Origin of the sequence: Micromonospora phaseoli (assembly GCF_900109115.1) — a bacterium.
Lineage (GTDB): Bacteria > Actinomycetota > Actinomycetes > Mycobacteriales > Micromonosporaceae > Micromonospora > Micromonospora phaseoli.
This window is the reverse complement of sequence record NZ_FNYV01000007.1, coordinates 1-56,090: the sequence shown is the minus strand read 5'-3', so window position 1 is coordinate 56,090 and position 56,090 is coordinate 1. Positions and strand designations below refer to the sequence as shown.

The following is a 56,090-nucleotide window of genomic DNA, read 5'->3' as shown; positions in this document are numbered from 1 at the left end:
CCGCGTGCAGGATCTCGTCCGAGTACGCGTTACCCACCCCGGCGAGCACCCCCTGGTCGGTGAGCACCCCCTTGATCTGCCCACGGCGACTACGGAGCGCGCCGGCGAAGGTGGCGAGGTCGGCGGAGAGGGCGTCGGAGCCGAGCTTGGCCACCCCGGGCACGGACTGCGGATCGGTCACCAGGTAGGCGGCGAGCTTCTTCTGCGTACCGGCCTCGGTCAGGTCGAAGCCGGAGCCGTCGTCGAGGCGGACCCGCAGCGCGATCGGACCCTTGCCCGGGCGCAACGGGACGGTCGACGCGAACGCCTCCCGGTAGTGCAACCAGCCGGCCCGGGCCAGGTGGGCCACCAGGTGCAGGCCGCCGTCGAAGACGACGTCGAGGAACTTGCCGTGCCGGCGAGCGTCGGTCACCGTGGCACCGGCGACGGCGGTCGGTGCCGGATCGTACGTCTTGAGGGCGCTGATCGCGGCGACCTCCAGGCGGTCGACACGCCGGCCCACCGCGCGCTGCCGCAGGTAACCCGCGAGCGCCTCCACCTCCGGTAGTTCGGGCACGCTGCCAACGGTAGCGTGTGCGAGCGTGAGAATCGTGGTGGCGCACAACCGGTACCGGGAAGCTCAGCCCTCCGGTGAGAACACCATCGTCGACGCGGAGATCGCCCAGCTCGCCGCCGCCGGGCTGGAGGTGCTGCCGTTCCTGCGCAGCTCCGACGAGATCTCGACGATGCCGAAGACGGCGAAGGCGCTGCTGCCGATCTCCCCGATCTACGCGCCGCGGGCCCAGCAGGAGTTGGCTCGGCTGCTCACCGAACACCGTCCGGACGTGCTCCACCTGCACAATCCGTACCCGCTGCTGTCGCCCTGGGTGGTGCGGACCGCGCACCGGCACGGGGTGCCGGTGGTGCAGACGGTGCACAACTACCGCCAGGTCTGCTCCTCTGGCCTGTACTTCCGCGACGGTGTGATCTGCCAGGACTGTCGGGGCCGGGCGCTGGGCGTGCCGGCGGTGGTGCACCGCTGCTACCGGGGGTCGCGGGCGCAGAGCGCGTTGATGGCCACCACGCTGGCCGTGCACCGGGGCACCTGGCGCTCGGTGGACCGGTTCATCGCGTTGACCACAGCGGTCGCCGACCATCTGCGCGACTACGGCATCCCCGACGAGCGGATCGTGGTCAAGCCGAACGGCATCCCCGACCCCGGCAGCCCCGCGCCGCTGGGCCAGGGTTTCCTCTTCCTCGGCCGGCTCTCCCCCGAGAAGGGGCTCGGCCTGCTGCTGGAGGCGTGGCGGCGACACCCGGACGGCGCGCTGGGCCCGCTGCGGGTGGCCGGTGACGGCGAACTGCGCCCACTGGTCGAGGCGGCGGCGGCCGAACGCACCGACGTCACTTTCCTCGGCCCGCTGGACCGGGCCGGAGTCCGCGACGCGCTCACCGCGAGCGCCGTGGTGCTGGCGACCTCCACCTGGCACGACGTGCTGCCGACCGTGATCATCGAGGCGCTGGCCAGCGGTCGTCCGGTGCTCGGTACCGCGCTCGGCGGCATTCCCTATCTGGTCGGCGCGGACACCCCCCGGGAACCCGCCGGCACCGGCCCGGCCGTGGTCGCGTCGGCGCCCGCCCCGGCCGGGGCGGAGCCGGTCGCCGGAGTCAGCGTCCTGCCCGGCTCCGGTGGCCCGGCCGAGGCGGGTGGTTCCGTCGGCCCGGCTCTCGGGGGCAGTGCCCTGCCAGCTGGGATCCAGGCTGGTGAGGCCGGTTGGGTGGTGCCGCCAGATCCGGCGGCGCTCGCCGCCGCGCTGCCGGTGGCCCTGGTCGGAGCCGGCGCGCTCGCCGCCGCCGCCCGGGCCCGCTATGAGCGGGTCTTTCACCCCGACGTGGTCACCAAGCAACTCCTCGCCGTGTACGCGGGCGTCGCCCGCTCTTGATCGACTCCGTTCCGCCGTAGTGGGGGTGTCCCACTCGCAGGGATCCCGCCATTCCGCCGGAACGGAGTCGATCACCCCGCTGAGGCTGACATGTCGAACCCGGACCTCACCGGCGCGGTGTGGCGTAAGTCCACCCGCAGCGACTCCAACGGCGGCGCGTCGAGGCATGAAGTGCCCCGGCTCCCGATTCCCGGAGCCGGGGCACTTCCTTCGCTGAGCGATCGCGGCTCGGCAGCCGAGAGAGGTTCCTACCGCCCGCCGCGTTAATAGGGGGCCCTTCCTATACACCAGGCGTTAATAAGGTGCCCTTCCTTACAGGCTGGCGCGGGCGGAGAAGGCGATGCTGGCGAGCAGGAAGCCGCCGTTGACGATCGTGAAGGCCACCACGACCCAGAGGACCAGAGCCGGGGCCAGCGCCAGCACCAGGGCGGCCACGAAGATCACCGCGCCGTAGTCGCGGATCAGCTTCACCAGGCGTACGGGCAGCGAGGTGGAGGTGACCATGCTGGCCGCGTTCGGGCCGGACTGCATCACCGAGGTGACCAGGTTGACCATCCAGGTGCCGGCGAAGGCGGCCACCAGCCAGCTGGGCGTCGACGGTTGCTGCGCCACGGCGGTGGCGGACAGCGCGGCCACCAGGGCGATCTGGGCGGCCACGTCACAGAGCACGTCGACCCGGGCACCGGCCGAGCTGCCCTGCCCGGTCACCCGGGCCAGCTGACCGTCGGCGCAGTCCAGGGCGTACGCGATCTGCCAGCCGAACAGGGCGATCAGCCCGACGACCGGTGCCGGCACGTCCCCGGCGGCGACCGGGCCGGCGAGCGCGACCACGGCGACCGAGGTGGTCAGCCCGAGCAGCAGGTTGGTGATGGTCAGCGCGGTCGGGCGCAGCCCGAGACGCTGGGCGACCAGCGCGAAGACCGCGCCGATCCACTGACTCACGGACTCGCTGAACAGGCCACCGCCCCGGTTCACCCGGTGGAAGTCGGCGACCGTGGGGTGGGACGGTTCAGTCAAGGTGCTCACGGAGGGCGTCAACGTAGTCTCCCAGCCGGGTACGAAGGTCATCGGCGGACAGCGCGAGGTGTTCCAGGATGGTGTAGCGGTCCGGCCGGGTGTGCGGCGCGAAGAGCACCGCCTCGACGAACTGTTCGTCGGTGAGCCCCAGGTCGCCCGGTCGGGTCGACAGGCCGTGCCGGTGCAGGCAGCGGGCGAGCTGGCCGAAGCGCTCCAGGTCGCCACGGAGGAAGGTGCAGAACAACGCCCCCAGGCCGACCTGCTCGCCGTGCGAGGCGGCGCCCGGATGGAGATGGTCGATGGCGTGCGAGATCTCGTGGTCGCCGCCGCTCGCCGGTCGGCTGGAGCCGCAGATCGACATCGAGATGCCGCCCAGGATGAGCGCCTCGGCCAGCGTGGTCAGGAAGGCGTCGTCAGTGAGCTTGCCGGGGTGGTTGACCAGCGCCTCCGCCCCGGTACGGGCCAGCGTCACGGCGAGACCGTCGATCGGCTCGCCGCGTACCTGGTGGGCCAACTCCCAGTCGGCGCAGGCGCTCAGGTTGCTCACCGCGTCGCCGATGCCGGCCTGGGTCTGCCGGTCCGGCCCGTTCTCCACGAAGTCGAGGTCGACCAGGACGGCGATCGGGATGTGTACCCCGTACGAGCCCTTGCCGCCCTCGTGGGTCAGGGACGCCACCGGAGAGGCGATGCCGTCATTGGCGAGGCTGGTCGCCACGGTGACCATCGGGATGCCGTAGCGGGTGGCGGCGTACTTGGCGGTGTCGATGGTCTTCCCGCCGCCGATCCCGACCACCGCGTCGTAGTTGCGGCGGCGCAACTGGTCACCCAGCTTGTTGGCGGAGTCGACGCTGCCACCGGCGACGGTGAAGACGTCGGCCGACCGCAGCGACGGCCGGCACAACTCGACGATCTTCTCGCCCTGCCCCGGGCCGACCACCAGGGCGACGTCGCCACCGCTGGAGATCCGCCGGTCGGCCAGCAGTTCGCCGAGGTCGGCCACCGCGCCCCGGCGGACCTCGATCGACAGTGGCGTCGTGACGGTACGGGCTAGTAGTGGCACGCGATCTCCCGCGCCCGGGCGAGGTCGGCGTGGTTGTCGACCTCCACCCAGGCCACATTCCCGATGGGCGCCGCCCGGACCTCGCCGCCCCGATCGGCGAACTCCTGGTAACCGTCCTCGTAGTACAGGTTCGGGTCGCGCCGCCAGGTCGCCTCCAGGGCGTCGGCGAGGGGCTCGGCCACCTGCGGCTCGATCAGGGTCGCGCCGATGTACTCGCCGTACGCCTCGCCCGGGTCCATCAGTTTGGTGATCCGGGTGAGCTGGCCGGCGGCGTCGAAGGTGGTCTTCATCTCCTCCTCGGCCAGCGGCTTGAGGGTGTCGATCGCCAGCAGCAGACCCGGGCCCCGCTCGGCCAGCAGGGTCTTCTCGATGCTCACCGGGTGCACGGTGTCGCCGTTGACCAGCAGCACGCCCCGGGCGAACCAGTCACGGGCCAGCCAGAGCGAGTACGCGTTGTTCCACTCCTCGGCCTTGTCGTTGTGCACCAGAGTGATGGTCACGCCGTACCGCCGCTCCAGGTCGGCCTGGCGTTCGCGGACGGCGTCCGCGGCGTAGCCGACCACCACCACGACCTCGGTGAGCCCTACCTCGGCCAGGTTGTGCAGCGCGATGTCGAGGATGGTGATCTCGCCGTCCACCGGCACCAGCGCCTTGGGCAGGGTGTCGGTGTACGGCCGCAACCGGCGGCCAGCTCCAGCTGCCAGCACCATCCCGACCATGCCGGCATCAGTTTCTGTTCTCGCGGCGTTCACCGGAGGAGGATAGCGCCGCCGGGCAGGTGACCGTCGCGGGTCTGCCGGTCAGCCGGGCAGGGCCGCCAGGTCGGCGAGCATCGTCAGCCGCTCCTCGGCGGTCAGCGCGACGTACGGGCCGGCCGCCCGACGGTCGGTCTCCAACTCGATGGCCTGCCGCTGCGCCCCGTCGGGCAGCGCGACGATGCTCCCCGCGGTGTGGCCGGCGGCGCCCCACGCGGCGGCGTGCGCGTCGGCGCGGTGGTACCGCAGCGTGCCGAGCCGGTTGAGCAGCAGGACGCCGGGCGGGGTGCCGTCCGGCTCGTACGGGGGTGCCAGCGCGGGGAACGCCCCACCGCCGTCCGGGCCGGTGCCGCCGTCGAGGGTCAGCGCGGCGACCAGCAGGCAGCCGGCCTTCTCGGCCAGCCGCAGCACCCGGTCCTCGTGCCCACCCCACAGCTCCTCGGTCACCTCGGCGTGCACCTGGTACAGCTCGGCGAGGAACGCCGAGCCGCGCTCGGTGGCAGCCAGCCCTCCGTCCGGCCGGCGGTGGAGCATCCCGTACGCGACATGCCGGTTCAGGGCGCGCTGGCAGGCGGTCGGGTCCCGGTAGCGGGTCACCGCGGCGAAACCGGCGGCGTCGACCGTGCCGCCCGTCGCGGCCAGCCGGGTACGCAGCTCCACCAGGAAACCGGTGGCCGGCGGGCCGCCGTACCGCTGGCACAGCTCGGCTCCGCCGCCGTGCCGACCGGCCTGCATCGCCGCGCCGAACACCCGGTCCACGGCGGGGGCGACCAGCGCCGCGTACCGGTGTGGGGCGAGCCCGACGGCGTCGCTCACGAACCGGTGGCCCGCAGGATGCTGAAGGCACGCTCCGCGATCTGCCGGATCAGACCGTCGTTGACGTCGCGGTGCTCGTCGAGCAGGTCGACGTCGTCGGGCCCGAGCCAGCGGTACTCGGTGTGTTTGCCGGCCTCCAGGACGGGGGCCGCCAGATCGCCGTCGACCCGGACCAGCCAGTCGCTCTCGGCCCTGGCCAGGCCGTCGTCGCCGACGTAGTGGTACTCGCCGACCTGGGCAAGGACTTCGGACACCCGCCAGCCGGTCTCCTCGGTCACCTCTCGGCGCAGCGCCTCCTCGACGGTCTCGCCCGGTTCGAGGTGGCCGCCGACGATGTCCCAGCAGTTGGGGAAGAGACGCCGAAGCGGCGAGCGGCGTTGAAAGAAAAGGCGTCCGTCGGGGGCGACGATCAGCGCTCCCGCGCAGCGCAGCGGCTCGGTGGACACGGGAAGAACAGTAGCGGCCGGTCTGTGCCCGCGCCGATGTCCGGTCTTGTCCTGGAAACGTTCGGGGCCCACCATGACGAATGACCGAGTGCAGCCGTCCCAAAGGGGTGATGTGTCATGCAGGTTCGGGAAGCGATGTCCAGTGAGATCCTCGTCGTCGGTCCGGAGCACACGCTCCGCCAGGCGGCTCGGATGATGTCGGAGCGTGGCATCGGTTCGGCCGTGGTGATCGACCCGGATTCCGAGGGGATCGGCATCATGACCGAACGCGACGTGCTCAACGCGATCGGAGCCGGTCTGGACTGCGATGTCGAGCGGACCGGTGCCCACCTGACCTGGGACGTGGTCTACGCGGGGCCGGAGTGGACGATCGAGGAGGCGGCTGCGGCGATGGCCCGGGGCGGCTTCCGGCACCTGGTCGTCCTCGACGGCCGCGAGGTCGCCGGGGTGATCTCCGTACGCGACATCATGCGGGTCTGGGCGGCCGACCGGATGGTCGGCACCGGCTGACCTGCCGCGCGGTCGGCGCGAGCGGGGCGACCATCGGACGTGTCGGTTCACCCGACCCGGTGGCTCAGGATGCGGACATCGCCGTGCCGTCCGCGTGCGCCCCGCCGCCGCCCGTACGCTGAACAGCCATGACCGCCGAGCAGCTGATCTCCTTTGCCCGTGGCGCACCCTCGCTGGACATCGTCGATGTCGAGGGGCTCAAGGCCGCCGCCGTCCGCGCGTTCGACGCCGACCCCGCCGGGGTGACCGCCTACGGCACCTCTGTCGGCTACGTACCGCTGCGGAAGTGGATCGCCGAGAAGCACGGGGTCGAAACGGATCAGGTGTTGGTCACCAACGGCTCGCTGCAGGCCGATGCCTTCCTCTTCGATCACCTCGTCCGGCCCGGCGACGCGGTGGTGGTGGAGCGTCCCACCTACGACCGCACCCTGCTCAACCTGAAGAAGATGGGCGCCGACCTGCACGGTGTCACCATCCAACCGGACGGCCTGGACACCGCCGAGCTGCGCAAACTGCTGGAGTCCGGGGTGCGCCCCCGGCTGGCGCACGTCATCCCGAACTACCAGAACCCGGCCGGCGTGACGCTGTCGGCGGACAAGCGTCGTGAGCTGCTCGACCTCGCCGCGGAGTTCGGCTTCACGCTCTTCGAGGACGACCCCTACGCCGACATCCGGTTCCGGGGCGAGGCGCTGCCGTCGATGCTGTCGATGGACACCGGCGGCGTGGTCGTGCACGCCTCCAGCTTCACCAAGACCGTCTGCCCCGGGGTGCGGGTGGGCTACCTGGTCGGCCCGGCGGACCTGATCGGTGACATCGCGAAGAAGGCCACCAGTCTCTACATCTCCCCGGGCATGGTCTCGCAGGCCATCGTGCACCAGTTCTGCGTGTCGGGGGACATCGAGCGTTCGATCGAGACGGTCCGGGCGGCCCTCGGCGAGCGCGCGACGGTGCTGGCCGGTTCGCTGCGTCGGCACATTCCCGAGGCCCGGTTCGTGGAGCCGGACGGCGGCTACTTCCTCTGGGTGGAGCTGCCCGAGGACGTCGACGTCGAGAAGCTGGCCCCGGCGGCTGCCGAGCGCGGCGTCGCGGTGGTCAAGGGCAGTGACTTCGTCATGGACGGTGGGCGGCACGCCCTCCGGCTGGCCTTCTCGGCGGTGACCGCGGACCGGATCGACGAGGGTGTCCGGCGGCTGGCCGAGGCGATGGAAGCGGTACGTGGCTGAATTTCTGTCGGGTTTCTGACAGAACAGCGGTGCTGGCCGCTCCAGGGCTCCCGCTCCAGCGGCTCGCAGCCCACAATGCTGCGAGCGTCACTCACCAGTACCGGAGATCGAGCCGGCCGCGGTCGCCGTACCGACCCGGCCCGGCCGCCCGCACGCTGGCGTGACGCGGCCAGCACAACCCCCGCCCCCAACGGCGCCGGGCGGGCCGGATCGCCCCCTCACCCCCCGATGCGGTCCGGTCCGCCCGGCGCCACCCCCCCGCCGCCGAGCGCCATGATCAGTGCGGCGGCGTAGCCTGCAAGCCGCAGCCGGCGCGGGAGGGGGCGTGATGACGGAGCGGGTACAGCGGGCGCGGACCACCTCGCAGGGCGGCGGCCAGGCGGGATCCCCCGACGGGGGTCGGACGCTACGGCCCCGGAACTGGTCACCCGTGCGGGCCATGACCCGTCGGCTCAACCCGGACGGCTCCCAGCTCGCCCAGACCTCGGCCGAACAGCGACGCAACGCGGTGGTCGACTGCGCGCTCTACATCGACGGCCGGCGGCAGCCCGGTGACTGGGACTATGCGGGGGCGCTGGCGGCGGCCCGTGGCGCCGAGACCGGCTTCGTGTGGCTCGGGCTGCACGAGCCGGAGCTCGCCGAGATGACCGAGATCGCCACGACCTACGGGCTGCACGAGCTGGCCGTGGAGGACGCGGTGAAGGCCCAGCAACGGCCGAAGCTGGAGCGCTTCGGGGACGTCAGCTTCCTGGTGCTACGCACCGCCCGCTACTGCGAGCACACCGAGCTGACCGAGAACTCCGACGTGGTGGAGACCGGGCAGGTGATGCTCTTCATCGGCCCGCACTTCTTGATCAGCGTCCGGCACGGGGACGCCTGCCGCCTGGCGCCCGTGCGGGAGGAGTTGGAGGCCCGGCAGGAACTCCTCCTGCACGGCCCCTGGGCGGTCGCGTACGCGATCACCGACCGGGTCGTCGATCTCTACCTGGAGGTCGCCGACCAACTCGAGGACGACATGGACCTGCTGGAGACGGAGGTATTCGACCGCCAGGCCAGCGGCCGGATCCAGCGGATCTACCAGATGAAGCGGGAACTGGTGGAGTTCAAGCGGGCGGTGATGCCGTTGCAGCGTCCGCTGCTGGCGCTGACCTCGCAGATGAACCGGGACGTGCCCAAGGAGGTACGCCGCTACTTCCGCGACGTGCAGGACCACCTCAGCCGTACGGTGGAACTGGTCAACTCGTACGACGATCTGCTGAACTCGATCCTCCAGGCGCGGTTGGCCCAGGTGACGGTCGACCAGAACAACGACATGCGCAAGATCGCCGCCTGGGCCGCCATCGCCGCCGTCTGGACCGCGATCGCCGGTATCTACGGCATGAACTTCGAGTTCATGCCGGAGCTGAGGGTGACCTACGGCTACCCCGTGGTGCTGGCCCTGATGCTCGGCATCTCGCTGGCCCTCTACCGCTGGTTCCGCCGCAACGACTGGCTCTGACCACCACGCCCACCCCGCCCGAGAAGGGGGCGGGGTAGGGCGGGGGTTCGGGTGGAGGTCAGGCGCGGGTGTTGGACTTGTTGGTGGCCTTGCTCAGGTTGTCGGCGGGACGGCCGCTGGTGGTGCGGGCACCCTCGGCGACAGAGGGAACCTTCTCCGTTGGGGTGATCTTGGGTGCCACGGTCGACGTGGTGGTGGAGCTGTCACCGCTGGCCACCGCCGAACTGCCCGCTCCGGTCGAGGCCTTGCCGGCGCCGGCGGGCCCAGCCGTGCGTACCTCGACGGTCTCGACCTCGTCGTGCATCGGTTCGAGCGTCGCCCTCGTGTCGTACTCGGCCCACTCCTGCTGCTCACGGTGACGCCGCAGGGCCATCGCACCGGCCAGCCCGGCCACCGCGCCGGCGGCGAGCAGCCCGGCCATCATGGTTCCGCTGCGGCGGGACTTCTTCTTGGCCTTCATCTTCTTCGCCTTCCTGGTGACCGCGGCCTGCTTGGCGGCGGCGGCCTTCCTTCCCACAACGGCCTTGCCGGCCGCCTCGGCTTGCGCGTTACGCACGGCCAGAGCCAGGGGCGCGAGCGCCGCCGCCGTTGTCGCCAGACCGCTCGACGCACGGTCCCGGACGATGACAGCGGTCGGTGCCACCGCACCGCGGGCCGTCTGCACCCGTGGGCCGACCGTGTTGCCGGCCCCCCTCGCCACGTGCGTGGCGGCCTGCTTCAGGTGACCGATGCCGCGGTTCAGCTCGGCCCGGGCCAGCTGCCCCTGGGTCTTGCGCCGCCGGATTCCAAACACGGTCCCACCTCCTGGGAGTTGCTCTCTCTCATCCTCCACCTTCGGATGCCTCCGCATGTCCAGATCGGGCACATGGGAGGATCCGCATGGAACTGACCAACGAGTAAGGAGTACCCGTGGCCGAGGCTGTCTACGCCACCGTGCACACCAACGCCGGCCCGATCCGGCTGGAGCTCTTCGCCAACCACGCGCCGAAGACCGTCCGCAACTTCGTCGAGCTGGCGGAGGGCACGCGGGAGTACACCGATCCGCGGACCGGGCAACCCGGCAACGGCCCGTACTACGACGGCACCATCTCGCACCGGGTGATCAGCGGATTCATGATCCAGATGGGTGACCCCACCGGCACCGGCCGCGGCGGGCCGGGCTACACCTTCGCCGACGAGTTCCACCCCGAGCTGCGCTTCGACCGGCCCTACCTGCTGGCGATGGCGAACGCCGGGCCCGGCACCAACGGCTCGCAGTTCTTCATCACCGTCTCGCCGACGCCGCACCTGAACAACCGGCACACCATCTTCGGTCAGGTGGCCGACGAGCAGTCCGCGAAGGTCATCGAGGCGATCGCCAACACCCCGACCGGCCCGAGCGACCGTCCGTTGCAGGACGTCGTGATCGAGCGCATCGAGATCGAGCGCTCGGCCTGATCCACGCCGGGGTCCCATCCGCCGCCCGGGCCTGGGCGCGGCGGGTCGGGACAGGCGGCGTGGATACGTCGGGGTACGGCCACCTCCGCCTGATCGATCGGTCGAGGTACCTTTGCTCGCATGATTGAGCGCTCGGGCACCCGGGGTCAGCGGTGAGCGAGTCCCCGCCGACCACTCCGGCCTGCTACCGCCACCCCGGCCGGGAGACGTACGTCCGATGCACCCGGTGCGACCGGTCGATCTGCCCGGACTGCATGAACGAAGCGTCGGTCGGGTTCCAGTGCCCGGAGTGTGTGGCCCAGGGACGCCGTAGCGTGCGGCCGGCGCGTACCGCCTTCGGTGGCGGTGCCGCCGGCCGACACGGCTACGTGACGAAGACCCTGATCGGCATCAATCTGCTGGTGATGCTGATCTCCATCGCGTCCGACCGGGGTGGTGACGCGGCGGCCGGTGGGGCGGGCTTCGGCGGGCTGATGGGCGGCGGCACCCCGCTGACCGAGTGGGGTGCGGTGCTGGGTCGGGCGATGTTCCTCGACGGCACCATCGGCGGGGTCGCCGAGGGCCAGTGGTACCGCCTGATCACCGCGATGTTCCTGCACTACGGCGTGATCCACCTGTTGCTCAACATGTGGGCGCTCTGGGTGCTCGGCCAGTCGCTGGAGGCGGTGCTCGGGCCGCTGCGCTTCGCCGCGCTCTACTTCATCGCCGGCTTCGGCGGCAACGTCGCCGTGTACCTGTTCAGTGCGCCGAACCAGATGTCGGCCGGCGCGTCCACGGCCATCTTCGGTCTCTTCGCGGCGATCTTCGTGATCATGCGGCGGTTGGGCCGGGACACCTCGGCCATCGTGCCCATCCTGGTGATCAATCTGATCTTCACCTTCACCGTGCCGCAGATCTCGATCGCCGGTCACCTGGGCGGTCTGGTCTTCGGTGCGCTGATGGCCCTGGTGCTGGCCTACGCCCCCCGGTCCCGTCGCACGCTGGTGCAGTTCGGCGGGGGCGCGGTGATCGTGGTGGCGCTGCTCGGGCTGGCCCTGATCCGTACCGCCTCGCTGCTCGGCTGAGGACCGGCCGGGCGAGAGGCGTCGTCGTCCGCCACGCCGGCCGGGTCACGGCCGGTGTCAGTCGGTAATGGGTCGGGCGGCGGCCAGCGCGTCGGCGACCTCGACGGGGTCGGCGCCGAGGTCCTGCCGGCTGAACAGGTGCAGTGACTCGCCGGCGTCGACCTCCAGTACCGGCCCACCCAGCCCTCGCCCTGCTCGGCGGTCCACCCGGATGGTCTCGATCGCCGACCAGGGCAACCGTCGCCGTCCGGTCCACCCCGACGGCACGGTGATCCCGTCCGCGTCCACTTCGAGCCGGACCGGGGTGAGCAGATCCCGTGCGCCCCAGACGGCGAGGGCGACGGCGGTCAGTCCGCCGAGCACCGGCCGGAGCACGTCACCGTCGGCCAGCAGCAGCCCCAGGGCGAGCACGCCGGGCGCTCCGATCAACTTGAGGATCGGCAGGCTCGGGCGCACCCGCCACTGTCTCGGCACCGTCTCGAAGGGCACCCGAAAAGCATGCCAGCGCGGCGGGCCGACGGCACGCCGACGGTGTCAGCGCGGCGGCGTAGGATCGGGACAGCCAAGTTACCGGGGAGTAGACATGAGTGACGCGGTTATCGTCGGTGCGGTGCGTACCCCGGTCGGGCGGCGCAAGGGCAGCCTGGCCACGGTGCACCCGGTAGACCTGTCGGCGCACGTGCTGCGCGCCCTCGCCGAGCGCACCGGGGTCGATCCGACCCAGGTGGACGACGTGGTGTGGGGCTGCGTCTCCCAGGTGGGTGAGCAGTCGTGGAACGTCGCCCGCAACGCCGTGCTGGCCGCCGGCTGGCCCGAGTCGGTACCCGGCACGACGCTGGACCGGCAGTGCGGTTCCAGCCAGCAGGCCCTGCACTTCGCCGCCGCCACGGTGATGTCCGGGCAGGCCGATCTGGTGGTCGCCGGTGGGGTCGAGTCGATGACCCGGGTGCCGATGGGCTCCAGCGTGGCCGGCGGGATGCCGTTCAGCGAGCAGATCCTGGCCCGCTACCGGGGCGTCGAAGGGGTGGCCGAAGACTCACCGCTGCCGTTCAACCAGGGCGTCGGCGCGGAGCTGATCGCCCAGCGGTGGCGACTGTCCCGCTCACAGCTCGACGAGTTCGCGCTGGCCAGCCATGAGAAGGCCGCCGCGGCACAGGACGCCGGGGCGTTCGAGGCCGAGTTGGCCCCGGTGTCGCTGGCCGACGGCGGCAAGTTCGCCGCGGACGAGGGCGTGCGCCGCGACACCTCACTGGAGAAGCTCGGCGAACTGCCCACGCCGTTCCGCCCGGACGGCGTGGTCACCGCCGGTTCCGCCTCGCAGATCTCCGACGGCGCCGCCGCGCTCGCCGTCACCACGAGCGAGTGGGCAAGCCGGCACGGACTGCGTCCGCTGGCCCGCGTACACACCGCGGTGGTCGCCGCCGACGACCCGGTCACCATGCTCACCGCGCCGATCCCGGCCACCGCGAAGGCGCTGCGCCGCGCGGGGCTGGGCATCGAGGAGATCGGGGTGTACGAGGTGAACGAGGCATTCGCCTCGGTGCCGTTGGCCTGGTTGGCGGAGACCGAGGCGGACCCGGAGCGGCTCAACCCACGGGGCGGTGCCATCGCCCTCGGGCACCCGCTAGGCGGCTCCGGTGCCCGGATCATGACCACGATGCTCGCCCACATGCGCGACAACGGCATCCGGTACGGCCTGCAGACCATGTGCGAGGGTGGCGGAATGGCCAACGCCACCATCGTCGAGCTGCTCTGACCGGGCGGAGTCGACCCGCTGTCCGGCGGCCGGCCGGGGTGCGAAACCTGGTCGCGTAGATGCGGTGCCCGGGTTAGCTTGCCCCGGTGACCGCCACCGCCGTGCCGCACACCGACTGGACCGACCCGCAGTGGCGGGCCGACGCCCTCGACTGGGTCACCCAGGCGCTCGCCGGCACCGGTCGCCGGGTCACCGGCCCGGCCGAGCCCCGGGTCCGGCCCTGGTCGCTGGTCTGGCGGGTGCCCACCGACGCCGGTGACGTGTGGTTCAAGGCGACCTCGCCGGGCACGGCGTACGAGGCGGCGCTGCTCGCCGCGCTGGCTCGGCTCGGGCCCGGACGGGTGCTCGATCCGATCGCGGTGGACGTCGGGCGGGGCTGGTCGTTGCTGCCGCACGGCGGCCCGACGCTGCGCGAGGTGGCCGGCGGCGACCTCGCCCGCTGGGAAGGCGTGCTGTCCGAGTACGCCGAACTTCAGCGGATCACGGCCGCGCACATCGACGAGCTGCTCGCCCTCGGTGTGCCCGACCACCGTCCCGAGGTGTTACCGACGCTCTTCGCGGAGCTGCTCGACGACCGGGAGGCGCTGCTCCTGGGGTCACCGGACGGGCTGACCGCCGAAACCCACGATCGGCTGCGTGCCCTGCTGCCCGGGTACGCGGGCCGCTGTCGGTGGCTGGCCGAGAGCGCCATCCTCCCCACGATCCAGCACGACGACCTGCACGACGGCAACGTCTTCGTGGCCGCGGACGGCCACCGCTTCTTCGACTGGGGGGACGCCTCGGTGGCCCATCCGTTCGGCAGCCTCCTGGTCGCGCTGCGGTCGATCGCCCACACCACCGGGCGGGACCAGGCCGACCCGGCGCTGCGCCGACTGCGGGACGCCTACCTGGAGCCGTGGACCGACCGCCACGACCGGGGCGCGCTGCACGAGTTGGCCGAGGTGGCCGCCGGGGTGACGATGGTCAGCCGCGCGCTGTCCTGGCGTCGCGCCCTGGCGACCACCGACCCGGGCCGCGCCGAGTACGCCGCCGCCGTGCCGGGCTGGCTGGCCGAACTGCTCCTCGCGGAGCCCGGCTGACCTTGCTAGACGCCCGGCTGACCTGCCCCGGACGCCCGGCTGACCCGGTCGGACGCCCCGCTGACCTGCCCGGACGTGCGGCCGGCCGACCCAGCCCGGCCGGCCGGCCGTAACGTGGAATTTGCAAAAAGCATGTCGACGGGCCACGTCACCCAACGAGCATCATCGTTGGGCAGGGCATGGACGTCTTCTCCCGAACGTTCCTTCCGGCCGCGGCCGAAGCCGGTCTGGCGGTGCAGACAGCCAGCCGGCACATGCCGGTGTTCCGTCGCTGTGTGGGTTCCGGCGACGCCACCATTCTGGTCACCCGGTGCAGCCGGCCCGACCGCCCGCTGATCGGGGATCATCTGCTCCTGCTCACCCACCGGCGGCTCGTCATCACCCGGCAGACCCGGGTGCTGCAGCGGCTCCGGCTGCATCTCAACACCGAGTTGCGCGAGCTGAGCCACGTCACCTGGAGCCCCGATCCTCGACTGCGCTGCGTCGAGCTGGCCGCCACCGCCATCGACGGCATCCGTGAACGGTTCCTGATCCGGGCCCAGCATCCGAAGCAGGTGTGGCAGCTCGACGCCCTGCTCAACCAGGCCTTCCGGGCCCGGGTACGCAGCGTCGCGCCCAGGATCGTGGCCAAGGTCGCCGAAGCTCCCGCCGCTGTCCGGCCCACCACCTTCCGGCCCGTCGTGGCCGGCTGACCGGGTGTTCTTACCGGATCCGAACATGGCCTGACACCGCCCGGCCCCGCCGATCGGCAATCATGGGCCGGTGACCGTCGAGCACCCGCGGCGTGGGCTGGTCCTCGTGGTGGAGGACGAGCCGAGCATCGCCGACCTGGTTCGGCTCTACCTGAGCCGGGACGGCTTCGGCGTACACGTCGAACACGACGGGACCGCCGGTCTCGCCGCCGCCCGCCGGCTGCGCCCGGTGGCCTGCGTGCTCGACATCGCGCTGCCTGGCCTGGCCGGCACCGAGATCTGCCGGCGACTGCGGGAGACCGGCGACTGGATGCCGGTCATCTTCCTCACCGCCCGCGACGACGAGGTGGACCGGATAGTCGGCCTGGAGTTGGGCGCGGACGACTACGTGACGAAGCCGTTCAGCCCGCGCGAACTCGTCGCCCGGGTGCGGGCCGTGCTGCGGCGCACCACCGGCCCGCCCGATTCCGCACAACCGGTCGTCCTCGGCCGGGTCACCCTCGACACGGGCCGCCGCTCGGTCACCGTGGACGGCTGCCCGGTGCAGCTGACCTCGACCGAGTTCGACCTGCTGGCCCACCTGATGACCCGACCGGGGCGGGTCTTCACCCGGGAGGAGCTGCTGGCCGGAGTCTGGGGGTACGCGGCACACGCCGGTACCCGGACCGTCGACGTGCACGTGGCGCAGGTCCGGGCGAAGCTCGGCCCGGTGAGCGTGATCCGTACCCACCGTGGCGTCGGGTACGCCGCCGATGGTTGACCGTCCGGGGCGTACCCTGACCGCCCGCGCGGTGCTGGTGACCTGCGCGGTGGCGTTGGTGTCGGTACTGGTCACCGCGTTGGTCGCGGTGCCGGTGGCGGTTCGTGCCGCCGAGCGGCGCGACCAGCGGGCGCTGGCCACCCAGGCGCAGCTCGCCGCGGAGCTGCTGCGGGCGCGCCCCGGCCGGGTCCGGGAGCTGGCCGGTGAGCGGCTGGTCCGGCAACTCGACACCCAGGGCGTCACCATCTACCTGATCTCGGGCGGTGCCGTCGACCGCCCCGGCCTGCCCGCCCAGCTGGTGAACCGGGTGGCGGCCGGTCGCGACGTCTCCGGCCGGCGACCGGTCGCCGGGCAACGGGCGCTCGTCGAGGGGCGGGCGCTGCCCGGCGGTGACGGCGTGGTGCTGACCCGGCGGGCGGGTGCCGGGATCTGGCGTCAGGTGCTGCGCGGCCTCTGGCTGCCGCTGCTGGCGGGACTGGCCGCCGGGGCGGTCGCCGGCTGGTTGCTCGCCCGTCGGCTGGCCCGGCCGATCCGACGGGCGGCGACCGCCGCTGCCCGACTGAGCGCCGGTGATCGCTCCGTGCGGGTGCCGGTGGAGTCGCCGGCGGAGGTGGCCGACCTGGCGTACGCCCTGAACGGGCTGGCCGCCGCGCTCTCCACCAGCGAGGGGCGACAGCGGGAGTTCCTGCTCTCCGTCTCGCACGAGCTGCGTACCCCGCTGACCGCCATCCGGGGCTACGCGGAGGCGTTGGCGGACGGGGTGGTCGAGCCGTCGGCGGCGGCCGACACGGGCCGGACCATGCTGGCCGAGGCGCGGCGTCTGGACCGGTTGGTCGCCGACCTGCTCGCGCTGGCCCGCCTGGAGGCGGTCGACTTCCCGCTCGAACCGGTGCCGGTCGACCTGGTCGGGCTGGCCACCGACGCGGGCCGCACCTGGGCCGACCGGTGTGTCTCGGTCGGCGTGCTGTTCCGGCTGGAGGTACCGCAGCTGCCGGTGCTGGTCCACACCGATCCGGGGCGGATCCGGCAGGTGCTCGACGGGCTGCTGGAGAACGTGCTGCGGGTCGTACCGCCGGGGGCGCCGGTGATCCTCGCGGTCCGGCCGGCCGGTGCCGACCCGGCGGCCGGTGGCGCGATCGAGGTTCGCGACGGCGGGCCCGGACTGACCGACGAAGACCTGGCGGTCGCCTTCGAGCGCGGCGCGCTGCGCCAGCGCTACCAGGGGCTGCGCAAGGTCGGCAGCGGGCTCGGGTTGGCGCTCGCCGCCGGCCTGGTCCGCCGGCTGGGCGGGGAGATCAGCGCCGGCCACGCACCGGAGGGCGGGGCCGCGTTCACCGTCCGGCTGCCGGGAATCCTTACCTGACTCGAACAGCGGCCTGACGGTCGCCTCATCCGACCGGGTCACGCTGGTGCCCTCACGGACGAGAGGACGAGACATGGCACGCAGGGGATCCGTCACCGCTACGACCGCGCTGCTCGTGGCGGTGGCGTTGGCCGCCGGCGGTTGCGGGGTGGCCCAGCCCGGTCGGGACGTGGCGCAGGAGACCGCCGTCGAGGTGGTCGCGGCAATGGGCGCGGAAGGCCAGGCACTCGCCGCGCTCGGATTCGACCCCGCAGAGCTGGACCCGGAGGCCGCCGCGCCTACGCCGTCGGAGTCGGCCGAGGGCAGGACCCGGCAGGAGCGCGTCGAGGAGTTGCGTAAGCGCCGCGCGGCCCGGGTGCTGCTGCGCAAGAACACGCTGCACGGCGAGGCGGTGGTGCAGACCCGTGACGGCGGTACGAAGACGATCGCCGTGCAGCGTGGCGAGGTGACCGCCCTCGACGGCGACACGATGACCGTGAAGTCGACCGACGGCTTCACCCAGACCTGGACCCTCGCCGACGACCTGCGCGTGATCGAGCGGCGCAAGTCGATCGCGGCGACGGACGTCAAGGTCGGCACCAAGCTCGGCGTCGCCGGTGCCAAGGACGGCGACCAGGCATCCGCCCGCCTGATCGTCATCCCCCTGGACGGCAACTAGCACCGGGGTGGTCTGGAGCGGCCGTCCCGTTCTGGCGACGGCCGCTCCTCGTACTAGTACACCCGGGACCCGATGAAGTCGTCCCGCCCGTACCCGACGGGCTGGGCGAACGACCGGGACTCGAACGACCACTGCTGCCGCGAACTGCTGGAGCAGTTGGCCAGCCGCAGCCGGGGCGTGCCCAGCAGGGGGTTGTCGAAGGCCAGGCAGAGGCCCGTGTCACCGGCGGCGCGCAGCTGGTTGCCGGAGAGCAGGAACTGCTGGTTGGTGCCGCCGTGGCAGTCGTAGATGTTGACCGCCGCACCGGAGCGCAGCGTGCCCCCGGAGACGTCCAGGCACCGGTCGTGGGAGAGCTCGGAGTGCAGCGACTGCCGGGTCGGGTCGTACCAGAAGCCCTGGTTGCGCCCGCCGTGGCAGCGGTACGGCTGCTGGACGGTGCCGTTGCGGGAGTCATACCCCTTGCCGTCCACACAGGTGCCGGTGGCGGCGTTGCGCAGCTGCTTGAACTCCAGCACTCCGTTGTAGAGCACACCGTTGCCGGTGCTGGCCGGGTCGACGCAGGTGCCCCGCTGCTGCCCGGAGGCGTAGAACTGGGTGATGCACTGGGCGAACATGCCGTGCCCCCGGTAGTTCGGGTGGAACGACTGGCGGGCCCGCGTTCTCGTCCCAGACGCCCAACTCGATGTAGAGGCCGCGGACCGAGGTGCTGTCGGTGCAGACCTCGTGGCCGTGGAACAGCCGGCTGGCGTCGAGGTACCGGGTGCCGGTGTTCGCCGCCGCCGCCCGCAGCGCCGACTCGAACAGCGGCACCGCCTTGTTCCGGGCGAACGCGGCGTCGGCGAGGTAGAGCAGGCAGCCGCCGGAGTACCAGCCGGGGAAGTTCGGGTTGTCCTCGACGTCGGGGCTGGCCGGGCTGGAGTACGACATGAGCACCAGCTCGTAGTCGGAGTTCAGGTAGCCGGCGTTCGTCATGGTCTGGCGGATGTCGGTCAGCGCCTCCTCGACGGCTCGGCGGCTGCCGTCGGTGCGTACCGTCCACTGGTCGGTGTAGGTGGGCCAGCAGGGGCCCTGGAAGAAGACGCGGCGGATGGCGCAGTCGGTGGCCACCGGGCCGAACTGGATCGTGCCGTCGCCGTTGGCGCCGACGACCACCCAGAGCAGCTTGATGTGCGTGTTGCGCGCCTTGATGGCGAGATGGTCACCCTGGTTCAGCTCGTTGTGCTGGGTAGGGCCGCCCACGATCAGGTTCCACGGGGTGGCACCCGAGCAGGCGATGTTGTAACGCTCGTCGGCGGTGATGCCGGTGCGGAACACCGCCTGGTCGTACGAGCGGTCGCACCAGTTGCCCGGCTGGTGGGTGCCGGGCACGTAGTTGCCCACCCCCTCGCCGGAGATCTGGCTGTCGCCCATGGTGATCAGCGCGGTGCGGCGCTGTTCAATCGGGCGGATGCCGGGTGCGCCGTAGAGCGCGGTGGCCTCGGCGGCTCGGATGGTTTCCAGGTGGGCGGGGAGTGGCTGGACGGCGGGGCGGTCGGCTGCGGCGGCCGGTGTGGCCGTGGACAGCATCGGCAGGACGAGAGCAGTGGCGAGGACGGCGACCTGGGCGAGCCGCCGTCGATGCCCCCGTTCGCGACTGGCAGGGGTACCAGACATCGACGCACTCCTTTCCGCTCGATCGCGGGACGTCGATCGAGTTACCGGACGGTAACGCGTGGGATGCAGGTATGTGAATGGGTCTCGGAAACGTTGCGCGCAGCGTCGAACCGGGCCAATGGGGCAGGTCGTGGCCGGTCGGACGGTCGAGCCGCCCGGCGTGAGCGGCCGCCGACCCGGTCAGCCCTGCCCGGGCAGGGCGTATCCGACGTAGCTGCGGAACTCCAACCGCCAGCCGGGCGGTAGCAGGTCCGCGCAGAGATCGCGGCTGCCGGTGCAGACGATCGCGTCCACCGAGGCAGGGTCGGTTGCCGGTCGGTCCTCCAGGACGGACTGGAGCGCCAGCAGTTCGGGGGAGCCGCCGTCGGCGTCGCGCAGCAGCAGCCACCAGGGGTACTCCCAGTCGTCGTTACGCTGCGACAGGCCGATCCGGCGAGCATCGGCGGCCCGGACCGCGTCGGCCGCCCAGCGGTACTCCTGCGCCCACTGGGGCCGCCGCAGGAAGCGCGACTCCCACTCGGTGGTGGTGAAGACCGAGCCCGCGCCGACCAGCCGGCGTGGGAAGCCGTACGACACCGCCAGCACCCCGGCCAGCGCGCAGGTGGCCAGCACCGTCACGGCGAGCGTCGCCGCCACCGGCCGCCGCCCACGGCGGCCCGCCGTGCCCCCGATGTCTGCCGTACCGTCGCCCGGCCCGCCCTCGGCGGGCGTCGCGGCGCGGCTGTCCTCTGCGGGCGTTGCGGCGCGGCTGTTTTCGGTGGGCGTTGCGGCGCGGCCCGCGCGGCGGAAGACTCCGTCCAGCCAGAGCCCGGCCAGCGGTACCGACACCGCCAACGCGTAGAGCAGCAGCCGGTTCCCCCACGGCTGCCACTTGATCATCGCCGTGTGCAGCAGCACCGCCACCACCACGACCAGGGCGTACGCGCGCAGCGCCCCCGCCGTCTCCGGGCTGATCCGCGCCGGCCGGCGTAGCGCGGCCACGGCGCCGATCAGTGCCAGCGCGCCGGCCAGCGGAAAGGCCACCCGGTCCTCGTCGGGATACCAGGACGGCTCCGGGAAGTTCTCCCGTCCGAAGGTGATCGCCCGGTCCTGTGGGTCCACCCCGATCAGCCCGGCCACCGCGATGATGGCCTCGGCGGTGACCTCACGCACCGGGGCCAGCGGGGTGTCCAGTGCGGTGTGTCCGATGCGGAGCGCGTTGACCAGCACCGAGGCCGGGTCGTGCCGCTCCATCGGCACCGACTCGCGCAGCCGCTCGGGCCCGAGGGGATGACCGAACTCGGCGTACACCCGGCTCAGGAACGGGCCGACCACAACGGCGGCGACCAACAGGATCAGGGCCGAGGCACCGACCGTACGGGCGGTCGCGGCGACCGGGACCCGGCGGCGCGGGACCGGCCGGTCCGGGTACGCCTGGCGTAGCTGGCCCAGCCCCCAGAGCACCAGCAGCGGGCCCACCGCGAGCAGGCCGCTGGTCTTGGTGAGGGCGGTCAGCCCGGTGGCCGCCCCGAGGGCGAGCAGCTCGCCCACGCCGGCCTGCCGGCGCAGCCCGTCCAGCGCGAGGGTGGCCACGCAGGCCACCCAGGCGGCGCAGACCAGGTCGGTCTGGGTGCTGGTCGACTGGAGCGTCACCATCGGCGTGGTGGCCAACACGAAGACGGTGAGCAGCTGGGCCCGCCGGCCACCGCCGAGCTGGGCGGTCACCCGAGCCACCGCCAGCAGGCAGACCAGACCGGCGGCCCACTGGACCAGGTTGTACAGCGCGTCCCCGCCGGTGAAGAGGCGCAGGTGCAGCAGCAGGTACTCGGCGCCCGGCGGAATGGTCACCTGCCGGTGGATCGCGGTCGCCCAGAACGACAGGTCGCCCTGGGCCACCCAGCGCTCCACCTTCGGCAGATGGTAGGTCTGCGAGTCGAAGTTGTTCGGCGCGGCCAGCAGGCCGACCAGCAGGCCGACCAGGAGCAGCCCGCCGACGGTGCCGGCGAGCAGCCGCTCGCCCCGGCCCGCCGTACGCCAGAAACCGGTCAGCGCGGCGGCAGGGATCGTGGCCGGTCTCCGGCCGGCGCGGGCGTCGGCCCGGCGGCGACGCGCGGCGGCCACCGCCGAGACGGCCAGGAAGAGCAGCCAGGCCGCCGCGAACGTGGGTGCGGTCAGCAGCCGCAGCGCGCCCAGTATCTCGACGGTCAGCACCGCGAAGGCTCCGACCGCGAGCGTCGCTCGGATCACCGCGAGTCGCCGTGGTGCCGTGGTGTCCACGGTATGCGGCCGTAACGCCACGGTGAGCAGGGCGAGCGAGGCGACGGGAGCCAGGACGAGCGGGAAGCCGGCGGCCGACATGGCCGGAAGTAAACACCATCAGTCTGAGCGCCCGGCCGTCGATATCCATCGGTGGTCGCTGCCACCAGGCTGACCTGCCGGGCTAGGCTATGGCCGACATATTGCCGCCATCGTGGAGATTCCCGTGAAGCTGTCGATCCTCATGCCGGTCTACAACGAGGAAGAACGCATCGCGGATGCCTTGAAGCAGGCGTTGGCGGTGGAGTATCCGTGCGAGATCGAGCTCGTGGTGGTCGACGACGGCAGCCGCGACGGTACCGGCGAGATCCTCGGCCGGGCCGACGACGCTCGGCTGCGGGTGATCACGCATCAACGCAACGCGGGCAAGGGGGCGGCCATCCGGTCGGCGGTCGCGAACGCCGAGGGCGAGTACATGGTCATCCTCGACGCCGACCTGGAGTACGACCCGCAGGACATTCCCACGCTGCTTGCTCCGGTGCTCGACGGCCGGGCGACGGTGGTGTACGGCAACCGTACCTTCGGCAGTCACAGCGCCTACAGCTTCTGGTACGTGATGGGCAACAAGGGCGTCACCATGGCGGCGAACGTGCTGTTCAACTCCTACATCGGCGACCTGGAGACCTGCTTCAAGCTGATGCCGGTCGCGCTCTACCGCTCGTTGGACATCCGCTCCCGAGGCTTCGGCATGGAGGCCGAGGTGACCGGCAAGCTGCTGCGCCGCCGCATCCGGCCGTACGAGGTGCCGATCAGCTACCGCGCCCGGGGCCGCGAGGAGGGCAAGAAGATCACCTGGCGGGACGGCGTGGAGGCGATCTGGATCCTCGGCCGCGAGCGCACCCGCCGCCGCCCCGGCGGTGCTGCCGCATCCTGACCGTCGGGCCGACCCATGCTGGCCGACTCCGCCTCACACCAGGGCGGGGGAGAGAAAGCCGGTCAGCGAGCGACGCAGCCCCGCCGCGTCCAGCCCGTGCCAGCGGTTGTGGTCCTCGGCCGATCCGTACCGCCGCAGCTCCTCCCGCCCGACCCCGAGCGTGAGCAGCCGGTGCGCCCGGTCCGCGAGCGCTGCGGTGACCACCCGGGCAGAGGTGCCCGCCAGGTAGGGCTCGACCAGGATCACCTCGGTACCGGCGAGTGCCCGTACTCCGTCGGTGTCCAACGGGCGTGGCCGGTGGGTGTACGCCACGGTGACCGGCAGGTCCGCCGCCGCAGCGAGGGCCGCGTCCAGCACCGGCCCGACCGCGACCAGCAGCGCCGCGCCGGGCCCGGCGTCCCGCAGCACCACGAGCGCGCCGTCGCCCGGGTGCGGATGAGCGTTGCTCAGGGTGGACAGCCGCAGGTACGCCGAGGTGTCGGCGGCCACCGTGGCGCGCAGCAGACCGGGCACCTCCGCCGGGTGCCCCGGCACGTGCACGGTCCAGCCGGACAGGGTGTCGAGCAGCGCGACGTCGGCCGGACTGAGGTGCGTCCGCCCGGCCGCCGCCCGGTCGTACGAGGCGCCCACGCTGACCAGCACCGCGCTCGCCGCCTGGTGGTCGAGGTCGAGCTTGATCTGCTCGTACGCCCGCTCGACGAGGAACGGCGCGTAGCTGTGCACGATCGGGCGCAGCCCGGTCAGCGCCAGCCCGCCGGCCACGCCGAGCATCAACTGTTCCCGGATACCGACGTTGAGCACCCGGTCGGGGTGCAGTCGGGCGGCCGGGGCGAACGCCTCGGCGGAGATGTCGGCGAGCACCAGGGCGGTACGCGGGTCCTCGGCGAGCAGCGTCGTGGTGGTGTCGATGAAACGATCCCGCATGATCACTCACTCTCGATGACGGCGACGACGAGGTGCGGCCGGTGGCCGTGGTGTCCGGTCAGGGCGGTGTGCAGGGCGGCGTGGTCCCGCCCGTCGACCGTGGCGGCGGTCCACCCGTTGACCGTGAATCGGGTGGCCGGACCGCCCGGCCAGCCGTGCGTGGCGGAGGAGTTGTCGACCACGATGGCGGTCAGGTTGGCAAGTTCGACGGCGCCGGCGTACGCGATCGCCTCGTGGTTGGCGCCCTCGTCCAACTCGGCGTCACCGAGCAGCACGTACACCCGGGGTTCGAGCAGGCCCTGGGCGCGCAGCCCGAGAGCGGTGCCGACGGCCAGGCCGAGACCGTGTCCGAGCGAACCGGAGCCGATCTCCACTCCGGGTACCAGCGTCCGGTCCGGGTGGTCGCCGAGCCGGCTCTCCGGCCCGCCCTGGTCGTCCAGCCAGTCGGGCGGGACGAAACCCTTCGTGGCGAGCACCGCGTAGTAGCCGGCCACCGCGTGACCCTTGGAGAGCAGGAACCGGTCGCGGTCGGGGTCGTCGACGGTAGCGGGGGTGATCCGCAGGATCCGGTCGTAGAGGACCCAGAGCACGTCGAGGGTCGAGTGGACGTTCGCGCCGAACTGCCGGCCGGCGCGGACGCGTTCCAGCAGCGGTGCGACCGGGCGCCGGCCGTCGAGCGGCGCGGCGGCCTCGGCGATCCGTGTCGTGGTGGTGGCGAGTGTGGTCATGCGGATAGCCTGCAAGTTCAAGCGAGGTTCAACTCAAGGCGATGTGATGCAGGAATCGTTGACCATCGGTCAACTCGCCACCCGCAGCGGGGTCGCGCAGTCGGCCCTGCGCTACTACGAGCGGCTGGGCCTGATCCGGGCCGACCGCACCGGCGGCAACCAGCGTCGTTACCACCGTGGCGAGCTGCGCCGGGTGGCGTTCATCCGGATCGCCCAGCAGGTCGGCATCCCGCTTGCGGAGATCCGGTCCGCACTGGAGTCGCTGCCCGCCTCCCGTACGCCCACCGCTGAGGACTGGGCGCGCCTCTCCACCGCCTGGCGGGCCCGCCTGGACGAGAAGATCAGGCTGATGACCCGGCTCCGCGACGACCTGGACGGCTGCATCGGCTGCGGCTGCCTGTCGCTGCGCCGCTGCACCCTCTACAACCCGGGCGACACGCTGGCCGGCGAAGGACCCGGTGCCCGCCTCACCCTGCCGCAGTGAGGCTGCCCAGCCCGGTCCGGCTCAGCCGACGGTGAGCAGCACCTTGCCGACGTGCTCGTTCGACTCGACCAGCCGGTGCGCGTCGGCCGCCTCCGTGATCGGCAGTCGCCGGTCGACGACCGGGCGTACCCGGCCCGCCTCGACCAGCGGCCAGACCTGGTCGCGTACCCCTCGGACGATGGCGGCCTTCTGGTCCAGCGGGCGGGAGCGCAGCGCGGTGGCCGCGACGGTGCCCCGCTTGGCCAGCAGCGCGCCGAGATCCAGCTCGCCCCTGCGCCCGCCCTGCATGCCGATCACCACCAGCCGCCCGTCGGTGGCCAGCGCGGCGACGTTCCGGCCGAGGTACGACGCGCCCATGATGTCGAGGACGACGTCCGCACCCCGGCCGCCGGTGACCCGGCGGACCTCCTCGACGAAATCCTGGTCCCGGTAGTCGACCAGCAGGTCGGCGCCCAGCTCGCGCAGCCGGTCATGCTTCGTGACCCGGGCGGTCGCCACCACTCTCGCACCGAGCGCGGCCCCGAGCTGGATCGCGAAGGTGCCGATGCCGCTGCCACCTCCGTGCACCAGCAACGTCTCGCCCGTCGTCAGACCGGCCACCCGCACCACGTTCGACCAGACCGTGCACGCCACCTCGGGCAACGCGGCGGCGTCGACCAGGTCGACCCCGGCCGGCACCGGCAGCAGTTGCCCGACCGGCACGGCCACCCGCTCGGCGTACCCGCCGCCGGCCAGCAGCGCGCAGACCTGGTCACCGACCCGGACGTCGGCCACGTCGGGACCGATCGCGCTCACCACCCCCGAACATTCCAGCCCGGGGTACGCGGGCGCACCCGGCGGCGGAGGGTAATGCCCCTGCCGTTGCAGCAGGTCGGCCCGGTTGACCGCGGTGGCCCGCACGTCGACGACCACCTCACCCGGGCCGGCCTGCGGCTCGGGCACCTCGCTCCAGGTGAGCACGTCGGGTCCACCGGGCTCCGGAATGGTGATCGCACGCATGGCCCAGTCATACCCGATCCGCCGCCCCGTCCACGTTCCGGGCCACGACACCACGGAGCGTGAGTGACCCGGGTGCGGCCGGGTGGCTCGTCGCTCGCCGCCGCGCGGGCCGTGGCAGACTATGCACGGCCGCGCTCGCGCGGTCCAGGAGGGTTCGCCTAGTGGCCGATGGCGCTGGTCTTGAAAACCGGTAAGGCAGCAATGTCTTCGTGGGTTCGAATCCCACACCCTCCGCTCACTTCTCCGGCGGTGGCTCCCGCCGAGCCTCGCGGATCTTCTCCTCGGCCAGCCGGTCCAGTGCTCGGCGGCGCTCGTCGCGCAGGGCCTGTTCGTCGCGCCGTCGGGCGGCGTCGACCAGGGCGGTGATGAAGTCGCGCCACACCACGGCCAAGGACCTCCTTCGGCGAAGCGAGTGTGTCATGCCGGACACGGCGCGGGTTTTCTCGAATGCCGCCGCGTCACAGGGTATGAAAGGTGCGCAGAACACCACTTCCACCGGAAGGACCTGTGTCGATGAATCTGGAACGACCCATCGCCCCGGACCCGTACGAGCTGCTGCCGACCGTCGCCAAGTTCACACTGGTCAGTGACGACGTGCAGAACGGTGAGCCGATGGAGGCGGCCCACGCGCACGGCAGCACCGGGGGCGACAACGTCTCGCCGCACCTGGCCTGGTCTGGTTTCCCGGCGGAGACCAAGGGATTCGTGGTGACCTGCTTCGACCCGGACGCGCCGACCGGCAGCGGGTTCTGGCACTGGGTGCTGGTGAACCTGCCGGCCGAGGTGACGGAGCTGCCGCGCGGCGTCTCCGGCGACGAGCTGCATGGCGCGTTCACCGTCCGTAATGACTACGGCGAGCACGGTTTCGGCGGTGCCGCCCCGCCGGCCGGTGATCGGCCGCACCGGTACGTCTTCGCGGTGCATGCCCTCGACGTGGAGCGTCTCGACGTCACGCCGGACGCGACTCCCGCCTATGTGGGCTTCAACCTCGCCTTCCACACCCTGGCGAGGGCCACCATCCGCCCCACCTACCAGGTCGCCGCCTGACCCGGCCCCAGCCCTCACCCGTTTGATCATGAGATTGGTGGGCGGTTTGCTCTTCGAGAGCGCCGCCAACCTCATGATCAAACGGGTGGAGGGCGGGGGAATGGGGGTGGAGGGTGGAGGGGGTCAGACGCGGGCGACGGCGAAGACGGACTGGCCGAACGGTGGGAGGACGACCTGCTCGGCGGCCTTGGTCGCGGGCAGGACCAGCGTGTCGTAGACCTTCACCATCGGGCCCTCCTTCGGCATCAGCCGGAAGACCTTGGTGGCCATGAAGTAGCCGATCAACCCGAGCGCGTTGGCGTAGTGGATTTTCTCCACCCGCAGGCCCGCCTCGGTCATCGCTGCGGCCAGGGTCTTCTTCGTGTAGCGGCGCACGTGGCCGGTGGCGATGTCCGCCGGGCTCATTGCGAACTGGAACGCCGGCACGATGATGACCACGGCGCCGCCCGGCCGGACCAGCTGGCCCATGCTGCGCAGTGCGCCGACGTGATCCTCGATGTGCTCCAGCACGTTGTACGACACCGCGGCGCTGTAGTCACCCTGCTCCGAGTTGGGCAGCAGCATCTGGCGTACGTCGATGGCCGGTCGGTCGGCGAGGCGCTCCTTGAGCGCCACCAGCCGGTCCGGGTCGGCCTCGGTGGCGGTGAACCGAGGGAAGTGCTCGCTCCACTCCAGCGCGTAGTCGCCGAGGCCGCTGCCGATCTCGATGGGATCGTCGCCCAGGTAGGGCACGGCCAGCTCGACGAACCAGCGCCGGTGGTTGACCGCAGTGGCGAGGCCCTCCAGGACCTCGGACTGCACGCGCTGATCCCCAGTGATTTCTGCCATGCGTCGATTCCTCACGATACGACTCGACCCGCGCCGGGACCGACTGAGTGAACCATCCGCCCGGACGGCGGGGAAATCGGGGCCCGCGGTGGCCGAATAACGGTCGGGGGTTAGGTGCACGATCGGTGGTGGTCAGCGAACCCGGCAGATACTACGCCAGCAGTCCGAACCCCGCACGGCGGCGGCAGATGCCGACTACGCTCTGAATTGCCATGACTACTCCTGATTCGGGCCGACCTGTGGAGGAGTCCGAGGTCGGAGAGTCGGGGCGTGGTGGCGAAAATCCCAGGTCGGGGCGGTGGAGGGACGCCGCCGCCGTGCTGAGCTTCGCCCTGCTGGGCTTCTGGGTCACCGCGCGGATGTGGTGGAATCCGGCAGACGGAATTCGGGACAATCGGACTGATATGGCGCAGTTCGAATGGATGATGGCGCACGGCGCCCGAGTGGTGAGTGAATTCGCCTACCCCTTCTCGTCGGACCGGATGAACGTGCCGGAATCAGTCAACTTAATGGCAAATACTTCGGTTTTGTCCGTTTCATTGCCAATGACGCCGATCACGCTGCTCTTCGGCACCCGGGCCGCATTCCTGATCTTCCTCACCTTCGGGATGATCGCTACCGCCACCGCCTGGTACTTCGTGCTGTCCCGGGTGCTCGTCGGCTCACGCGGGCCGGCCTGGCTGGGCGCGACGTTCTGCGCGTACGCGCCGGCCATGGTCTCGCACGCCAACGCCCACCCGAACATCGTGTCGCAGTTCGTGGTGCCACTGATCATCTGGCGTACCCTCCGGCTCGCCGAACCCGGTCGCTGGCTGCGCAACGGCATCCTGCTCGCCCTGGTGATCGTCTGGCAGGCATTCCTCAACCTGGAGATCCTGCTGATGACCGCGATCGGCCTCGGGGTGGTGGTCGTCGCGCTCGCGATCGGCCGGCCCGAGCTGCGCAGGTCGGCCCGACCGTTCCTGGCCGGGCTCGGCGTAGCCGCCGCAGTCTCCGCCGTGCTGCTGGCGTACCCGCTCTACGTGCAGTTCTTCGGTCCCGGCGCCTACAACGGGCTGTCCTGGCTGATCCGGGGCTACTCCACCGACCTGGCCTCGTTCGTCGCGTACGCCCGCGAATCGCTGGCGGGCGACGCGCGCAGCGCCGCCGGACTGGCCAAGAACCCGACCGAGGAGAACGCCTTCTTCGGCTGGCCGCTGGTGATCCTGGTGGCGGCGTTGGTGTGGTGGCTTCGGCGCGACGTGGTGGTGATCGGGCTGGCCGTGCTGGGCCTGCTCTTCGCCCTGCTCTCCCTCGGCCGGGAGATCCGCTTCGACCGCCGGGAAACCGGCATCCCCGGGCCGTGGGCGGCGCTGGAGGATCTACCGCTACTGCACTCGGTGGTGCCGACCCGCTGGGCGCTGGCCATCACCCCGATCATCGGGCTGCTGCTCGCCTACGGCGCCGCACGGGTCCGTGAGCTGGCCACCGACTACCCGGACCGGCGGTCGCAGATCCGCTTCGCCACGGCGACCGTGTTGGCGATGGCGCTGGTCCCGGTGCTGCCCACCCCGCTGCCGACCAAACGTCTCGAACCGACGCCCGAGTTCGTCACCTCCGGTGCCTGGCGTCCCTATCTGGCCGGCGGGCGCGCCGTGGTGACCCTGCCGCTGCCCGACACCGAGTACGCCGACCCGCTGCGCTGGTCAGCGCAGACCCGGCTGGAGATGCCGATCGCCCGCGGATACTTCCTCGGGCCGGACACCCGGCCGGGCCGGGACCGGATCGCCCTGTTCACCGCGCCGCCGCGCGCCACCAGCAGCTTCTTCGGCACCATCCGCCGCACCGGAGAGGTGCCGCCGGTCACCGCGCAGGCCCGCCGTGAGGCGGTGCAGGACCTGCGGTACTGGCGGGCCGGTGTGGTGATCCTCGGACCGCACGAGCACGCCGACGCGCTGCGAACCGGGATGACCGAGCTGACCGACATCGAGCCGACGTACATCGGCGGCGTCTGGGTCTGGGACGTCCGGTCGCTGACCGACTGAACGGCGACCGGGCCGGTCAGTCGGTGCGGATGCAGCAGCCCTGGCAGACCTTCGGCTTGGGCAGGGTGAAGGCCAGGCAGCAGGTGCGCCGCTGCACGGTCGGCTCGCCGTTCGCGCCGGGAACCAGCTCCACCAGGTCGGCCAGGTCGAGCGTGTCGAGCAGGGTGTCGATCGCCTCGACCGCCGAGCCGGGCAACCCGTCGGCGGCCCGCAGCAGCGCGTACCCGATGCCGGCGGCCACCGAACCGAGCAGGGTGCGGGTGCCGATCCGGACCTCGCCCTGGATCGCGGTGATCATCGGGGACAGGTGTCCGTCGAGCAGCGTGGCGCGCAGCGCCGCGAGCAGTTCCCGCTCGTCGGCCACCACCCGGACCTGGGGCAACCCGGCGAGCGCCAGCGGATCGTTGGGCAGCACCGCGACCGGGATCGACTCGCGCAGGCCGAGCGTCACCAGGGTCCGCCGGTCCGCGAAGTGGATCAAGGTGGCGGCGTGGTCGAGCAGCGGCACCCGCCGGGCGGCGGCCCAGCCGAGCACCACCGGCAGCGCCGCCCAGTAGCTGTACGCCTTCCAGGCCAGCGCGGCGGAGGCGTGTGGAGTGCCGCCCCAGAGGCGGACGGCCGAGTCGAGCAGCTCGGGCAGTCGGGTGCCGCCGGTCAGTGAGGTCGCCGGGGACCAGCCCGCCTCGTCGGTGACCATCAGCCCCGGTGCCAGCCCGGGCAGGTCATCGGTGCCGAACATGGTCCGCAGGGTCGCGGTGACCGGAGCGAGGGGAGCGGCAGCCGGATCGTGGAGGGGCAGCACCGCTGTCACCTGATCCACCCCCGTGTCGTCCGTTCCGTCCGTGCCCGAAGCCCCTGTGGCTCGACTAAGGCTAGCCTAACCACAGTTCTCGGCGCAGGGGAACCCTCAGTGGGGTGGAGGCGAGCGATTCGGATCGCTCGGGGGGTGAAAACTACTCACGGTGTCGGATTGGGGACTCCGGGCAGTATCGGCAGAATTCATTGAACAGTCAAGGTTCTTGTCGACAAGGTGCCAGTTGTGTGCGTGTCCGGCGACTCAACGTGAAACTTGGTACTCCCGGCCACGAGGAAGCTGATGACGACCTCACCGCTCGATCGGGCTGCCGACTCCTTTGCCGCCGAACTCGCCCGGCACCGCACGGAGCGGGGGCTGTCCAAGAAGCAGCTAGCCACCCTGATGGGTTTCGATCCGTCGTACGTCAGCCACGTCGAGGGTCGGCGGCACCGGCCCACCGAAGACTTCGCGCGCCGCGCCGAGGCCGTCCTGGAGGCCAGCGGCGCGATCTGGCAGCGCTTCCGGGAGTACGACGACCTGCGCCACGCCCGCAGCGAACGCCACCACCGCGACCTCGTCCTGCCCGGCCAGTGGATGCCGCCCGGCACCGGACTCATCGTCGAACGCGAGACGGCCGTCCTCACCCACACCGAGGACGCGTACCACTGCGTCATCCGTCGCGAGCTGTACAACGCCGGGACCGAGCCGGTCACCCGCTACCTGATCCGGGTCGCCGTGGACCGCTACCCCAACGACCCCGGCCGGTCCAACCGGCACCATCGGGAACACCCGCTCACCTTCGCGGAGCTGCAACTGCGTGCCTACCGGGAAGAGTCCGGCGAACGAGAGGCCATGCACTGGCGGGCCAAGCACGACCGGGACGCGTTCAAGGAACTCTGGCTGCTCTTCGAGAACGCCGAGCGGCGCTTCCCGCTCTACCCGGGCCGCCGCGCCACCATCGAGTACGCGTACACGGTGGGGCAGGACAAGTGGGGCCCGTGGTTCCAGCGCGCCGTCCGGGTACCGACCCGTCACCTCGCCGTACGCCTGGACCTGCCGGCCGCGAGCGACCCGCAGGTCTGGGGCGCGGAGACCTCGCTCTCGGCGGAGGAGGGCCCGCTGCGCACGGCGGTGACCCGGCGCGACGAGGGCGACCGGGCGATCTTCGACTGGGCGACCGACGACCCGCCGCTGAACGCCCGGTACCGGCTGCTGTGGCGGTTTCGGGCGCAGCAGGAGCCCGAACCGGACGGCGGCCGGGTCCGGCCCTCCGACCGGATGCGTGGGCTCGGCATCGTCCAGCGCGGGGTCGACCTGCTCCGGCAGCCGGCCCGCCCGTTCGACCTGCCGCGCGAGGAACGGGTCGCCCGGGAGATCGTCGACCGGCTGGTCACGGCGCTGGCCCGACTGGACGAGCTGCACCCGTTCACCAAGGGAGTGGGCATCGCCGCCCCCCAGCTCGACATCGGCCGTGCCGTGGCGGTGGTCCGCCCGCCCGATCGGACGGTCGAGCCGGTCGTGCTGCTCAACCCCCGGGTGGTCGACGCCGCACCGCACACCGACGAACAGTACGAGGGTTGCCTCTCCTTCTTCGACCACCGGGGGCTGGTGCCGAGACCGCTGCGGCTGGACGTGGAGCACGCGCAGTTCGACGGCGGCCGACTCATCACGTCGTTCGAGTTCGGCATGGCCCGGCTGGTGGCGCACGAGATCGACCACCTGGACGGCAAGCTCTACGTCGACCGGATGGCGCCCGGAGTGCCGCTGGTACCGATCGAGGAGTACCGCGAATCCGGTCACCCCTGGCGCTACTGACCAGGGCGCGACCCCGCCCGTCCGGTGGGAACGAGGGCCGGACGGGCGAGGTGGCGCGGGGCGGTGCCGGTCCGCCCGATTGGGGGACCGGGGCGCGTGCCCCAGGGGGCAGGGGCACGCGCCCCGGTTCGGGGGGAGTAAAGCCTTCAGAGGTTGCCGAACGTGTCGTACCGGGTGTGCTGCGGCGGCACGTCGTCCGCGGCGAGCACCCGCAACGTCGAGCGGACCATGGCGGCGGAACCGGAGACGTAGCAGTCGTGCGTCGTCCACGGCCCGTACCGGGCCACCACGTCCGAGATGTCGCCCTGCTCGCCGTCGAAGTCCGGGTCGTCGCTGCACGCGGCCGTCACCGACAACCACGGATGAGCCGCGACCAGCTCCCGCAACCGGTCGAGACCGTAGAGGTCCGCCTCGGTGCGGGCCCCGTAGAAGACGTGCACCCAGCGCGCCCGGTTGTAGCCGGCCAACTCCTCGACCAGTGCCTTGACCGGGGCCAGTCCGACGCCACCGGCGACGCAGAGGATGTCGCGCTCCGAGGAGCGGTCCAACGTCATGGAACCCATCGGAGCGGCCACCCGCAGCAGGTCACCCGGCTTGACCCGGCGAACCAGCGCGCCGGAGACCCAACCGGCGGCCTCGGCCGGCGTGCGGACGTGGAACTCCAGCACGTTGTCGTCGTTCGGGGCATTGGCCACCGAGTACGTCCGCCACACCCGGGGGTGATGGCGGGGCACCTCGACGCTGACGTACTGGCCCGCCTTCCAGGACAGCGGATACTGCAGGGCCCGGCAGGTGAAGACGGCGGTGTCCGGGCCGTGCCGCTCGTGAGTCAACACCTCGGCGTGCCAGAACGGCGGGTCGCCGTCCGCCGCCGCGCCGGCCAGCATCTTCTCGGCGATCGCCGCGTACGCGTCCCGCCACGCCTGGTCGTACTCCAGGTTCCAGCCGTCCCCGGCGGTGCTGCGCAACGCGTCCAGCAGCGCGACACCCATCGTGTCGAAGTGCGCCGCCTCGACGTGGTACTTGCGGTGGTCCCGGCCGAGCGCGCGGAGGAACTCGTCGAAGCCCTCCGGATCGTCCACCGTGTGGATCGCCGCGATGATCGCTTCGAGCAGCCGGTCGCCCTGGCCGGCCATCTGGACCGGGAAGAGCTTGCGCAGCTCGGGGTCGAGGAGGAACAGCCGGGCGTAGAAGTGGTCGCTCAACCGGACCCGCTCCTGTTCGACCAGGGTCCAGCTCTCCTTCAGCAGCCGCGCGAAGTTGTCCACCGGGGGCGCTCCTTCTTCTGACGGCGGATCGGGCCCCCATAGAATCTCCACGGAGCGTGTGTGACGGTCGCACAGAATGTGCGACCGCATCATGAGACCCGCTCTGGTGGCACCCGGCTGCCGTCGGCGTCTCCGGTCGGGCAGAGTGGTCCGGTGACCGTTGAGCTCACCCGACCGGTGTCCCGCCGGACGCTCGGCACCGAGACCATGCTGGTGCTCGGCCTCTCCCTCGGCCAGTCAGCCGTCTACGCCACGGTGTCGATCATCGCCAAGCTGACCGCCGAAGGTGGGCTGTCGAAACAGACCGCCGCACTGAACACCTCCGCGTCGGCCCGCCCCTACCTCGACCTGACGTACCAGCTGCTCGGCATCGTGTTCGCGCTGCTGCCGGTGCTGCTCGCCGTACACCTGCTGGCGCGCGACCCCGGCGACCCGGCGCGGACGCTCGGCCTGGACGCCCGCCGACCCTGGGTAGACCTCGCCCAGGGCGCCGGACTGGCGGCGCTGATCGGCCTGCCCGGCCTGGCGCTCTTCTGGACCGCGGCGCAGCTCGGCATCAACGCGACCCTGGTCCCGGCCGCCCTGCCGGACCTGTGGTGGACGGTGCCGGTGCTGATCCTCGCCGCCTTCCAGAACTCGATCCTGGAGGAGGTGATCGTCGTCGGCTACCTGATGACCCGCCTGCGCCAACTCCACTGGCGGCTCGGCGCGATCGTCGCGACCAGCGCGCTGCTGCGCGCCTCGTACCACCTCTACCAGGGCTTCGGCGCATTCATCGGCAACGCCGTCATGGGCGTCGTGTTCAGCCTCTGGTACCTACGCACCCGCCGGGTGATGCCGCTGATCGTGGCGCACGCCCTGCTCGACATCTTCGCCTTCGTCGGCTACAGCCTGCTGCCCAAGGAGTGGTTCGACTGGCTCTGACGGTAGAGGGCGATGGCGCGGGCTGCGAGGCGCTGAGCCGCCATCGTGTCGCCGGCCGCCGCAGTCAGCGCCGCAGCCCCCGGCAGTAGCCGGGACACCAGCCGCAGAGCCAACCAGCCACCCGCCTGCGCGGCCAGCGGCGCGGCCAGTCGCCAGGCAGCCTCGGCCACCCTCGGCCCCGGTTGCTCACCCGGCCCGTCCGCCGCCCGGGCCGCCGCCAGCGCCGCGACCGCGCTCGCCCTGTCCGGATGCACCTGGGTCAGCACCAGCAACTCCGCCGCCCGATCCGGGTGCGCCGGGTCACGGTCGTACGCCGCCGCCAGGTGCAGCACCAGGTTCGCCTGCGACCAGAGCACCGCCGTCAGCTCGACCGCCGGCGCGAAGACCCCGGCGAGCGCGGCGGTCGCCCCGCCGATCCCGGCCTGCCGGACGAACCGCCGGCTGGCCAGCCGGGCCAGCCCGGCACTGTCCGCCTCCGGGTACGCCTGCCGCAGCCGCCGAGCCCACTGCGCCGCGCCCGGACCGAGCGCCTCGACCGCCGTAAGCGCCAGCAGCTCCGGAGCGAACCCCGGGTGATCGAGCACTCGCGCCACGAGCATCCGCAGCTCCGATTCGGGCGTACGACCCGAAGCGTCCGCCCCGCCGTCGCCGGTGACCGGATCCGGTGCGGTTGGTGGTGCGATCGGTGGGGCGGCGATGGCCGGTGGCGCGGTCGGCGGCGTGCCGATGGCCGGTGGTGCCGGGACGGTGGGCGCGGGATGGGCGGAAACCTCGCTGGCCACCGCCGGGGCGGCCTTCTTCGTGACCTTCTTCGCGGCCTTGGCCGGCGCAGCCTTCTTCGGGGTCGCTGTTGCCGGGGCGATGTCGGCCGCAGTGCTCTCCGCGGTGGCCGCTGCTGTCGGTGCGGTCTTCCTGGTCGCCTTCCGGGGCGTCGTCACCTTCTTCGCGACGACCTTCCGCCGGGTCGCGGGGACCGGGTCCGCAGCGGCATCCGACCCGTCGGTGCCGGTTCCCGGCGCGTCCGGCCGGCCGTCGCCACCGCGACGCGGCACTACCGTCGACGGCACGGCGCCGGTCGCGTCGCCGGTCGGCGACGCGACCGCGAAGGGTGGCGTCGGGGTCGCCGGCGGCACGGCCGCCCCCGGCCGGGGCTGGCGTGGCAGCGGCTGCTCCGCAGCGGGTGGCGGCTGGAAGATCACGTTCGGGGCGGCCTTCGCCCGCCGGGTACGCGGTCCGGCGGTGTCGTCCTGCTCCTCCAGAGCCGGCGGCGCGGGCGTCGGTGGCGGCGTGAAGGTGGCCTTCGGAGAGCGCCGACGGGCTCCCTCGGCAGGCTCGCGACGGGTTGGCTCGCTGGACGGCTGCTCCTGCATGTCGATGGAGCGTAGTCCTGATCACGGCGACGCACAGCGGAGGAACGTCACCAGGCCACCGGCGGACGGCTCGTTCCGGTAGTCGCTTTGCTCACGGCCGGGCGGGGCCTGTATCCTCGGGCGCGGTGGTCTGCGGGCCACCAGGGAGACTTCGCCTAGTCTGGTCTATGGCGCCGCACTGCTAATGCGGTTGGGGTCTTAAAGCCCCTCCCGGGTTCGAATCCCGGAGTCTCCGCGCGAAAGCCGGTGTGTAGACTGGCCGAGCACCAGCGCCCGTAGCTCAACGGATAGAGCATCTGACTACGGATCAGAAGGTTAGGGGTTCGAATCCCTTCGGGCGCACAAGATCAACAGGGGTCTGACCTGCCGGACTGGCAGTCAGGCCCCTTCGTCGTTCCGTCCCTTGTGGTCGGTTGGGTGCTCGGTGGGTGCTCGTGCGACGAGGTGCGGGGTTTCCGGGAGGGGCTATTCGTTGGGGCCCATGGTGGCGATGAGGACGAGGAACACGAGGAAGCCTGCTGTCAGCCCGAGGACGCCGCCCGCCAACGCCTGGCCCGGGTTGGTTGCTTGGCCCTTCTCCGTACGGCCTAACCCTAGCAGTCCCAAGACGATGGCCAACACAGCTGCGGGAGCAGCGATGAACTCACCAATCACTGGTACGCAGGCGAATGCCAGGGCGGTCGCACCCACGATCAGAGCTGTAGCCCCCAGCCCGTTACGAGGCTGCGGCGCCACCGGACCCTCCTCCGCCACGCTCGTACTCCCGAAAGAAGTCACTACCGGTGACGCGGCCCGCGCCAGCAGCGGACGCAGCGACATGATGGGCCTTTCGTCTGCGGATCAGCGTAGCGGACACCAGCGGCTGCCCCCTCCACCATCGGCAGCCGCCGCAGGCTACCCGTGGCGGCTGAACCCAGGGGTCGTGCCAGCCACCGCACGACCTCAGGACCCGGACCCGCGGCGGACAACCGCCGTCCTGGCCGACTGAGTTCTGACCCCGACCACCGCCTTTTGTCGCGATCCGCACAGCAGTCATTGTCGGGGTGGACACGCCCCGCGTCGTAGGCGAATACGATGGCGGCGGCTCAGCCTCCCAGCAGTGACCCAACCTGGGAACGGCACAGGCTGCGGACCGCATCCCGCTGAGCCTCAGCAGGGACCTCAGCACGCGCCCAACAGCGTCCTCCTGCGGAGGTCCGCATCTGCCCAGCGCCCCCAGCGCCCCCGGTGCCCGTTCGCGCACAGGGTGGGTGGAGGGTCAGCGGGCCACGGCGGGGGTGCGGAGCAGCCGCTCGACCACGTCGGTCAGGGTGGCCACCGCCGGGCCGGCCGGGGTGGTGACCACCACGAGGTGGTGGCGGGTGGTCCGCATGATGGCCAGGGCCTCGTAGACGAGCGTCGAGTCGTCGAGCACGAGCACGTCGCGCATGACCTCGCCGACAATTTGGTCGTCCGGCTGGTCCATGGTGTCGCGGACGTGGACCACGCCGACGGCCGCGCCGTCGCGCAGGACGACCACCCGTAGGTGGCCCGAGTCGCGGGCCACCTCGCGGAGTTTGAGCACCGTTTCTGCCGCCCCCACTGCGGTCAGCCCGCGTTCCGGACCGGTGAGGTCGGCCAGGGTGAGCTGGTCGAGGTCGAGGGCATCGGTGAGTTGCATGGAGTACGACGCGTCGAGCGCGCCGACGTTGGCCGAGTGCTCGACCAGGTGGCGCAGGTCGGCGGCGTTCCGGCCGGTGGCGATGGTGTCCCGTGGCTCGACGTCGACCCGGCGCAGGCACCAGTTGGCGCTGGCGTTGAGGGCACGCAGCATCGGGCGGGTGAACCACATGAAGGCGCGCATCGGGATCGCCAGGGCGATGGCGGTCTTCTCCGGGTGGGCGATGGCGTACGACTTCGGGGCCATCTCCCCGATGACCAGGTGCAGGAAGGTGACGACCAGCAACGCCAGTGCGAAACCGGCCGCGTCGGCCGTCCAGCCGGGTGCACCCCAGGACAGGAATATCGGAGTCAGCGCATAGTTGACGGCCGGTTTGGTGACCGCGCCGAGCCCGAGCGCGCAGGCGGTGATACCGAGCTGGCAACCGGCCAGCAGCACGGTCAGCTCGTCGAAGCTGCGCACCGCCGCCCGGGCCGACCGGCTGTGCTCGGAACGCGCGTTGAGGCGGTGCCGGCGGGCTGCCAGCAGCGCGAACTCGGCGGCCACGAAGAAGGCGCTGAGCACGATCAGCGCAACGGTGACGGCCACCACCACCCACGGGTTACCCATCAGCGGTTCTCCTCCGTTCGCAGCAGAACCAGCGACGGGACGTGCCGCTCCAACTCCATAACCTCAAGTGCCAGGGCGACCTCGCCGAGACTCAGCCGGGCCACCGCGCCGGGGGCGGGCAGCTCGCCGAGCAGTTCGATGACCAGGCCGGCGAGGGTTTCGCTGTCCGATTCGGGCAGGTCATGCCCGATGGTGCGCTCGACCTCGTCCAGCGGCAGCGTGCCGACCAGTTCCCAGGTGCCGTCCGCCGCGGTAGGCCCGGCCGGCGACGTGGGTGCCGTGGCGTCGTCGTGCTCGTCCTCGATCTCCCCCACCAGTTCCTCGGCAAGGTCCTCCGAGGTCACCACACCGGCCAGACCGCCGTGCTCGTCGAGCACACAAGCGAGCTGGGCTCTCCGCTCGGCGAGGGTCTGCACCACCCGGGGAAGTGGCATCGAGGTCGGGACCAGCACCGGCGTGCGCATGATGTCCGCCACCGTGCCGGCACCGCCACGGTCGACGGCGAGCAGGTCGGCAAGGTGCACCACCCCGATTACGTCGTCGCGGTCGTCGAGCACCGGGTAGCGCGAGTGGCCACCCGCCATCTTGATCCAGAGTTCCTTGGTGGTCAGGCCGGGCTCCACGACATCCACCCGGGCCCGCGGGACCATCGCGTGGGCGGCGTCGCGGTCCGGGAAGTCGAGCACTCGGTCGAGCAGCATCCACAGCTCGGCGGGCAGGTCACCGGAGTCGCGGGAATCACTGACGATGTATTCGAGGTCGCGGCGGCTGGCGGCGTGTTCCACGTCGTGCACCGGCTCCATGCCGAACAGACGCAGCAGGGCGTTGGAGGACCTGTCGAAGAAGGCGATCAGCCACCCGAACACCCGCAGGTAGACCTTGGTGGATCTGGCCAGCCAGACGGCCACCGGCTCGGGCCGCGAGATGGCGAGATTCTTGGGGAACAGCTCACCGAACAGCATCTGCACGAACGTCGAGAGCAGTAGCGCGGCCACCGTGCCGATGGCGATGCCGACGCCGGTCGGGACGCCGACGCCGCCGAGGGCGGTGCCAACCGACTCACCGATCAGCGGTTCGGCGACATAGCCCACCAACAGGGCGGTGACGGTGATCCCGAGCTGGGCGCCGGACAGCATGAACGAGGTTCGCCGGGTCACGTCCAGCGCTCGCCCGGCGGCTGCGTCACCCGCTGCGGCGCGGGCCTTGAGCCGCGACCGATCGACGGCCATGTACGCGAACTCCTGCGCCACGAAGTAGCCGGTAGCCGCAGTGATCGCCAACACCACCAACAGCCCCAGAAGGAGACTCAGCACCCACACAGGGCGACGCTCCTAACGCGGGTGGCACCAGGCGAATCAGGCCCGCAGCGGCGGGCCCATGGTCTCGGACGTTGGCCGTCGCCCATCGGGTCTTGCTCCTCCTCGTGCCTGCAGTGATCGGAGTGTGGCACGGCTTCCTGGAAGCAGCCTGGCAATTCCGCTTCCTGCTGATCCTGGCCCCTCTTCCTGGTCTTCACCGGGATCCGAAACGTTTTCCGCGACGCGTTTGGCGTGCCGACCCCAACGCCTGGATGGAGATCATCCCGGCGCTGCTGCCACACCTGTTGGGCCTGCGCTTGGAAGCGCTTGCGGCACCCGGGGATATGGCTGGCCACGCCGGGCGGCGGCTCCCCGAAGCAGCGGAGAGTTGCGGAGGTGTTGGAACGGGCGGACGAGCTGCGCCTTCCTGGGAGTGCTGGGGCCAGGCTGTCAGCGGACGGAAAACCTAACGTGGTCGCCATGGCGAATCCGAAAGCGCGTGCACGACTGAGAAGCCGGCCGTACCTCGGGACCCTGCTCGGGGCGTACGTCGTTCTGTTGCTCGCCGGGTGTTCCGCTGGGTCGGGTAGCGGCGCTGGTGCTGACGGCACCGCGCCGGAGTCGCCGCCTCCCGCGACGGGCGCACCGGCTCCGACCGCACGGACCGGGGCCGGTGAGGCGTCGCCGCATCCGTACGTCGGGATGTGGGTGACGGCCGACGGCCACATCCGGCAGGAGCTGCTGGCGGACGGCCGCTACGACGAGGCCCGCGGCGAGCGGGAGAGCGCCTACACGGGTTCATACCAGGTCGACGGGACCAGGATCGAGTATGTCGACGATACCGGCTTCAGCGCGGACGGCACCTTCGACGGGGACGTTCTGCACCACGGGGGATACGTCTTCTACCGCGAGGGCAGCGAGGCGCACCGACAAGCCACCGGGGCGGGCTGATCTCAGCGGAGCCAGCTGCTGGCGGCCAGGGTGCCGAGCAGTCGTAGCGCCTCGGCGCTGCGGCTGTGCGGCTCCGCCCGGTACACGATCAACTGCTGGCCGGGCGCGTCCCGCACGTCGAATGCGTGGTACGACAACGTCAACTCGCCCACCGCGCCGTGCCGGAACGTCTTCGCCTCGTGCGTCTTGCCCTGCACGTCGTGCCGCTCCCACAGCCGGCGGAATTCCGGGCTCGCCGTGCCCACCTCGTCGACCAGTTCCCGTGCCTGCCGATCGTGTGGGTCGTGGCCGAGGGCCAGGCGGAGGTTCGCCACGCACGTCTCGGCGGCGCGTCGCCAGTCGGCGAAGAACGTCGCGCCGGCCGGATCCAGGAAAGTCATCCGGACGAGGTTGTCCGCCTCGGCGAAGTCCGCATAGAACGCGTCGGCCAGCGCGTTGCCGGCCAGCAGGTTGAGTCGCCGGTCGATGACCACGGCTGGGGTGTCCGGCCAGGCGTCGAGCAACTCCCGCAGGCGCTGCCCGACCTGCGGTCGAGCCGGGGTCCGCGCGCCGCCAGGCGAGAGCCCGGCCAACCGGAAGAGGTGGTCGTGGGCGTCCGGCCCGAGGTCGAGCGCCCGGGCCACGGCGGCCAACACCGACGTCGACGGGTTGCGCTCGCGGCCCTGCTCCAGCCGGGTGTAGTAGTCGACGCTCACCCCGGCCAACACCGCGACCTCCTCGCGACGCAGCCCCGCGACGCGCCGGGTGCCACTGGACACCAGGCCGACGTCGCCCGGCGTCAACCGAGCCCGCCGTGCGGTGAGGAACGCCCCGAGCGCGGTGGTCGGCATGCCACAAACGGTAACCGCGCGGGCTTCGACCAGGCAGGGTGCGCCGCACCCTGGTTGGTCCCGGCCTGGCTGCCGGCTCCGTCGCCCGCAACGGTGAGAGCACAAACCCAAACCCCAGGAGGTACGCCATGAGCAGCGCGATGCTCGACGAGGCGGTACTGGGCGGAGATCACCGCAGACACCGGTGATCGGCGCCGGCCACTGATGTTCGTCAACGCTGCCATATTCACTCTCGACCCGGTGGTCGGCGACTTTCCCGCCGCCGACCTGCTGATCGGCTCGAACGAGATCGTCGGGATCGTCGACGGCGAGATCGCGCTCGTCAACGGCCGTCGACTCACGCCCGCTCCGGTGGAGCCCGACCTCGACTCCCGCTCGGTGGAGAGCCCGTACCTCGGCAATGTGGATCGACGAGAGACGCGCGGCGGCCGGCCGCACGCGTACCAGGGCGTTCTGGATCGACGGCGACCGGATCGTCTACCGCGACGACCTGGGCTTCTGGGCGTACGGCCGGTTCGTCGACGGGGTGCTGCACCACGCCGGATATGTCCTGCGCCGCCGGTGATCGCAACCAACGAAGGGAACGCTTGAAATGATGCTTTTCAGTGGCGGCACGGTCGTCACCATGGACCCGGTGATCGGCGACCTGGCGCGCGGTGACGTGCTGGTCCGCGACGACCGGATCGTCGCGGTCGGCCCGGACCTGCGGTCGCACCCGGAAGCGGCGGGCGCGACCGTGATCGACACGGGTGGCCGAATCGTCAGCCCCGGATTCGTCGACACCCATCGGCACGCCTGGCAGGCGCAACTGCGCCGAAGCATCCCCGACGTGACCGACCTCGGTGCGTACGTGATGTCGACGCTGGCCGGGATCGCGCCCGCGTACACGGCACACGACATGTACGTCGGCACCCGGCTCGCCGCGCTCACCGCCCTCGACGCCGGCATCACCACGATGCTCGACTTCTCGCACAACTCCCGCACGGCGGCGCACTCGGACGCGGCGATCCAGGCGTTGGTGGACACCGGCATCCGGGGCGTCCACGCTTCGATGGGGCCGCATTTCGGCGATTGGGATCGCCAGTGGCCCGGCGATCTGGCCCGGGTCTGCGAGGCGTACCAGGGGGTGAACGGCGGCCTGGTGACCCTGCGCCTGGCGGCGCTGGCCACCGACGAGATCGCCGGCCCGGCCCTGGCCTACGGGCCGGAGCTGGCGGCCGTCGCCCGCGATCTCGGCCTCGGCGTCAGCGTGGACGCGGTGTTCGGTGAGTCGTCGTCCGCCGCGATCCTGCGCTGGGCCGCCGACGGTCTGCTCAACCCGGAGCTGACTCTGATCCACGCCACCGGCCTCACCCCGCAGGCGTGGCAGGCGATGGGCGACGCCGGGGTCACCGTGTCGTTGGCACCGACCTCCGAGCCGCAGATCGGGCTGGAGACGGCGGTGCCCGCGATCGACGAGGCGCTGGCCGCCGGCATCCGGCCCGGCCTCAGCATCGACGTCGAGGTGGCACTCGTCAGCGACATGTTCACCCAGATGCGTACGCTGCACGCCATCCAGCGGATGCGCGCGGTGAACGCCGCCTACGGCACGGACGCCACGCCGCACCGGATCACCACCCGCGATGTGTTGGACTTCGCCACCTTGCAGGGCGCCCGCACCAACGGGCTCGGCGACGTCACCGGTTCGCTCACCCCCGGTAAGCAGGCCGACCTGCTGGTCGTCAACGCCGAAGACATCAACACGATGCCGCTCAACGACGCGATCGGTACCCTGGTGCTCGGCGCCGACCCCCGCAACATCGAGACCGTGCTGGTGGCCGGCCAGCTGCGCAAACGGGACGGGCGGCTCGTCGGCGTCGATCTGAACGAGCTATGTCAGGACGTGACCGCCTCCCGCGACACGATCCGCAAGACCGCCGCCAAGTGATTAGGCCGTGACAAGCGGGCGAACCTCGACCCACCCGTCGCTGGTGGGAATCATGCGCCCGATCCATACAGCGTGGTCGAAGTCCGAGGCTTCCACAATGAAATAGCCGGCGAACGTCTGCTCGCCTTCCAGGAGCGACCCACTGCTCACCACGTTGTCTCGGATCGACACACCAGTGGATGCGTTTCGCGCAGCGTGTCCCGCAACGATCCGGCCGCCGGTCTCGGCAATTGTGTGCGGGAGCCGCATGTGGGCCTCAAGAACGGTCGGCGAGACTGCCGCCGCACTGTCCGGTACCTCCCGCTCGTACACAAGAATAATGAACTGCGGCAATGGCGACTGATTCTCCGGTGCAACCACGGCCCGAGCCTAGCAACGACGAGTCCACTGACCCCCGCCACACATGCACGGCTCCCGTCGGGCTCGTGCAGGGGCCGGAACCCGCCGTCGCCGGCTGTGTCGTCCGCCCACATCTGGCCGCGAGCGGGTCCACTGATAGCGAGGGGCTTCGCGGTAGGCGCAGCCGAGATGACAGAGATCCGACCAATCCGAGAGGATCACGTGAGGCGTACCCCGTCGAGGAGCATGGTCAGACCTCGCTCGTAGTACTCCTGCTCGTCGGGCAGGCCGAGGAAGAAGTCGGCGGTTTCGGTCAGGTGGGGGTAGTCCTGCGGGGAGAGTGACTTCAGTCGCGCGCGCTTGGCTGTGAGCAGGGACTCCCGCAGGGCCGGGTCGGCGGCGGCGGGGTCACCCGGCTGGCGGATCACCAACCCGATCAGCGCGTTGAGCAGGAAGATGCTTAGCTGGGCGGCGGCCACCGGCGAGTGCCCCTCGGCGCGCAGCAGTGCGATGACCCGCTCGGCCAGATCGATGCCGGCGTCCGTGCGCATGAGGCGGATCGGTGTGATCTCGGCGAGGGCGGGGTGCGCGCGCAGGACGCGCAGCAGGGCCGTCATCACGGTACGCAGGTCGGCCTTGCCGCTCGCGGTCAGGTCCACCTCGCCGAGGATCCGTTCGACCAGCGCGTCGAGCAGGGCGTCCTTGTCCTTGAAGTGCCAGTAGAGCGCCATGGGTGTGACGTTCCAGGCGGCGGCGACCCGGCGCAGCGTGACGGCGTCGAGTCCGTCGGCGTCGGCGATGGCGAGGGCGGTGGACAGGACCTCGTCGCGGTCGAGTCGTTCGGAGGCGGGGGGTCGGGGTGACATGCGGCTTACTTTATCTCGTAAAAGGGCACCGTTGACGATCGAGCAAAGGAGCACTACTGTGGTTATACACAGTAAATTTACGTGACATAGTTAAGGAGTGGGCATCACACAGACCGCCCTCGTCACCGGCGGCTCTGCGGCTCTGCGGCCTTCGGCCCGCCGCACGGTGGAGAAGTTCCTCGCCGAGGGGTGGAACGTCGTCGCGACGCTGCGTGACCGGCGCAGTGGGCCGGCGACCAGTCCGACCGACTTTTGGTGCAGGCCGGCGATCTCGTGAGTGAGCGATACGCATCGGGCACGTCCACAAGTCTTCAACAAGGGAGAATCCCGTGACCCACACCATTGTCATGACTGGCGCGACTCGGGGGTTCGGCCGTGTCGCTGTCGAGCGCATCCGCGAGGGCGATCCTGAGGCGCACCTCGTGCTCCTAGCCCGTGGCGCCGCAGGCACTGAGCTCGCCGCTCATCTCAGCCAAAGCGGACGCCCCGTGACGTCAATCCCGACGGACCTGTTGTCACTGGGCAGCGTCCGTGCGGCGGCTGATGAGCTGATCCAACGGCTCGATACGGGAGATCTGCCACCGCTGCGTGGATTCGTCGGCAACGCCGGCCTGCTCTACACGAACAACGTCACGGAGAGCCCGGACGGGTTCGAGGCGACATTCGCCGTCAATGTCCTCGCCAATCACGTCCTTATCCGCCTTTTACAGGACCGATTTAAGGCGCCGTCACGGATCGTTCTCACCGTCAGCGATGCTCACTTCGGCGACTTTCGCCACAACGCGGGAATGATGCCCGCGCCGTCATGGCAGGACCCGGCCAGCCTGGCCCGCATCCGCGCGTTTCCGAAGCCGAACACCGTCACAGCGGGAGGGACCGCATACTCCACCAGCAAGCTCGCCGCGATATACCTCATCCACGAGTACGCACGACGTTTGCCACAGGGCGTCGACATTGTCGCCTACAACCCCGGGTTCGTGCCCGGCACCGGCCTGAGCCGCGAAGCAGGCGCAGCCGTCCGGTTCGTGGGGCGACGGATCATGCCGCTGATGACGCTGACCCCGATGGCATCGAGCCAGAAGAACGCCGGCCAACACCTCGCCGACGTCGCGCTCGGACGCATCCCGGCACCTTCCGGTTCCTACATCGACCGCACACGAGAAGTCTCCTCGTCGAAGGAGTCCTACGACCTCGATCGTGAACGACAGCTCTGGGAAACGGTAGAGGACCTGTGCCTCCCAATCGCATCCTGACATCCTGACCGCCCACGCGATCCTTTCGATGTGCGTGCATCCAATCATGGCGATATCCGATTCCTTCACCATGGTTCGCGGTACCGCCGATCAGCGGCACCACGTCGTTGCCGCGAGCCTGGCCGATCTGCGGGGCCGGTCGGCGGTGTGGCCCGGCTTGATCGCTGGTTGAGCCTCCTACTTAAGTCGTAAGTCGAGTGTGGTCCTGCGCCAGATGGCGCGGCGGTGCCGCTGCAGCAGGCTCTCGGTATGAACCAGATCGATGCACCAGAGCAGACCGCTTCCCGGTCAAACCCGCGCCGGTCGGCGCCCCACCTGCGGCGACTCGGTGTCGCCCTGGCAACCGTGGTCGTCGTCGCGGCGGGCGTCGTCGGCTGCGGTGCCGGTGCCGCGCAGGAGCCGGCCCCGACGAGCGATGCCCCGGCAGCAGCCGTCGAACCGGGCGTGCTGGACGCCAGCGACGTGAACGCCTGGCTCGACGAGATGCTCCCGGCCGCGCTGGAAGCCAATGACATCGCCGGGGCAACGGTCGCCGTCGTCAACGACGGTGGGACCGTCACCACCCGGGGGTACGGCCACGTCGACACCGGTGGCGAGGGCACCGAGCCGGTACCGGTCGACTCCGAGCAGCACCTGTTCCGGATCGGGTCGGTGTCGAAGCTCGCCACCGCCACCGCCGCGATGCAACTGGTCCAGGACGGCCACGTCGACCTCGACGCCGACATCGCCACCTACCTCGACTTCGCCATCCCCCGCAACTTCGACGAGCCGATCACCATGCGGCACCTGCTGACCCACACCCCCGGGTTCGAGGAGCGGATCGCCGGCCTCATCGGCAAGGAAGGCACCAAGGCCGACCTCCGCAACGCTCTGGTCACCGACCCGCCGGAGCAGATCTACCGGCCGGGCACCGTGCCGGCCTACTCCAACTACGGCAACTCGCTCGCCGGATACATCGTCGAACGGGTCAGCGGCATCCCGTTCGAGGAGTACGTCGACCGTAACGTCTTCGACCGCCTCGGCATGACGTCGTCCTCCTTCGACCAGCCGCTCCCCGCCGACCTGGCAGGCCGCGTTTCGAACGGATACGACAACGCGTCGTCCCCAGCCGGGTACTTCGAGATCGTCGGCACCCCGCCCGCCGGGTCAATGACCGCCTCGGCCCCGGACATGGCCCGGTTCATGCTCGCCCACCTGGGCGAACCGGTCGGCGACACCCCGATACTGGACGAGCCGACGCTCGACCTGATGCACCAGCCGGCGCTTGACGCCACCACGCTCGGCACCCTTGCGGGTGCACCCCGGATGACCCTCGGGTTCTTCGACGAGAGCCGCAACGGCCGTCGGATCATCGGCCACGGCGGCGACACCCTCTACTTCCACACCCACCTGCAGATCTACCCGGACGAGGGCGCCGGCCTGTTCATCTCGCTCAACAGCACCGGTACGTCGGCCCTGGCCAACCACCAGCTTCGACAGGACCTGACGAAAGCCTTCGCCGACCGTTACTTCCCGGCGGTGCCCGGCGCGGCGGCGAACGACGTGCCGGCCGGCTCGGCCGAGCGGGCCGCGATGGCCGCCGGCACCTACGAAAGCTCCCGCGCGATCGAGAGCAACTTCCTGACCCTGATCGGCCTGTCCGGTCGGACCACGGTGAGCGTCCGCGACGACGGCCGGCTGCTGCTCGAACCGCGTCCGATGTCCGATTCCGCCGCCGTCTACGAAGAGATCGAGCCCTGGGTCTGGCGTGAGGTGGGCGGGCAGGAAACGATCGCGATGCGAGCGGTCGACGGCCAGGTCGAAGCGATCGGTTTCGACTCCGCGTTCGCCCTGGTGCCCGTCGAGACCGCACGCAGCACCTACCTGGCCATCCCGGTGATCGTCGGCTCGGTGGTCATCCTCCTGCTCACCGTTTTGGCCTGGCCGATCGGGGCGATCGGTCGCCGGCTGCGGCGACGGGCACCGCGTGATCGGGCTGGACGCACCGCGCGCATCCTCAGCCGCGTCGCCGTCGGCTGCGCCCTGCTCGCGGTCGGCGGCTGGGTGGGAAGCCTGGTGCTCATCATGGGCCTTGAGGATCTCTCCACCGTCTCGTTGCGGAACGTGCAGGTGGCCCAGCTGATCGGCCTGCTAGGGGTGATCCCCGCAGCGGTCCGGCTGGTGGACGACGTCCGTCGGCGGGTCGGTTGGTCGCGGACCGCCGGCAGCGCCCTGGTCCTGCTGGCCCTCGTCGGTACGGGATGGTTCGCCGTCGAATTCATGCTGCTCTCGCCGAACATCTCGTACTGACGGTTTCGACCGAACCCTTCCCGACCCGACCCGACCCCTCCCCGATCCGTCTGGATCCACGAGCAGAGGATGCTGACCCGGTGAACGATCACATCGAGGGCGGCCCGGACACCGCCGAGCCGACCGAGCCGGCGGACCAGCCCCGGCTGACGAAGCGGTTGGACGTACTGCTCGCCAACCTCGGGGTGACCGGGCCGTTCGCCCGGGACTGTCTGCTCGCGGCCTGCGTCGCCGGGATGACGTTCACGTTGATGGCTGCCCTGTTCTGGCTCGTGACGCCACCGGGCGAAATCATGCTCGACCCGCTGCGGGCCTGGCTGCTCGTCGCCCTCGGGGTCGGGCAGGCGCTGCTGCTCTGCCTGCGTCGGGTCCGCCCGCTGCTCTGCCTCGCCGGCATCGTCGGCCTTCAGGTCGCCATGATCGCCCTGTCCCCACCAGACGCGACGATCCGGGGATTCGCGCCGTTCGTCGTCGCGTACACAATCGGGGTTCTGCTGCCGGCCAGGAGGGCGTTCGTGCTGGTCGGCGCGGCGGTGGCGGTCGAGGCGACAGCGGCATTCGGCACCGCCGCCGTGACGACGCCGGACCTTCTGCTGTCGGCTGTCGGTCCTGCCGGGTCGAGCGCACTGTCCAACCTCGGCGCGGCCGTCGTCGGTAACTACGTGGCGACCCGTCGACGCTACACGCAGCTGTTGCGCATGCAGGCCGCCGATGCGGTCCGGGCCCAGCAGGCGAAGGTGCGGGCCGCGATCGGGGCGGAACGCACCCAGATGGCTCGGGAACTGCACGACGTCGCCGCCCACCACCTGTCCGGAATGGTGGTGCAGGCGGCGGCGGTCCATCGGCTGATTGACCGGGACCCGGACGCGGCGAAGGCCGGCGTGGCCTGGATCCGGTCCCAGGGCAAGGAGACCCTGAACAACCTGCGGCTGGTGGTCGGGGTGCTGCGCGGCACCCCGGCCGACGGCAGCGGCGGCGTCGACACACCCGGCCACGATGGCGAAGGCAGCGTTCCGGTGCCAGGGCTGGCCGTGCTCGACGACCTGGTCCGGACCGCTCGGGACCTGGGCACGCCGATCGAGTTCGTGGGTGAAGGGCCGCCACGTCCGGTTCCGCCGATCGCCGACGTCGCTCTTTATCGGATGGTGCAGGAGTCGCTGTCCAACGCCCGGCAGCACGCGCCGGGCGCGCCGGTGCTGATCACGCTGCGCTACCTGCCGCGGGAGGTGTCGCTGGCGGTGGTGAACGGTCCGCCAGCGCGGCGTCCCGAGCCGGCGGCGCGCACCAGCAGCGGGGTCGGGCTGATCGGAATGCGGGAACGGGCGCAGTTGATCGGCGCACGTTTCGTGGCCGGGCCGACGACCGAAGGCGGCTGGTCTGTCACAGTGACGTTGACATCAAAGGGGAGTGACCCGTCGTGACCGGTTCTGGGATCAAGGCTGAGGCTGGCGCTGGGACGATCCGAGTGATGCTGGTCGACGACCAGGCGGTGGTGCGGGCCGGTTTCCGGGTGCTTCTGGCGCAGGCGGACGACATCGAGGTGGTGGCGGAGGCGTCCAGCGGATCGTCTGCGGTGGCGGTGGCCGCCCGGCTGCGCCCCGACGTCATCTGCATGGATGTCCGGATGCCCGGCGGTGACGGGCTCACCGCGACCCGCGAGATCCTCGCCGCCGCGCCCGAGTCGCCGCCAGCCATCCTGGTGGTTACCACGTTCGACCTCGACGAGTACGTCTTCGGCGCACTCGAATCCGGGGCCAGTGGCTTCATCCTCAAGGACTGCGAGCCCGAGGACCTGATCGACGCGATCCGCCGGCTGGCGAACGGCTTCGGTCTCGTCGACCAGGTCGTGACCCGCCGGGTGATCTCGGAGTTCGCCCGGCGCCGACCGGCGGCGCCGCCCGAGTCCGCGGCGGCGCACCAGCTCACCTCACGCGAAGCCGAGATCGTACGGTTGCTCGCCAAGGGTCTGTCCAACAACGAGATCGCCGACGAACTATTCATCGAGACCAGCACGGTCAAGTCACACCTCGGGCGGGCGATGACCAAGATTGGCGTACGGGACCGGGTGCAGACCGTGGTGTGGGCGTACCAGAACGGGTTGGCACCGAGCTGACAGTCAGCCGAGGACGGGGAGGGTGACGCCGGCGTGCAGGTAGAAGAAGTAGCCGATGAGTGTGCACCTTGCACGAGCCGCATGTAGATCTGTGGTGTCTCGAATTCACTGTCCGCCTGGCACGGAGCTGATGAAGCTGAGGAGAAGTCCGGCTGTGTGCGGAGGATCTTCGAGCATGGGTGAGTGGCCGACACCGGGCACCAACTCGACCTTCGTACCTGTAATGGAGCGGTACTGTGCCGCTGATGTGGGTCGCCACCTCTGGTCGAGCTCCCCGAAGATGACCAGTAGTGGTTTGCCGAGGCTCGTGAGCCGATCCGGAAGTGGTCGCTGGGTCAGATATTCGTCGGACGCCCGCGATGTTTCCGTGAGCGCGTGGTAGGTCATGCTGCGCGTGTCGTCGACGAGCTGCTGCGGGACGTGGAAGCCGGGCGCGAACGCGGTGCTCAAGCCCCGGCGCAGAATTCCATCGGTCCTGAGTCGCCACAGTAGTTGACCCAGCACAGGGACGAAGACGAGCTTGCCCACCGGCCCGTCCGAGACGAAGGCGTCCAGGCGCGGTCCGGTGTCGATGAGCGCGAGCGCGGTCACCAGGTCGCTGCGGTGCTCGGCGAGCGCGGTGGCGACGTAGCCGCCGGTGGAGTGGCCGATCACTATGGCGTGTTCGATGCCGAGCTGGTCCAGTGCCTGCCCGACGCGGCGTCCTTGCTGTGGGATCGCATAGCCGCCGCCGGTCGGTTTGGCGGACCGGCCATGTCCGAGCAGGTCGATTCGGATGACACGATAGGACGTTGCCAGCGCCGGGACTATCGGACTCCACCACTCGGTCGAGGCCCCGAGGCCGTGGATCAGCACGAGTGCCGGGGCGTCGCGGGGTCCGGCCTGGCTGACGTGGATGTCGTCGCCGTCGAGATGCAAGGTCGAGTCTCCGGTGGCAGGGGCGCTCTGCCAGTTCACCATTGCCGCGTTCGCCAGGAGCAATCCGACGACCGTGAGCAGAGTTGTCGCGGCGATGATGCGGCGTCGCCGGCGGGCGCGACTCCCACGCGGCTGCTGCTCGGACGAGCGCGGGTCAGCCTCGTCGAGCTGGCTGCCGGGGGCTGGCGATGTCGTCATGAGCCCACTGTCGTTTCCCGGCGGCCCCGCTGGCTTGCACAAATGTTCCGGTCGACCGGCCCGCCTGTGCGTACGCCACCGAGATCGTCAACACCGACCAGTCCCACCTACATCGCGACGTCGTGGCGTTCACCGGACCGACCCTGGAGACCGCAATCGGGCCAGCCATGCCTGGCGTTCAGCAGCCTCGCCGCGACACCGCCTACGTTCCTGGACACCGCACTAGCGGTGGCGCCGGGCGTCGGCCTCGGCGTCGAGCAGATCGTTGAGCGCCAGCGCTGAGTTGATCAGCGAGAGGTGGCTGAATGCCTGGGGGTAGTTGCCGATCTGCTCCCCGGTCGCGGCGATCTCCTCGGCATAGAGGCCGAGATGGTTGCTGAAGGTGAACATCTTCTCGAACGTGAGCCGTGCGTCGTCGAGGCGGCCGGACCGGGCCAGAGCCTCGACGTACCAGAAAGTGCACATGTTGAACGTGCCCTCGTGACCAGGGAGACCGTCGGGGGAGTGGACCGGGTCGTACCGGTGGACCAGGCTGTCGGAGACCAGCTCACGCTCGATCGCGTTCAAGGTGGACCGCCACAGTGGGTCGCTCGGCGTGACGAAGCCGACTGCCGGCATGGCGAGCAACGCTGCGTCCAGCACGGTCTCGTCGTACGCCTGCACGAAGGTGCCGCGATCCCGGTCATATCCACGGTCCATGACCTGGTTGTAGATGCGGTTGCGTTGCTCGGTCCAGGAGGTGATGTCGCCGGGGCGGCCGGTGCGGGTGGCGAGGCGGATGGCCCGGTCCAGCGCGACCCAGGACATCACCCGGCCGAAGGTGTAGTTGCGGGGGTGGTGGCGGCTTTCCCAGATGCCGGCGTCGGCCTGGTCCCAGTGACCGCAGAGCCAGTCGACGAGCCGGACGGTGCTCTTCCACACCTGGTGCGAGACACGGATGCCCTGCTCGTCAGCGAGATGCATGGCGTAGAGGGCCTCGCCGTGGATGTCGAGCTGGAGCTGGTCGGCGGCACCGTTGCCGATCCGCACCGGCCGCGAGCCGCGGTAGCCCTCCAGGTGGTCGAGAACATCCTCGTGCAGGTCGGAGGAGCCGTCCACCCGGTACATGATCTTCAGTGGATCCCGGTGGTCGCCGGCCTCGCGGATCCGCTCGTCCAGCCAATCCATGTACCGGCTCACCTCCTCGGTGAAGCCGAGGCCGAGCAGCGCGTGCACCGAGAACGACGTGTCCCGTACCCAGGTGTAGCGGTAATCCCAGTTGCGGGTGCCGCCGATCAACTCGGGCAGCGCGGCCGTGGGCGCGGCGATCATCGCACCGGTCGGCGCGTACGTCATGAGTTTCAGCGTGATCGCGGAGCGCTCGACCATCTCCCGCCAGCGGCCGGTGTAGCGTGAGCGTTCAAGCCAGCGCCGCCAGTAGTCCCGGGTCCACTCGAATATCCCCTGGACCTCTTCCGGCGAGATGATCCGCGGCTCCGTGCCGGCGGTCTCCAGAACCACCCCGCCGCTGTCGCCCTCGTTGAGGGTGCCGTACGCGACCAGGTCGCCGCCCTCATCGCGGATGTCGCCGCGCTCGGAAATCAACTGCCGCACCGGGTCGACCGGGTTGAACGTCAGCGTCGCCGACCGGCTGCGGAAGACGTAGCCGTTGCGGTGGCGTTCCAGCTGATGCCCTTCACGGGCGTAGTCGAACCGCGGCCGGCACTCCAAGCGGAAGCGCATGCTGCCCCGGACCATGGTGACGAGGCGGACCAGGCGGTGCGCGTCGGTGGCCCGCTCGCCGGTGACCGGCATGAAGTCCATCACCTCGGCCACGCCGTCCGCGCTGATGAACCGGGTGATCAAGATGGGTGTGCCGGGGAGGTAGAGCTGTTTGGTGACGTACCGCACGTCGTGCGGCGCGATACGGAAATAGCCACCCTTCTCCTTGTCCAGCAGCGCGGCGAAGATGCTCGGCGAGTCAAAGCGCGGCGCGCAGAACCAGTCGACCGTCCCGTCACACGTCACCAGCGCGGCAGTCTGCAGGTCGCCGATGAGTCCGTGATCCTCGATCGCCGGATAGCTGTCCACGTCTCTCCCCGGTTCGGCTGCGTCCTGCGCATCGAACCTAGGGGAAGAATTGTCGAGTTTGGTGTGATTGGAGCTCAGCCACCCTGTCGCGGCGCGCCCGACGCGGTACCAGCCTCGCGCCGCCCGGCTTCCGCTTGGCTGAGATGAGCACGTCGGTGCGAGGCCGGACCAAGTGCGCCGCCGCGCGCCCTGGAAGTCACCATGATCAGCGAGCCAGCACCGGCGAGGCCGGCCAACCCGAACACGCCGACGGAGGCGATGAGCGCGGGTACCGCATGCACCGGTAGCGAGTTGGGCGCTGTCGCGTCAGGCGGGTGCGATCAGGACGCCGTCGTCGTCGCGTACGGCGATCGCCTCGACCGGGCACGACTCGGCGGCGTCGATCACCGTCTCGGTCGGTTCGACGGCCGCCGCGATCGGGGTGGCCAGCCCCGACTCCATCCGGAAGTGGGCCTGCGCCATGCCGACGCAGCTGCCCGAGCCGATGCAGCGCCGCGCGTCGACCTCGATCCGCCAGCCGGCGCTCACCAGGTCACCGGCATCCGGGCCAGACCTCGGACGATCATCCCGCTCTTCCAGGTGAGCTCCGGCTCGGGCACGGCGATCCGCAGCTCGGGCAACCGGGCGACCAGGGTGCCGATCCCGACCTGCAGCTCCATCCGGGCAAGCTGGGCACCCAGGCAGTGATGCACACCGTGCCCAAAGCCGATGTGCGGATTGGTCTCGCGGCCGAGATCGAGTCGATCGGGGTCGGCGAAGACGGTCTCGTCCCGGTTCGCCGAGGAGAGCGAGCCGATCACTGGTTCCCCGGCCCGCACCAGCACCCCACCGACCTCGATGTCCTCGGTGGCGTACCGTGCGAACGCGGACGCCACTCCGAGCGGGACGTACCGCATCAGCTCTTCGATCGCGGTCGGCACCCGGGCCGGCTCGGCCCGCAGCCGAGCCAGCTGGTCCGGGTGGGTGAGCAGGACGTACGCGAAGTTGGGCAGCTGGGTGACGGTGGTCTCGTGACCGGCGGCGAGCAGTCCGGCGGCGAGCTGCACGACCTCCTGCTCGGTGAACCGGTCCTGGTGCTCGTCGCGCGCCCGCACCATCGCGCAGATCAGGTCGTCGGTGGGCTCCCGGCGCCGCTGCTGGACCAGCTCCCCGATGTACCTGTACAGGTTGTCGAGGTACTCGTGGATCTGCTCGGGTGACAGCGAGGTGGTCGAGACGATCGCCTCCGACCAGACGTGGAACAGGTGCCGGTCGGCGAAGGGCACCCCGAGCAGCTCACAGATCACCTGGATCGGCAGCGGAGTCGCGAAGTGCTCGACCAGGTCGGCCGGTGGTCCGGCTGTCACCATGGCGTCGATCAGTTCGTCGGCGATCTGCCGGGTCCGGGGTCGGAGCTGCTCGACCCGGCGTGCGGTGAACGCCTTGGCGACCAGCCGCCGCAGCCGCGTGTGCCCCGGCGGATCCATGGACAGGATGCCGCCCTCGATCTGCCTCGGGGTGAGCCGCGGCTCGTCCCGGCCGACGCTGGCCGCCCGACTGAACCTCGCGTCACCGAGGACGGTCCGTACGTCGACGTACCGGGTCGCGAGCCACGCCTCCTCGCCGAACGGTAGCCGTACTCGGGTGAGTGGCTCGACGCGCCGCAGTTCGGCATAGAGGGGGTCGAGGTTGAGCCGGTCGGGAGGGCTGAACGGGTACGGTCGCGCGGCGACCCTGGCAACGTCTGGCATTGGTCAACCCCCAAAGCAGACCGAATCACCCGCAAGGTGGCCGGATGATCAACCGATGGTGATGCCTCGACCGCCGATCGTAGTGAAGAATATGGATCAGTGCCAGTGCGCTGCCTCGTGGGGGTCCGCCACGCGAGTCGTCGATGACCTCGGGTTCAGCGGCCGGTCCACGGCTGGATGATCGTAAAGGTCGATGATCCCGCGCATCTTCGCGGTGAATTCGGGGTCCGTGCCGGCCTTCCACGTCAGGGTGGTCTGCAGTGGGTCGTGGCGGCGATCCATCGCCCGAACGTAGCGAGTCCTGGGGTGGGCAGGGATGGGCAGCCCGCATTGCGGGCCGGGGCGCGGAGGTCGGGGATCATGGGATTAATCGTGAAAAGAATCCACTCTATCCCGAATTGCCATAGCTGCGGCTAAAACGTGCCTCTATCGGCGAATCTGTCGAATACGCTACAACTCGCCCGTGACGTAACGCTAAGTCACAGTCAAGTAGCTCTGGGTGTATCTGGGGCGGCTCTCTGGAGGGGTCATGAGCAACAACCGACGGCTGCGGCGGGGGCTGAAGCAGGGCCGCGCCGCTTCAGGGCTGAGCTCTGCCCTGATGGTAGTCGGGATGACGGGTGGACCCGCAGCCGCAGCGCAACCCGTGGAAGCGAACCCGTCGGCCCAGCGTGTGCACATCGGTACTCCCGGACCGCTCGGCCAGTACGGCGGGTGGCCGTCGTACTGGCCGACTGTCCGCCAAGACGGAGACGGACCGGACGATTCGTGGGATCACTACCCTAAAAAGTCGAAGGGGTACGGCCCCCAGGGCTGGCAGGGCCCGTGGGCTGGGCACGACGGGGGCAAGCACCGCTCACATGGCTTCAAGGGCACCCAAGGCCCCCAGGGTGTTCAAGGCGCCCATGGAGCTCGGGGTGCGCAGGGCATTCAGGGTGACGTGGGTGCGCAGGG

54 protein-coding genes, 3 tRNA genes and 1 pseudogene (1 of these 58 running past the window's edge) are annotated in these 56,090 nt (G+C 70.8%); 29 read left to right on the top strand and 29 right to left on the bottom strand.

Going from position 1 to position 56,090, the window contains the following annotated elements:
- Positions 1–556: the 5' portion of an Fpg/Nei family DNA glycosylase gene (locus BMY89_RS18475; RefSeq protein WP_092381268.1), read on the bottom strand. Its footprint begins 305 nt before the window's first position; 556 of the gene's 861 nt are visible here — the first part of the coding sequence; its start codon is at positions 554–556; its stop codon lies beyond the left edge, outside the window.
- A gap of 25 nt (positions 557–581) precedes the next feature.
- Here BMY89_RS18475 and BMY89_RS18470 point away from each other — a divergent pair, with 25 nt between their 5' ends.
- The gene (locus BMY89_RS18470) at positions 582–1,922 is read left to right on the top strand and encodes a glycosyltransferase family 4 protein (RefSeq protein ID WP_092381267.1); all 1,341 of its coding nucleotides are present in this window, start codon (positions 582–584) and stop codon (positions 1,920–1,922) included.
- 312 nt (positions 1,923–2,234) lie between these two features.
- Here the strand turns inward: BMY89_RS18470 and BMY89_RS18465 are convergent, their stop codons facing one another.
- From BMY89_RS18465 to BMY89_RS18445, 5 genes are all read right to left on the bottom strand, one after another.
- Positions 2,235–2,948 carry a CDP-alcohol phosphatidyltransferase family protein gene (locus BMY89_RS18465; protein ID WP_175510385.1) on the bottom strand — a complete coding sequence of 238 codons (714 nt, stop codon included), beginning with the start codon at positions 2,946–2,948 and terminating at the stop codon, positions 2,235–2,237.
- Complete coding sequence (locus BMY89_RS18460) at positions 2,932–3,999, bottom strand: iron-containing alcohol dehydrogenase family protein (protein ID WP_092381265.1); 1,068 nt, start codon at positions 3,997–3,999, stop codon at positions 2,932–2,934. The genes BMY89_RS18465 and BMY89_RS18460 overlap by 17 nt, the downstream gene beginning before the upstream one ends.
- Complete coding sequence (locus BMY89_RS18455; protein ID WP_092381264.1) at positions 3,987–4,718, bottom strand: phosphocholine cytidylyltransferase family protein; 732 nt, start codon at positions 4,716–4,718, stop codon at positions 3,987–3,989. The genes BMY89_RS18460 and BMY89_RS18455 overlap by 13 nt, the downstream gene beginning before the upstream one ends.
- Before the next feature lie 81 nt (positions 4,719–4,799).
- Complete coding sequence (locus tag BMY89_RS18450) at positions 4,800–5,570, bottom strand: hypothetical protein (RefSeq protein WP_092381263.1); 771 nt, start codon at positions 5,568–5,570, stop codon at positions 4,800–4,802.
- On the bottom strand, positions 5,567–6,016 hold the full coding sequence (locus BMY89_RS18445) for an NUDIX hydrolase (RefSeq protein WP_198414042.1): 450 nt from the start codon (positions 6,014–6,016) through the stop codon (positions 5,567–5,569). The genes BMY89_RS18450 and BMY89_RS18445 overlap by 4 nt, the downstream gene beginning before the upstream one ends.
- 117 nt (positions 6,017–6,133) lie before the next feature.
- Between BMY89_RS18445 and BMY89_RS18440 the strand changes: the two genes are divergently transcribed.
- The 3 genes from BMY89_RS18440 to corA all read left to right on the top strand — a co-directional run bounded on the left by BMY89_RS18440 (position 6,134) and on the right by corA (position 9,247).
- A complete protein-coding gene (locus BMY89_RS18440; RefSeq protein ID WP_092381261.1) occupies positions 6,134–6,526 on the top strand; it encodes a CBS domain-containing protein in 393 nt (130 codons plus the stop codon).
- Between the two features lie 128 nt (positions 6,527–6,654).
- A complete protein-coding gene (locus BMY89_RS18435; protein ID WP_092381260.1) occupies positions 6,655–7,749 on the top strand; it encodes an aminotransferase-like domain-containing protein in 1,095 nt (364 codons plus the stop codon).
- 328 nt (positions 7,750–8,077) lie between these two features.
- Positions 8,078–9,247, top strand: coding sequence for a magnesium/cobalt transporter CorA (corA, locus tag BMY89_RS18430; protein ID WP_092381259.1), 1,170 nt, complete (start codon positions 8,078–8,080; stop codon positions 9,245–9,247).
- Between the two features lie 58 nt (positions 9,248–9,305).
- Here corA and BMY89_RS18425 read toward each other — a convergent pair whose 3' ends face one another.
- A complete protein-coding gene (locus tag BMY89_RS18425; protein ID WP_092381524.1) occupies positions 9,306–10,097 on the bottom strand; it encodes a hypothetical protein in 792 nt (263 codons plus the stop codon).
- A gap of 59 nt (positions 10,098–10,156) precedes the next feature.
- Here BMY89_RS18425 and BMY89_RS18420 point away from each other — a divergent pair, with 59 nt between their 5' ends.
- Both BMY89_RS18420 and BMY89_RS18415 read left to right on the top strand, forming a co-directional pair.
- Complete coding sequence (locus BMY89_RS18420; RefSeq protein ID WP_092381258.1) at positions 10,157–10,684, top strand: peptidylprolyl isomerase; 528 nt, start codon at positions 10,157–10,159, stop codon at positions 10,682–10,684.
- Positions 10,685–10,836: 152 nt separating this feature from the next.
- The gene (locus BMY89_RS18415) at positions 10,837–11,748 is read left to right on the top strand and encodes a rhomboid family intramembrane serine protease (RefSeq protein WP_092381257.1); all 912 of its coding nucleotides are present in this window, start codon (positions 10,837–10,839) and stop codon (positions 11,746–11,748) included.
- Between the two features lie 57 nt (positions 11,749–11,805).
- Here BMY89_RS18415 and BMY89_RS18410 read toward each other — a convergent pair whose 3' ends face one another.
- Positions 11,806–12,237, bottom strand: coding sequence for a PH domain-containing protein (locus BMY89_RS18410; protein WP_092381256.1), 432 nt, complete (start codon positions 12,235–12,237; stop codon positions 11,806–11,808).
- A 94-nt stretch (positions 12,238–12,331) separates the two neighbouring features.
- Between BMY89_RS18410 and BMY89_RS18405 the strand changes: the two genes are divergently transcribed.
- From BMY89_RS18405 to BMY89_RS18380, 6 genes and pseudogenes are all read left to right on the top strand, one after another.
- Positions 12,332–13,504: a thiolase family protein gene (locus tag BMY89_RS18405; RefSeq protein ID WP_092381255.1), complete on the top strand. Its 1,173-nt coding sequence runs from the start codon at positions 12,332–12,334 to the stop codon at positions 13,502–13,504.
- Between the two features lie 86 nt (positions 13,505–13,590).
- A complete protein-coding gene (locus tag BMY89_RS18400) occupies positions 13,591–14,583 on the top strand; it encodes a phosphotransferase (RefSeq protein ID WP_092381254.1) in 993 nt (330 codons plus the stop codon).
- A 179-nt stretch (positions 14,584–14,762) separates the two neighbouring features.
- Complete coding sequence (locus BMY89_RS18395) at positions 14,763–15,275, top strand: hypothetical protein (protein WP_092381253.1); 513 nt, start codon at positions 14,763–14,765, stop codon at positions 15,273–15,275.
- A gap of 70 nt (positions 15,276–15,345) precedes the next feature.
- A complete protein-coding gene (locus BMY89_RS18390; protein ID WP_092381252.1) occupies positions 15,346–16,035 on the top strand; it encodes a response regulator transcription factor in 690 nt (229 codons plus the stop codon).
- A pseudogene (locus BMY89_RS18385) lies at positions 16,028–17,415 on the top strand (sensor histidine kinase). Before BMY89_RS18390 ends, BMY89_RS18385 begins: the two are co-directional and overlap by 8 nt.
- Before the next feature lie 56 nt (positions 17,416–17,471).
- The gene (locus BMY89_RS18380) at positions 17,472–18,056 is read left to right on the top strand and encodes a hypothetical protein (RefSeq protein ID WP_092381251.1); all 585 of its coding nucleotides are present in this window, start codon (positions 17,472–17,474) and stop codon (positions 18,054–18,056) included.
- A 53-nt stretch (positions 18,057–18,109) separates the two neighbouring features.
- Here the strand turns inward: BMY89_RS18380 and BMY89_RS30995 are convergent, their stop codons facing one another.
- The 3 genes from BMY89_RS30995 to BMY89_RS18370 all read right to left on the bottom strand — a co-directional run bounded on the left by BMY89_RS30995 (position 18,110) and on the right by BMY89_RS18370 (position 22,046).
- Positions 18,110–18,586 (bottom strand): RICIN domain-containing protein, encoded by a 477-nt coding sequence (locus tag BMY89_RS30995; protein WP_232521419.1) that lies wholly within the window; start codon positions 18,584–18,586, stop codon positions 18,110–18,112.
- Complete coding sequence (locus tag BMY89_RS18375) at positions 18,507–19,709, bottom strand: SGNH/GDSL hydrolase family protein (protein WP_232521418.1); 1,203 nt, start codon at positions 19,707–19,709, stop codon at positions 18,507–18,509. The genes BMY89_RS30995 and BMY89_RS18375 overlap by 80 nt, the downstream gene beginning before the upstream one ends.
- A 180-nt stretch (positions 19,710–19,889) precedes the next feature.
- Positions 19,890–22,046, bottom strand: coding sequence for a DUF2142 domain-containing protein (locus BMY89_RS18370; RefSeq protein WP_092381250.1), 2,157 nt, complete (start codon positions 22,044–22,046; stop codon positions 19,890–19,892).
- 124 nt (positions 22,047–22,170) lie between these two features.
- Between BMY89_RS18370 and BMY89_RS18365 the strand changes: the two genes are divergently transcribed.
- Positions 22,171–22,878: a glycosyltransferase family 2 protein gene (locus BMY89_RS18365; protein WP_092381523.1), complete on the top strand. Its 708-nt coding sequence runs from the start codon at positions 22,171–22,173 to the stop codon at positions 22,876–22,878.
- 33 nt (positions 22,879–22,911) lie between these two features.
- Here BMY89_RS18365 and BMY89_RS18360 read toward each other — a convergent pair whose 3' ends face one another.
- Together BMY89_RS18360 and BMY89_RS18355 are read right to left on the bottom strand one after the other, a co-directional pair.
- A complete protein-coding gene (locus tag BMY89_RS18360; RefSeq protein WP_092381522.1) occupies positions 22,912–23,802 on the bottom strand; it encodes a transketolase family protein in 891 nt (296 codons plus the stop codon).
- Positions 23,803–23,804: 2 nt separating this feature from the next.
- Positions 23,805–24,530, bottom strand: a complete 726-nt coding sequence (locus BMY89_RS18355; RefSeq protein ID WP_092381249.1) for a transketolase — start codon at positions 24,528–24,530, stop codon at positions 23,805–23,807.
- 46 nt (positions 24,531–24,576) lie between these two features.
- Between BMY89_RS18355 and soxR the strand changes: the two genes are divergently transcribed.
- Positions 24,577–25,014, top strand: coding sequence for a redox-sensitive transcriptional activator SoxR (gene soxR, locus BMY89_RS18350; RefSeq protein ID WP_092381248.1), 438 nt, complete (start codon positions 24,577–24,579; stop codon positions 25,012–25,014).
- Positions 25,015–25,035: 21 nt separating this feature from the next.
- Here soxR and BMY89_RS18345 read toward each other — a convergent pair whose 3' ends face one another.
- Positions 25,036–26,013 (bottom strand): NAD(P)H-quinone oxidoreductase, encoded by a 978-nt coding sequence (locus BMY89_RS18345; protein ID WP_092381247.1) that lies wholly within the window; start codon positions 26,011–26,013, stop codon positions 25,036–25,038.
- A 147-nt stretch (positions 26,014–26,160) separates the two neighbouring features.
- Here BMY89_RS18345 and BMY89_RS18340 point away from each other — a divergent pair.
- A tRNA-Ser gene (locus BMY89_RS18340) sits at positions 26,161–26,247 on the top strand.
- Position 26,248: 1 nt separating this feature from the next.
- On the opposite strand, the gene BMY89_RS30445 is transcribed toward BMY89_RS18340, so the two are convergent.
- Positions 26,249–26,404: a hypothetical protein gene (locus tag BMY89_RS30445; RefSeq protein ID WP_170147729.1), complete on the bottom strand. Its 156-nt coding sequence runs from the start codon at positions 26,402–26,404 to the stop codon at positions 26,249–26,251.
- Between the two features lie 122 nt (positions 26,405–26,526).
- Between BMY89_RS30445 and BMY89_RS18335 the strand changes: the two genes are divergently transcribed.
- Positions 26,527–27,060, top strand: a complete 534-nt coding sequence (locus tag BMY89_RS18335) for a YbhB/YbcL family Raf kinase inhibitor-like protein (RefSeq protein ID WP_092381246.1) — start codon at positions 26,527–26,529, stop codon at positions 27,058–27,060.
- 123 nt (positions 27,061–27,183) lie between these two features.
- On the opposite strand, the gene BMY89_RS18330 is transcribed toward BMY89_RS18335, so the two are convergent.
- On the bottom strand, positions 27,184–27,888 hold the full coding sequence (locus tag BMY89_RS18330; RefSeq protein ID WP_092381245.1) for a class I SAM-dependent methyltransferase: 705 nt from the start codon (positions 27,886–27,888) through the stop codon (positions 27,184–27,186).
- Between the two features lie 212 nt (positions 27,889–28,100).
- Here BMY89_RS18330 and BMY89_RS18325 point away from each other — a divergent pair, with 212 nt between their 5' ends.
- Positions 28,101–29,912, top strand: a complete 1,812-nt coding sequence (locus BMY89_RS18325) for a DUF6311 domain-containing protein (RefSeq protein ID WP_092381244.1) — start codon at positions 28,101–28,103, stop codon at positions 29,910–29,912.
- 16 nt (positions 29,913–29,928) lie between these two features.
- On the opposite strand, the gene BMY89_RS18320 is transcribed toward BMY89_RS18325, so the two are convergent.
- Positions 29,929–30,651 (bottom strand): hypothetical protein, encoded by a 723-nt coding sequence (locus BMY89_RS18320; protein WP_111313847.1) that lies wholly within the window; start codon positions 30,649–30,651, stop codon positions 29,929–29,931.
- Between the two features lie 357 nt (positions 30,652–31,008).
- Here BMY89_RS18320 and BMY89_RS18315 point away from each other — a divergent pair, with 357 nt between their 5' ends.
- Positions 31,009–32,523, top strand: a complete 1,515-nt coding sequence (locus tag BMY89_RS18315) for a peptide deformylase (RefSeq protein WP_092381243.1) — start codon at positions 31,009–31,011, stop codon at positions 32,521–32,523.
- Positions 32,524–32,669: 146 nt separating this feature from the next.
- Here BMY89_RS18315 and BMY89_RS18310 read toward each other — a convergent pair whose 3' ends face one another.
- On the bottom strand, positions 32,670–33,791 hold the full coding sequence (locus tag BMY89_RS18310; RefSeq protein ID WP_092381242.1) for a globin domain-containing protein: 1,122 nt from the start codon (positions 33,789–33,791) through the stop codon (positions 32,670–32,672).
- Positions 33,792–33,944: 153 nt separating this feature from the next.
- Between BMY89_RS18310 and BMY89_RS18305 the strand changes: the two genes are divergently transcribed.
- On the top strand, positions 33,945–34,715 hold the full coding sequence (locus tag BMY89_RS18305; protein ID WP_092381241.1) for a CPBP family intramembrane glutamic endopeptidase: 771 nt from the start codon (positions 33,945–33,947) through the stop codon (positions 34,713–34,715).
- On the opposite strand, the gene BMY89_RS30990 is transcribed toward BMY89_RS18305, so the two are convergent.
- Positions 34,676–36,085, bottom strand: a complete 1,410-nt coding sequence (locus BMY89_RS30990; RefSeq protein WP_232521417.1) for a hypothetical protein — start codon at positions 36,083–36,085, stop codon at positions 34,676–34,678. The genes BMY89_RS18305 and BMY89_RS30990 overlap by 40 nt on opposite strands.
- Before the next feature lie 144 nt (positions 36,086–36,229).
- Here BMY89_RS30990 and BMY89_RS18295 point away from each other — a divergent pair.
- Together BMY89_RS18295 and BMY89_RS18290 are read left to right on the top strand one after the other, a co-directional pair.
- A tRNA-Ser gene (locus BMY89_RS18295) sits at positions 36,230–36,320 on the top strand.
- Between the two features lie 34 nt (positions 36,321–36,354).
- Positions 36,355–36,427: transfer RNA gene (locus BMY89_RS18290), tRNA-Arg, on the top strand.
- Between the two features lie 916 nt (positions 36,428–37,343).
- Here the strand turns inward: BMY89_RS18290 and BMY89_RS18280 are convergent.
- Together BMY89_RS18280 and BMY89_RS18275 are read right to left on the bottom strand one after the other, a co-directional pair.
- Positions 37,344–38,354: a hemolysin family protein gene (locus BMY89_RS18280; RefSeq protein ID WP_092381239.1), complete on the bottom strand. Its 1,011-nt coding sequence runs from the start codon at positions 38,352–38,354 to the stop codon at positions 37,344–37,346.
- On the bottom strand, positions 38,354–39,667 hold the full coding sequence (locus BMY89_RS18275) for a hemolysin family protein (protein ID WP_232521416.1): 1,314 nt from the start codon (positions 39,665–39,667) through the stop codon (positions 38,354–38,356). Before BMY89_RS18275 ends, BMY89_RS18280 begins: the two co-directional genes overlap by 1 nt.
- 465 nt (positions 39,668–40,132) lie before the next feature.
- Here BMY89_RS18275 and BMY89_RS31360 point away from each other — a divergent pair, with 465 nt between their 5' ends.
- Entirely contained in the window at positions 40,133–40,603 is a 471-nt protein-coding gene (locus BMY89_RS31360) for an Atu4866 domain-containing protein (RefSeq protein WP_092381519.1), read from the top strand.
- A gap of 2 nt (positions 40,604–40,605) precedes the next feature.
- On the opposite strand, the gene BMY89_RS18265 is transcribed toward BMY89_RS31360, so the two are convergent.
- A complete protein-coding gene (locus BMY89_RS18265; protein ID WP_092381237.1) occupies positions 40,606–41,433 on the bottom strand; it encodes a helix-turn-helix domain-containing protein in 828 nt (275 codons plus the stop codon).
- Positions 41,434–41,833: 400 nt separating this feature from the next.
- Between BMY89_RS18265 and BMY89_RS30980 the strand changes: the two genes are divergently transcribed.
- Positions 41,834–41,998, top strand: coding sequence for an Atu4866 domain-containing protein (locus BMY89_RS30980; RefSeq protein WP_232521414.1), 165 nt, complete (start codon positions 41,834–41,836; stop codon positions 41,996–41,998).
- A gap of 27 nt (positions 41,999–42,025) precedes the next feature.
- Entirely contained in the window at positions 42,026–43,360 is a 1,335-nt protein-coding gene (locus BMY89_RS18255) for an amidohydrolase family protein (RefSeq protein ID WP_092381236.1), read from the top strand.
- Here the strand turns inward: BMY89_RS18255 and BMY89_RS30440 are convergent, their stop codons facing one another.
- Complete coding sequence (locus tag BMY89_RS30440; RefSeq protein ID WP_170147730.1) at positions 43,361–43,720, bottom strand: YciI family protein; 360 nt, start codon at positions 43,718–43,720, stop codon at positions 43,361–43,363.
- A 197-nt stretch (positions 43,721–43,917) separates the two neighbouring features.
- Positions 43,918–44,565 (bottom strand): TetR/AcrR family transcriptional regulator, encoded by a 648-nt coding sequence (locus tag BMY89_RS18250; protein ID WP_092381235.1) that lies wholly within the window; start codon positions 44,563–44,565, stop codon positions 43,918–43,920.
- 97 nt (positions 44,566–44,662) lie between these two features.
- Between BMY89_RS18250 and BMY89_RS29940 the strand changes: the two genes are divergently transcribed.
- From BMY89_RS29940 to BMY89_RS18230, 5 genes are all read left to right on the top strand, one after another.
- Positions 44,663–44,842 (top strand): hypothetical protein, encoded by a 180-nt coding sequence (locus tag BMY89_RS29940; protein ID WP_139217969.1) that lies wholly within the window; start codon positions 44,663–44,665, stop codon positions 44,840–44,842.
- 52 nt (positions 44,843–44,894) lie between these two features.
- Positions 44,895–45,818: an SDR family NAD(P)-dependent oxidoreductase gene (locus BMY89_RS18245; protein WP_232521413.1), complete on the top strand. Its 924-nt coding sequence runs from the start codon at positions 44,895–44,897 to the stop codon at positions 45,816–45,818.
- A 249-nt stretch (positions 45,819–46,067) separates the two neighbouring features.
- Positions 46,068–48,107: a serine hydrolase domain-containing protein gene (locus BMY89_RS18240; protein WP_092381517.1), complete on the top strand. Its 2,040-nt coding sequence runs from the start codon at positions 46,068–46,070 to the stop codon at positions 48,105–48,107.
- Positions 48,108–48,187: 80 nt separating this feature from the next.
- Positions 48,188–49,528, top strand: coding sequence for a sensor histidine kinase (locus BMY89_RS18235; protein WP_092381234.1), 1,341 nt, complete (start codon positions 48,188–48,190; stop codon positions 49,526–49,528).
- Between the two features lie 47 nt (positions 49,529–49,575).
- Positions 49,576–50,220: a response regulator gene (locus BMY89_RS18230; protein WP_092381233.1), complete on the top strand. Its 645-nt coding sequence runs from the start codon at positions 49,576–49,578 to the stop codon at positions 50,218–50,220.
- Between the two features lie 105 nt (positions 50,221–50,325).
- Here BMY89_RS18230 and BMY89_RS18225 read toward each other — a convergent pair whose 3' ends face one another.
- The 5 genes from BMY89_RS18225 to BMY89_RS18205 form a co-directional block, all read right to left on the bottom strand.
- Positions 50,326–51,336, bottom strand: coding sequence for an alpha/beta fold hydrolase (locus BMY89_RS18225; protein WP_092381232.1), 1,011 nt, complete (start codon positions 51,334–51,336; stop codon positions 50,326–50,328).
- Positions 51,337–51,558: 222 nt separating this feature from the next.
- The gene (locus BMY89_RS18220) at positions 51,559–53,406 is read right to left on the bottom strand and encodes a glycoside hydrolase family 15 protein (RefSeq protein ID WP_092381231.1); all 1,848 of its coding nucleotides are present in this window, start codon (positions 53,404–53,406) and stop codon (positions 51,559–51,561) included.
- A gap of 306 nt (positions 53,407–53,712) precedes the next feature.
- Positions 53,713–53,934 (bottom strand): ferredoxin, encoded by a 222-nt coding sequence (locus BMY89_RS18215; RefSeq protein ID WP_092381230.1) that lies wholly within the window; start codon positions 53,932–53,934, stop codon positions 53,713–53,715.
- On the bottom strand, positions 53,931–55,136 hold the full coding sequence (locus BMY89_RS18210; protein ID WP_092381229.1) for a cytochrome P450: 1,206 nt from the start codon (positions 55,134–55,136) through the stop codon (positions 53,931–53,933). The genes BMY89_RS18215 and BMY89_RS18210 overlap by 4 nt, the downstream gene beginning before the upstream one ends.
- Positions 55,137–55,232: 96 nt before the next feature.
- Positions 55,233–55,418: a hypothetical protein gene (locus BMY89_RS18205; protein ID WP_092381228.1), complete on the bottom strand. Its 186-nt coding sequence runs from the start codon at positions 55,416–55,418 to the stop codon at positions 55,233–55,235.
- Positions 55,419–56,090: the final 672 nt, after the last annotated feature.

Coding starts and splice junctions, on each gene's coding strand:
- BMY89_RS18455 (WP_092381264.1), bottom strand. CDS start 4,718: ATGGTCGGGATGGTGCTGGCAGCTGGAGCTGGCCGCCGGTTGCGGCCG.
- BMY89_RS18440 (WP_092381261.1), top strand. CDS start 6,134: ATGCAGGTTCGGGAAGCGATGTCCAGTGAGATCCTCGTCGTCGGTCCG.
- BMY89_RS18435 (WP_092381260.1), top strand. CDS start 6,655: ATGACCGCCGAGCAGCTGATCTCCTTTGCCCGTGGCGCACCCTCGCTG.
- corA (WP_092381259.1), top strand. CDS start 8,078: ATGACGGAGCGGGTACAGCGGGCGCGGACCACCTCGCAGGGCGGCGGC.
- BMY89_RS18425 (WP_092381524.1), bottom strand. CDS start 10,097: ATGCGGAGGCATCCGAAGGTGGAGGATGAGAGAGAGCAACTCCCAGGA.
- BMY89_RS18405 (WP_092381255.1), top strand. CDS start 12,332: ATGAGTGACGCGGTTATCGTCGGTGCGGTGCGTACCCCGGTCGGGCGG.
- BMY89_RS18395 (WP_092381253.1), top strand. CDS start 14,763: ATGGACGTCTTCTCCCGAACGTTCCTTCCGGCCGCGGCCGAAGCCGGT.
- BMY89_RS18380 (WP_092381251.1), top strand. CDS start 17,472: ATGGCACGCAGGGGATCCGTCACCGCTACGACCGCGCTGCTCGTGGCG.
- BMY89_RS18375 (WP_232521418.1), bottom strand. CDS start 19,709: ATGTCTGGTACCCCTGCCAGTCGCGAACGGGGGCATCGACGGCGGCTC.
- BMY89_RS18370 (WP_092381250.1), bottom strand. CDS start 22,046: ATGTCGGCCGCCGGCTTCCCGCTCGTCCTGGCTCCCGTCGCCTCGCTC.
- BMY89_RS18360 (WP_092381522.1), bottom strand. CDS start 23,802: ATGCGGGATCGTTTCATCGACACCACCACGACGCTGCTCGCCGAGGAC.
- BMY89_RS18355 (WP_092381249.1), bottom strand. CDS start 24,530: ATGACCACACTCGCCACCACCACGACACGGATCGCCGAGGCCGCCGCG.
- soxR (WP_092381248.1), top strand. CDS start 24,577: ATGCAGGAATCGTTGACCATCGGTCAACTCGCCACCCGCAGCGGGGTC.
- BMY89_RS18345 (WP_092381247.1), bottom strand. CDS start 26,013: ATGCGTGCGATCACCATTCCGGAGCCCGGTGGACCCGACGTGCTCACC.
- BMY89_RS18335 (WP_092381246.1), top strand. CDS start 26,527: ATGAATCTGGAACGACCCATCGCCCCGGACCCGTACGAGCTGCTGCCG.
- BMY89_RS18330 (WP_092381245.1), bottom strand. CDS start 27,888: ATGGCAGAAATCACTGGGGATCAGCGCGTGCAGTCCGAGGTCCTGGAG.
- BMY89_RS18325 (WP_092381244.1), top strand. CDS start 28,101: ATGACTACTCCTGATTCGGGCCGACCTGTGGAGGAGTCCGAGGTCGGA.
- BMY89_RS18320 (WP_111313847.1), bottom strand. CDS start 30,651: ATGTTCGGCACCGATGACCTGCCCGGGCTGGCACCGGGGCTGATGGTC.
- BMY89_RS18315 (WP_092381243.1), top strand. CDS start 31,009: ATGACGACCTCACCGCTCGATCGGGCTGCCGACTCCTTTGCCGCCGAA.
- BMY89_RS30990 (WP_232521417.1), bottom strand. CDS start 36,085: ATGCAGGAGCAGCCGTCCAGCGAGCCAACCCGTCGCGAGCCTGCCGAG.
- BMY89_RS18280 (WP_092381239.1), bottom strand. CDS start 38,354: ATGGGTAACCCGTGGGTGGTGGTGGCCGTCACCGTTGCGCTGATCGTG.
- BMY89_RS31360 (WP_092381519.1), top strand. CDS start 40,133: ATGGCGAATCCGAAAGCGCGTGCACGACTGAGAAGCCGGCCGTACCTC.
- BMY89_RS18265 (WP_092381237.1), bottom strand. CDS start 41,433: ATGCCGACCACCGCGCTCGGGGCGTTCCTCACCGCACGGCGGGCTCGG.
- BMY89_RS30980 (WP_232521414.1), top strand. CDS start 41,834: ATGTGGATCGACGAGAGACGCGCGGCGGCCGGCCGCACGCGTACCAGG.
- BMY89_RS18255 (WP_092381236.1), top strand. CDS start 42,026: ATGATGCTTTTCAGTGGCGGCACGGTCGTCACCATGGACCCGGTGATC.
- BMY89_RS18250 (WP_092381235.1), bottom strand. CDS start 44,565: ATGTCACCCCGACCCCCCGCCTCCGAACGACTCGACCGCGACGAGGTC.
- BMY89_RS18240 (WP_092381517.1), top strand. CDS start 46,068: ATGAACCAGATCGATGCACCAGAGCAGACCGCTTCCCGGTCAAACCCG.
- BMY89_RS18230 (WP_092381233.1), top strand. CDS start 49,576: ATGCTGGTCGACGACCAGGCGGTGGTGCGGGCCGGTTTCCGGGTGCTT.
- BMY89_RS18225 (WP_092381232.1), bottom strand. CDS start 51,336: ATGACGACATCGCCAGCCCCCGGCAGCCAGCTCGACGAGGCTGACCCG.
- BMY89_RS18210 (WP_092381229.1), bottom strand. CDS start 55,136: ATGCCAGACGTTGCCAGGGTCGCCGCGCGACCGTACCCGTTCAGCCCT.
- BMY89_RS18205 (WP_092381228.1), bottom strand. CDS start 55,418: ATGGATCGCCGCCACGACCCACTGCAGACCACCCTGACGTGGAAGGCC.